47 protein-coding genes are annotated in these 50,203 nt (G+C 43.7%); 27 read left to right on the forward strand and 20 right to left on the reverse strand.

Annotation, left to right across the window (positions count from 1 at the left end; all coding sequences use genetic code 11):
• Window positions 1-164: 164 nt before the first annotated feature.
• Window positions 165-836: a GntR family transcriptional regulator gene (locus RB622_RS26455; RefSeq protein ID WP_308049799.1), complete on the forward strand. Its 672-nt coding sequence runs from the start codon at window positions 165-167 to the stop codon at window positions 834-836.
• 23 nt (window positions 837-859) lie between these two features.
• Window positions 860-2,101, forward strand: a complete 1,242-nt coding sequence (locus RB622_RS26460) for an MFS transporter (protein ID WP_308049800.1) — start codon at window positions 860-862, stop codon at window positions 2,099-2,101.
• A gap of 264 nt (window positions 2,102-2,365) precedes the next feature.
• Here the strand turns inward: RB622_RS26460 and RB622_RS26465 are convergent, their stop codons facing one another.
• The 3 genes from RB622_RS26465 to RB622_RS26475 form a co-directional block, all read right to left on the reverse strand.
• Window positions 2,366-3,037, reverse strand: a complete 672-nt coding sequence (locus RB622_RS26465; protein ID WP_308049802.1) for a peptidoglycan DD-metalloendopeptidase family protein — start codon at window positions 3,035-3,037, stop codon at window positions 2,366-2,368.
• 65 nt (window positions 3,038-3,102) lie between these two features.
• Window positions 3,103-5,676, reverse strand: coding sequence for a zinc-dependent metalloprotease (locus RB622_RS26470; protein ID WP_308049803.1), 2,574 nt, complete (start codon window positions 5,674-5,676; stop codon window positions 3,103-3,105).
• 175 nt (window positions 5,677-5,851) lie between these two features.
• A complete protein-coding gene (locus tag RB622_RS26475; protein ID WP_308049804.1) occupies window positions 5,852-6,787 on the reverse strand; it encodes a phosphatase in 936 nt (311 codons plus the stop codon).
• Window positions 6,788-6,944: 157 nt separating this feature from the next.
• On the opposite strand from RB622_RS26475, the gene rpsU reads away from it, so the two are divergent.
• From rpsU to RB622_RS26530, 11 genes are all read left to right on the forward strand, one after another.
• Window positions 6,945-7,139 (forward strand): 30S ribosomal protein S21, encoded by a 195-nt coding sequence (gene rpsU, locus RB622_RS26480; protein ID WP_090336895.1) that lies wholly within the window; start codon window positions 6,945-6,947, stop codon window positions 7,137-7,139.
• A 114-nt stretch (window positions 7,140-7,253) separates the two neighbouring features.
• The gene (locus RB622_RS26485; RefSeq protein WP_308049805.1) at window positions 7,254-8,126 is read left to right on the forward strand and encodes a tyrosine-type recombinase/integrase; all 873 of its coding nucleotides are present in this window, start codon (window positions 7,254-7,256) and stop codon (window positions 8,124-8,126) included.
• A gap of 66 nt (window positions 8,127-8,192) precedes the next feature.
• A complete protein-coding gene (locus RB622_RS26490) occupies window positions 8,193-10,778 on the forward strand; it encodes a phosphoenolpyruvate carboxylase (protein ID WP_308049806.1) in 2,586 nt (861 codons plus the stop codon).
• Window positions 10,779-10,989: 211 nt separating this feature from the next.
• On the forward strand, window positions 10,990-12,159 hold the full coding sequence (locus RB622_RS26495) for a homogentisate 1,2-dioxygenase (protein ID WP_308049807.1): 1,170 nt from the start codon (window positions 10,990-10,992) through the stop codon (window positions 12,157-12,159).
• Between the two features lie 53 nt (window positions 12,160-12,212).
• Window positions 12,213-13,349 carry a 4-hydroxyphenylpyruvate dioxygenase gene (gene hppD, locus RB622_RS26500; RefSeq protein ID WP_308049808.1) on the forward strand — a complete coding sequence of 379 codons (1,137 nt, stop codon included), beginning with the start codon at window positions 12,213-12,215 and terminating at the stop codon, window positions 13,347-13,349.
• A 37-nt stretch (window positions 13,350-13,386) separates the two neighbouring features.
• Entirely contained in the window at window positions 13,387-14,112 is a 726-nt protein-coding gene (locus tag RB622_RS26505; RefSeq protein WP_308049809.1) for a phenylalanine 4-monooxygenase, read from the forward strand.
• A 109-nt stretch (window positions 14,113-14,221) separates the two neighbouring features.
• On the forward strand, window positions 14,222-14,656 hold the full coding sequence (locus tag RB622_RS26510) for a MarR family transcriptional regulator (RefSeq protein WP_308049810.1): 435 nt from the start codon (window positions 14,222-14,224) through the stop codon (window positions 14,654-14,656).
• A gap of 5 nt (window positions 14,657-14,661) precedes the next feature.
• The gene (gene fahA / locus RB622_RS26515) at window positions 14,662-15,918 is read left to right on the forward strand and encodes a fumarylacetoacetase (RefSeq protein WP_308049811.1); all 1,257 of its coding nucleotides are present in this window, start codon (window positions 14,662-14,664) and stop codon (window positions 15,916-15,918) included.
• Between the two features lie 15 nt (window positions 15,919-15,933).
• A complete protein-coding gene (locus tag RB622_RS26520; protein ID WP_308049812.1) occupies window positions 15,934-16,809 on the forward strand; it encodes a flavin reductase family protein in 876 nt (291 codons plus the stop codon).
• A gap of 116 nt (window positions 16,810-16,925) precedes the next feature.
• Complete coding sequence (locus RB622_RS26525) at window positions 16,926-17,663, forward strand: SIMPL domain-containing protein (protein ID WP_308049813.1); 738 nt, start codon at window positions 16,926-16,928, stop codon at window positions 17,661-17,663.
• A gap of 78 nt (window positions 17,664-17,741) precedes the next feature.
• Window positions 17,742-18,080: a YtxH domain-containing protein gene (locus RB622_RS26530; RefSeq protein ID WP_308049814.1), complete on the forward strand. Its 339-nt coding sequence runs from the start codon at window positions 17,742-17,744 to the stop codon at window positions 18,078-18,080.
• A 46-nt stretch (window positions 18,081-18,126) separates the two neighbouring features.
• Here RB622_RS26530 and nudK read toward each other — a convergent pair whose 3' ends face one another.
• Window positions 18,127-18,708, reverse strand: coding sequence for a GDP-mannose pyrophosphatase NudK (gene nudK, locus RB622_RS26535; RefSeq protein WP_308049815.1), 582 nt, complete (start codon window positions 18,706-18,708; stop codon window positions 18,127-18,129).
• Window positions 18,709-18,765: 57 nt separating this feature from the next.
• On the opposite strand from nudK, the gene RB622_RS26540 reads away from it, so the two are divergent.
• Both RB622_RS26540 and RB622_RS26545 read left to right on the forward strand, forming a co-directional pair.
• A complete protein-coding gene (locus RB622_RS26540; protein ID WP_308049816.1) occupies window positions 18,766-19,515 on the forward strand; it encodes a DeoR/GlpR family DNA-binding transcription regulator in 750 nt (249 codons plus the stop codon).
• A gap of 23 nt (window positions 19,516-19,538) precedes the next feature.
• Window positions 19,539-20,042, forward strand: a complete 504-nt coding sequence (locus RB622_RS26545; protein ID WP_308049817.1) for a cupin domain-containing protein — start codon at window positions 19,539-19,541, stop codon at window positions 20,040-20,042.
• Between the two features lie 3 nt (window positions 20,043-20,045).
• Here the strand turns inward: RB622_RS26545 and ggt are convergent, their stop codons facing one another.
• Window positions 20,046-21,812 (reverse strand): gamma-glutamyltransferase, encoded by a 1,767-nt coding sequence (gene ggt / locus RB622_RS26550; RefSeq protein WP_308049818.1) that lies wholly within the window; start codon window positions 21,810-21,812, stop codon window positions 20,046-20,048.
• Window positions 21,813-22,047: 235 nt separating this feature from the next.
• On the opposite strand from ggt, the gene RB622_RS26555 reads away from it, so the two are divergent.
• Together RB622_RS26555 and RB622_RS26560 are read left to right on the forward strand one after the other, a co-directional pair.
• The gene (locus tag RB622_RS26555) at window positions 22,048-23,289 is read left to right on the forward strand and encodes an ABC transporter permease (protein WP_308049819.1); all 1,242 of its coding nucleotides are present in this window, start codon (window positions 22,048-22,050) and stop codon (window positions 23,287-23,289) included.
• Window positions 23,290-23,361: 72 nt separating this feature from the next.
• The gene (locus RB622_RS26560) at window positions 23,362-23,814 is read left to right on the forward strand and encodes a hypothetical protein (RefSeq protein WP_308049821.1); all 453 of its coding nucleotides are present in this window, start codon (window positions 23,362-23,364) and stop codon (window positions 23,812-23,814) included.
• A gap of 56 nt (window positions 23,815-23,870) precedes the next feature.
• On the opposite strand, the gene RB622_RS26565 is transcribed toward RB622_RS26560, so the two are convergent.
• On the reverse strand, window positions 23,871-24,206 hold the full coding sequence (locus RB622_RS26565) for a translation initiation factor (protein ID WP_308049822.1): 336 nt from the start codon (window positions 24,204-24,206) through the stop codon (window positions 23,871-23,873).
• Between the two features lie 29 nt (window positions 24,207-24,235).
• Entirely contained in the window at window positions 24,236-25,111 is an 876-nt protein-coding gene (locus tag RB622_RS26570) for a diacylglycerol kinase family protein (protein ID WP_308049823.1), read from the reverse strand.
• A gap of 244 nt (window positions 25,112-25,355) precedes the next feature.
• On the opposite strand from RB622_RS26570, the gene RB622_RS26575 reads away from it, so the two are divergent.
• Together RB622_RS26575 and nhaA are read left to right on the forward strand one after the other, a co-directional pair.
• On the forward strand, window positions 25,356-25,787 hold the full coding sequence (locus RB622_RS26575) for a DUF4440 domain-containing protein (protein ID WP_308049824.1): 432 nt from the start codon (window positions 25,356-25,358) through the stop codon (window positions 25,785-25,787).
• Window positions 25,788-25,824: 37 nt separating this feature from the next.
• Entirely contained in the window at window positions 25,825-27,015 is a 1,191-nt protein-coding gene (nhaA, locus tag RB622_RS26580; RefSeq protein ID WP_308049825.1) for a Na+/H+ antiporter NhaA, read from the forward strand.
• An 81-nt stretch (window positions 27,016-27,096) separates the two neighbouring features.
• On the opposite strand, the gene RB622_RS26585 is transcribed toward nhaA, so the two are convergent.
• Complete coding sequence (locus RB622_RS26585) at window positions 27,097-27,576, reverse strand: hypothetical protein (RefSeq protein ID WP_308049827.1); 480 nt, start codon at window positions 27,574-27,576, stop codon at window positions 27,097-27,099.
• A 112-nt stretch (window positions 27,577-27,688) separates the two neighbouring features.
• Window positions 27,689-28,681: a methylmalonyl Co-A mutase-associated GTPase MeaB gene (meaB, locus tag RB622_RS26590; RefSeq protein WP_308049828.1), complete on the reverse strand. Its 993-nt coding sequence runs from the start codon at window positions 28,679-28,681 to the stop codon at window positions 27,689-27,691.
• 136 nt (window positions 28,682-28,817) lie between these two features.
• Between meaB and RB622_RS26595 the strand changes: the two genes are divergently transcribed.
• Window positions 28,818-30,812 carry a M1 family metallopeptidase gene (locus RB622_RS26595; protein WP_308049829.1) on the forward strand — a complete coding sequence of 665 codons (1,995 nt, stop codon included), beginning with the start codon at window positions 28,818-28,820 and terminating at the stop codon, window positions 30,810-30,812.
• 125 nt (window positions 30,813-30,937) lie between these two features.
• Here the strand turns inward: RB622_RS26595 and RB622_RS26600 are convergent, their stop codons facing one another.
• From RB622_RS26600 to yihA, 5 genes are all read right to left on the reverse strand, one after another.
• Window positions 30,938-31,885 (reverse strand): ketoacyl-ACP synthase III, encoded by a 948-nt coding sequence (locus RB622_RS26600; protein ID WP_308049830.1) that lies wholly within the window; start codon window positions 31,883-31,885, stop codon window positions 30,938-30,940.
• A gap of 148 nt (window positions 31,886-32,033) precedes the next feature.
• Entirely contained in the window at window positions 32,034-33,155 is a 1,122-nt protein-coding gene (locus RB622_RS26605; protein ID WP_308049831.1) for a glycosyltransferase, read from the reverse strand.
• A complete protein-coding gene (deoC, locus tag RB622_RS26610) occupies window positions 33,152-33,811 on the reverse strand; it encodes a deoxyribose-phosphate aldolase (RefSeq protein WP_308049832.1) in 660 nt (219 codons plus the stop codon). The genes RB622_RS26605 and deoC overlap by 4 nt, the downstream gene beginning before the upstream one ends.
• A gap of 83 nt (window positions 33,812-33,894) precedes the next feature.
• Window positions 33,895-34,368: a DUF5606 domain-containing protein gene (locus RB622_RS26615; RefSeq protein ID WP_308049833.1), complete on the reverse strand. Its 474-nt coding sequence runs from the start codon at window positions 34,366-34,368 to the stop codon at window positions 33,895-33,897.
• Between the two features lie 181 nt (window positions 34,369-34,549).
• Entirely contained in the window at window positions 34,550-35,164 is a 615-nt protein-coding gene (yihA, locus tag RB622_RS26620) for a ribosome biogenesis GTP-binding protein YihA/YsxC (protein ID WP_308049834.1), read from the reverse strand.
• 507 nt (window positions 35,165-35,671) lie between these two features.
• Between yihA and RB622_RS26625 the strand changes: the two genes are divergently transcribed.
• The 3 genes from RB622_RS26625 (at window position 35,672) to RB622_RS26635 (ending at window position 39,747) form a co-directional block, all read left to right on the forward strand.
• Window positions 35,672-36,973, forward strand: a complete 1,302-nt coding sequence (locus RB622_RS26625) for a proprotein convertase P-domain-containing protein (protein ID WP_308049835.1) — start codon at window positions 35,672-35,674, stop codon at window positions 36,971-36,973.
• Window positions 36,974-37,081: 108 nt separating this feature from the next.
• Complete coding sequence (locus RB622_RS26630) at window positions 37,082-39,070, forward strand: SdrD B-like domain-containing protein (RefSeq protein ID WP_308049836.1); 1,989 nt, start codon at window positions 37,082-37,084, stop codon at window positions 39,068-39,070.
• A 224-nt stretch (window positions 39,071-39,294) separates the two neighbouring features.
• Window positions 39,295-39,747 (forward strand): thioredoxin fold domain-containing protein, encoded by a 453-nt coding sequence (locus tag RB622_RS26635; protein ID WP_308049837.1) that lies wholly within the window; start codon window positions 39,295-39,297, stop codon window positions 39,745-39,747.
• A 74-nt stretch (window positions 39,748-39,821) separates the two neighbouring features.
• Here the strand turns inward: RB622_RS26635 and gmd are convergent, their stop codons facing one another.
• Both gmd and RB622_RS26645 read right to left on the reverse strand, forming a co-directional pair.
• On the reverse strand, window positions 39,822-40,934 hold the full coding sequence (gmd, locus tag RB622_RS26640; RefSeq protein WP_308049838.1) for a GDP-mannose 4,6-dehydratase: 1,113 nt from the start codon (window positions 40,932-40,934) through the stop codon (window positions 39,822-39,824).
• 62 nt (window positions 40,935-40,996) lie between these two features.
• Window positions 40,997-41,563, reverse strand: coding sequence for an SPOR domain-containing protein (locus RB622_RS26645; RefSeq protein ID WP_308049839.1), 567 nt, complete (start codon window positions 41,561-41,563; stop codon window positions 40,997-40,999).
• A 121-nt stretch (window positions 41,564-41,684) separates the two neighbouring features.
• Here RB622_RS26645 and murB point away from each other — a divergent pair, with 121 nt between their 5' ends.
• Window positions 41,685-42,695, forward strand: coding sequence for a UDP-N-acetylmuramate dehydrogenase (murB, locus tag RB622_RS26650; protein WP_308049840.1), 1,011 nt, complete (start codon window positions 41,685-41,687; stop codon window positions 42,693-42,695).
• 11 nt (window positions 42,696-42,706) lie between these two features.
• Window positions 42,707-43,930, forward strand: coding sequence for a hypothetical protein (locus RB622_RS26655; protein ID WP_308049841.1), 1,224 nt, complete (start codon window positions 42,707-42,709; stop codon window positions 43,928-43,930).
• Window positions 43,931-44,302: 372 nt separating this feature from the next.
• Here RB622_RS26655 and RB622_RS26660 read toward each other — a convergent pair whose 3' ends face one another.
• Both RB622_RS26660 and RB622_RS26665 read right to left on the reverse strand, forming a co-directional pair.
• Window positions 44,303-45,211, reverse strand: a complete 909-nt coding sequence (locus RB622_RS26660) for an ROK family protein (protein WP_308049842.1) — start codon at window positions 45,209-45,211, stop codon at window positions 44,303-44,305.
• Window positions 45,212-45,284: 73 nt separating this feature from the next.
• Window positions 45,285-45,995, reverse strand: a complete 711-nt coding sequence (locus RB622_RS26665) for an SDR family oxidoreductase (RefSeq protein WP_308049844.1) — start codon at window positions 45,993-45,995, stop codon at window positions 45,285-45,287.
• A gap of 62 nt (window positions 45,996-46,057) precedes the next feature.
• On the opposite strand from RB622_RS26665, the gene RB622_RS26670 reads away from it, so the two are divergent.
• The gene (locus RB622_RS26670; RefSeq protein WP_308049845.1) at window positions 46,058-46,786 is read left to right on the forward strand and encodes an ABC transporter permease; all 729 of its coding nucleotides are present in this window, start codon (window positions 46,058-46,060) and stop codon (window positions 46,784-46,786) included.
• A 72-nt stretch (window positions 46,787-46,858) separates the two neighbouring features.
• The gene (locus RB622_RS26675) at window positions 46,859-47,620 is read left to right on the forward strand and encodes an ATP-binding cassette domain-containing protein (protein WP_308049846.1); all 762 of its coding nucleotides are present in this window, start codon (window positions 46,859-46,861) and stop codon (window positions 47,618-47,620) included.
• Between the two features lie 2 nt (window positions 47,621-47,622).
• Here RB622_RS26675 and RB622_RS26680 read toward each other — a convergent pair whose 3' ends face one another.
• Both RB622_RS26680 and RB622_RS26685 read right to left on the reverse strand, forming a co-directional pair.
• A complete protein-coding gene (locus RB622_RS26680; RefSeq protein WP_308049847.1) occupies window positions 47,623-49,140 on the reverse strand; it encodes an oligosaccharide flippase family protein in 1,518 nt (505 codons plus the stop codon).
• A gap of 178 nt (window positions 49,141-49,318) precedes the next feature.
• On the reverse strand, window positions 49,319-49,924 hold the full coding sequence (locus RB622_RS26685) for a TetR/AcrR family transcriptional regulator (protein ID WP_308049848.1): 606 nt from the start codon (window positions 49,922-49,924) through the stop codon (window positions 49,319-49,321).
• Between the last annotated feature and the right edge of the window lie 279 nt (window positions 49,925-50,203).

A 50,203-nucleotide genomic window follows, 5' to 3' on the forward strand; every position in this document is an offset into this window, starting at 1 on the left:
ACATAATTCAATCTGATAACGCTCTGAGCTTTTGATAGAAGCATAAAAAAGATAAAACATCACGAAAGCCTATACAAAACAAAGAGGGCGCCTCAATTCGAATTTGAGACGCCCTCTTTTTTTGCAGAATAAAAAATATTTGTACTTTTGAAACATCAGATGATATGATGAATAAAGATACAATTATAAAACGGTTAAGTCTGGCAGATGAAGTTGCCGGCAGATTGCAGGAGAAAATTGCTCTTGGTGAATATGCTATCGGTGAAAAGCTGCCAACGGAACCGGAGTTAATGGCGGTTTTTGGGGTAGGGCGTTCAACGATACGGGAGGCAGTCAGGAACTTGTCCAATGCCGGGCTGGTGCGCGTTCAGCAGGGCTTGGGGACATTTGTAGAGCGGCAACAGGTAACAGCTGAGTCTTTGTCGGAAAGATTTCTGAGGGCCAAAGGATTGGAATTAAATGAGATCCGGCAGCTCTTTGAATTGAAAGTGGCCGAGAAAGCAGCACTTAACAGGACGGAAGCGGATATTATTCAGATGAGAAAACATCTTGAAGAACGTCGTAAAATGGGTTTTGCAAATATCCCGGAAGCTTGTATACAGGCAGATATTAATTTTCACCTCAGTATTGCCACGGCTTCACAAAGTGAAATACTGCTGGATATGTATAAAACGGTAGCACACCATTTAAAGCAATACTTTTTAGAATTATTCATAGATACCGAAAGTTTTATCCAGACGCAGGAGCTGCATGAGTTGTTGCTGCAAAGCATTGTGGATCAGGACTCGCAAAAGGCCTGGGCCTGTGCCGCAAGGATAACCGGCCAGCCTGTTTAATATCCGTTTTAGCATATAAGTTTATGAAAACCATTGAAGAAAATCACGCAGGTTCCTATCAGGCATCTGCGGTCAGTGCCGAAGAGGCTGTGTTCCCCATCTTATTAGCGTTAAGTTTTTCACATCTCCTGAATGATACGCTGCAATCCCTGATTCCGTCGATTTACCCGATGGTTAAGGATTCTTTCCACCTGACTTTTTCACAAATAGGATTAATCACATTTACGTTTCAATTGAGCGCGTCCATTTTTCAGCCGCTCGTAGGGCTTTATGCCGATAAAAAGCCGCAGCCTTATGCGCTTGCGATCGGGATGTGTTTCACCATGCTGGGGCTGATCTCCTTGTCGATGGCGCCGAGTTTTGAGATCATACTGCTTTCGGTGGCTTTAATTGGAATTGGTTCGGCCGTTTTCCATCCGGAAGCTTCACGGATTGCACGCATGGCATCTGGCGGGCGGCATGGGATGGCGCAGTCGCTTTTCCAGGTTGGAGGTAACGCAGGGAGTTCGCTGGGGCCGTTGCTTGCCGCTTTGATTATTTTGCCTTTCGGTCGGTTTCAGATCATCTGGTTCTCACTCGTCGCGTTGCTGGCCATTATCATTCTCTCAAAAGTAGGTGGATGGTACAAAAGAAATATGCATTTGACCCGCAAAAAATCGGGTAATGGTACGACAAATGAGATAGTGCAGCATCTTTCAAAGGGGAAAGTGGCATTTTCAATTGGGGTATTGTTATTGCTGATTTTTTCAAAATACATTTACATGGCAAGCCTGACGAGCTACTATACTTTTTACCTGATTCAAAAATTTGGTATTTCTGTCCAAAGCTCTCAGATCTATTTATTTATATTTTTATTCTCGGTAGCGGCCGGAACATTTGTCGGCGGACCGGTCGGTGACCGGATCGGTCGGAAATATGTTATCTGGATTTCAATTCTTGGCGTTGCTCCATTTGCTTTGTTGTTGCCGTATTGCAATCTTTTTTGGACGGGAGCACTTACGGTTATCATTGGTCTTGTGTTATCATCCGCGTTTTCGGCCATCCTGGTTTATGCACAGGAACTGATTCCTGGTAAAGTGGGCATGGTAGCAGGCTTATTCTTTGGATTTGCTTTCGGAATTGCGGGCATAGGCTCCGCGATTTTAGGGAAACTTGCCGATAGCACAAGCATTGAGTATGTATTCTGGGTTTGTTCGTTCCTGCCTTTAATTGGATTATTAACAGGTTTCTTGCCAAATCTGGAACGGAAAAAATCTAAGGTTTAAACGCAGAGGTAGTTGAGTTTTAAAAAAAGGGAGTTTCGCAGAGAGGTTTTTCATATCTCTGCGAAACTCCCCTTTTCCTTCGTTACCTCTGCGGCTGCTCGTTCTTGCCTTTAATAGGATTATTAACAGGTTTCTTGCCAAATCTGGAACGGAAAAAATCTAAGGTTTAAACGCAGAGGTAGTTGAGTTTAAAAAAAAGGGAGTTTCACAGAGAGGTTTTTCATATCTCTGCGAAACTCCTTTTTTACTCAGCTATCTCTGCGTTTAAATATCAATCCTTAAGATCAGATTTGGGTCTGGGCAGATGGAAAGAAAATAATCTCTGTCGGCGATGCTGCTCACACCCGGGAAATCTCCTTTGGATTTTCCTATATCACTAATAAGCTGGAAATGAAGGTGCGGCGGCCAGTTGCCGTTTTCAGGAGAAGATCCAATTCTAGCAATTTTTTCGCCGGCGGCAAAGGCTTTTTCCACAAATAATCCGTCGAGAGAATCCAGGGAAAGATGGCCGTATAAAGTGTAGAATGTAAAACCTTCCTGTTCGTGTTTTAAAATAATCGTAGGGCCGTAATCCCCGAATTGATTATTAAAGGCGAAACTATGGACTTCACCGGGCAACGGAGCATAAACCGGCTCACCGGCGTCTGTCCATATATCCGTTCCCAGATGAATACTTCTTACATTGTTCTGACTGGTAAAATGTTCGCGTTGCCGGTAAATAATACGGTTTTCATCGTATCCGCCAATCCCGACATATTGATTTTTAGATAACATCGTATCGAAAACATAGGCAGAAAATACATTTGTGTCCGTCAGGTCCTGGCGGAGAAGATCTTCATTGGTTGCCGAAAAATCTAATTTTCTGTAAGGTTTTTGATTTGCAATAACCTGTTCAAAATGAGGACATCCGTGAAGTATTTCTGATAATGTTTTCATGATACAAAAGGTATAAAAAAGGCAGTACCCGATAACGAGGATACTGCCTTTTGCGATTCAGGTTATTATTTTGGATCCAGCGCCAGATTGATTCTTTGCAAAACATCCTTCAAATGATACTTGCTCAGTTTATCCGTTTGCAGGGGTATCGCTTTTTGAATCGAGCCTTTCAAAATTTCCAGGTGACCGAGTGCGATAGAAGGCAAATCGGTTTTTTCCAACTCGACTACACGTGTTGAAAATCCGTAAGTGACGCCGGGCGGAATTGACTGCACATTGGCTTTTCCCGGTTTTAGCAGCCCAATCATCTTTTCAGTGTATACCTTTTGGAGATTTCTTCGGTAAACATCTATCGGCTGCGTAGTTTTGATTTCTGACCATATGCCACTTGCCAAATCCGTGAAAAGATCATCCTGCGTATAATATTTGGCTGAGATTCCGGTTTCCATCAGTCTAACAGCCCTGTCTCCGGCAAACAATGCAGTTAGCGCGTATTCCTGCAAGCTTTTGATTGCTTCAACACCACTTTCAGGCTTGATTTTACTTAATATATTCTGATCCATCAACCAGGTCGGTGTTTTAAACAGCTGGGTATTCAGGAAAGTAACAGCCTCTTTTTGCGTTGCTTTTGGAACCGTTGTAAAACCTTCTTCTTCCATGTCATAGGTCACAGGTGTATCATAAATACCACCCACATTTTTAATTACATGGCCCAAATAGCGACGATATTGCAGGACAACATTGCCGTATAACTCTTCCAGTTCCTTATAGCTTTCGCCATCTTCTTTGCTCCATGTGATTAAATTAGGAACAATTTTTTTCAGATTTCTGATACCGTATTCTGATGCTTTCATTGCGTTATCGCTCAAATCTTCTGTTTGATAACGAGGATCGTAAGGGCTGATTTCTGTACCAAAACGTAACCTTGGGTTTTTATAAGCTTCCTTTGTCCATTTATTCAGCGTGGCTTTTTCTTCTTTCAGGTCTGTATTGGGCAAATAACTATAACCCCATTGAATTGCCCATTTGTCGTAATCTCCAATTTTTGGAAAAAGATTCGTTATCCCATCTTCGGGTTGCGCTACATAATTAAAGCGCGCGTAATCCATAATAGACGATGTGTGACCATTTTGTTCAACCCAGGCTTTGTCGCGCAGTTTTTCAACCGGCGTTGCTGAACTCGCACCCATGTTATGTCTTAAACCCAGCGTGTGGCCAATTTCATGCGAAGAAACAAAACGAACGAGTTGTGACATCAATTCGTCATCAAATGTTTTCTTGCGTGCCGCAGGATCCACGGCGGCCGCCTGTACGAGGTACCAGTTTCTCAACAAACGCATCACATTGTGATACCATCCAATGTGACTTTCAATAATTTCGCCGCTTCGCGGATCGTGTACATTGGGCCCGTAAGCATTCTGGATATCGGCAGCAAAATAGCGGATTACTGAAAAGCGGGCATCTTCCAGACTCATGGTGGTGTCTTTTTCTGGCCAGTATTCGCCACGTATTGCGTTTTTCCAGCCTGCTTTTTCAAAGGCAACCTGCCAGTCATCAACGCCTGCTTTTAAGGCTTTTCTCCATTTTTCAGGCGTGGCCGGGTCGATATAATAAATGATTGGTTTTTTAGGTTCAATCAGCTCACCATTTTTCTGACGCGCTGCATCAGCTGCATTTTTTGGTTCCAGTTTCCAGCGTACGGCAAAAATTTCATTATCCGATTTCTGCGATTCTTCACCAAAAACGGCGTACTGGTTAGCGAAAAACCCAATCCTGTTATCGAAAATCCGCTTTCTCATAGGCGTTTTTGGGAGCAGGATCAAGGAGGTGTTCAGCTCCAAAGTCACCACGCCGGCGTCTGATCCGGCAGGCAGGTATGAGCCAACGGTCGGTGTCGGGGTGAGCGAAATTACCGGTGGAACAACAGCAAATGTCTTGACAGTCCGTATTTCGGTATTGATCGGGTAGGAGCTTATCTTTTCAATAAATGAGGCCTCCTTTTTAAATGCGGCCAGTTTATGGATCTGTTTTACGAAAGGACTCAATGAAAATGTCTGATTATCCGCATTGAAAAAATCAGTTACATCAATGACCGAGGCCTTGTCATTGTCATCTTTTTTAAGTGCCTTAATATCAAAAACACCGATGATCGGATCAGAATTTGAGTTTTTTACAGCCTGGAAAATCGGTTTGGTGCTATCAGGGCTGGCCACAACAATAGTTACTGAACGGAGCAGAATATTGTTGTCGAATCCTTTTTCCCAGCGGATCATTTGTCGTTTTACCTCTTCGCCGCCGAAAATTCCGCCACCTGCAGCAGTTTTTGAGTAGCGTGTTACGGCCATAATGTCTCTGTTCAGCAAGGTGTCAGGAATTTCAAAATACCATTTTTCCGCCATCTTGTGGACAGAAATCATACCTTTCTGACTGACAGTTGTGTTGTCGATGAAGTCTTTGTAAGCCTTGGGTCCTTTCTTTTTTTCGTCTTTCAGTTTGTCCTTTGCGGCGTCTGCAACCGCGTCAACGGCTTTTTCAATTTTTTTTTCGTCTTCTTTTTTGTCTTTTTTCTTTTGTGCCTGAGCAAACGGCAACGTGGTTAAGATTAGACAGAGGGGTAGGAGAAGTTCTTTTATTTTCATGAAAGTTTGAGAAAGTATAATTGATGATTCAACGACAAAAATAGGGATTTGATTGGTATGACAATGACTTATTGATTCCGGCTGGTATTTTTCCGGAATCAGATCAAAAAGAGTTTGTTGCTTGATAGTCGTCCGACGGTAGAAAAAACCGTCGGACGGCATGGCTTGTCGGGAGTTATCCGTTAATCAGTTTTGACAAGACACCTTCTTTCAGCGCGTGGCTTGAAACCTGGATACGGGAAATTTTGTGGTTTTTCAGGACATAATCAACCAGGCAGACTGCTACCACGATCATATCCACGCGAAGTTCGATCATACCGGGAATTGCCATCCGCTCGTCGTGATTGCCCGAAAGAATTAAGGCATAAACACGGTAAAATTCTTCGGGGGATATGGAAAAATCCGTTTGGGTTCTGTTCGGCCAATCGCCTGTACGGTTCTGATAATCAATATCAACCAGTGTGTCAAAGGTCCCCGAAGAGCCAACCAGTTTGGTGGGCGCATATTGATGCACTGCGTTGGCGAGCGCTATTAAATTTTCGTCAAAATAGTTATAAAGGCGTTTTTTGTCGCTGTCAGAAATCGGGTCATTTTTCATGAATTTCTCCATCAGCCGTTGCCCGCCGATCTCGAAGCTCTGTTTCCAGAAGATCTGACTTTCGTTACCGATAATAAATTCAACGCTGCCGCCGCCAATGTCCATGATCAGCGAAGGTTCTTTGCCCAAATTCACACCCGTACGAACACCGTGGTAAATATATTCCGCCTCTTTATTGCCATCAATGACAGTAACCGAGATACCCGTTTCCCGTAAAATGGCTTTACAAAAATCTTCCTGATTGTCAGCATTCCGAATCGCGCTTGTTCCGAAAGCAAAAGTATTTTCCGCGGAAACCTCAAAAATATCCAGTTGTTCACGGAAAATATGAAGCACTTTCAGCGCCCTTTCCGTGGCCTCATCTGTAATGCGTTTTTTGTTGATTCCACCCAATCCAATCTGAGTTGGCAGGCTTTTATGAAAAAGCGTCGTGATTTTTTCACTATTTTTTTCAATAATCAGCAGATGAAATGTATTTGTTCCTAAATCAATAATACCCAATCGGGAGCTCATAAGCGATGGTTAATGGGTTAATCCCTTCATTATAATGGACAAGTTGCAAAAATAACCTAATTTTTAATGACTTATTTCTTGATTTTCTGTTTAATAAGTCTTTTCTTTGCAGTCCAATTTCAGAAAACCAGTTCAAAGAACATTATATCTTATAAGCATGCTTATTATTAACATCAAAGACAACGAATCGATCGATCGCGCATTGAAGCGTTACAAAAAGAAATTTGAGAGAACCGGCACTATGCGTCAGCTTCGCTCTCGTACCGCATTCGAAAAGCCATCTGTAAAGCGTCGTTTCGAAGTTTTGCGTGCGGTATACAAAGAAAAAACGTACGGTCACCTGGAAGACTAGTTCTTTTTGAATTGTTTTTCTGTTGAAAGTAGGATGGGATAATTGTATCCTGACCAACGTCATATAAAAAAGGGTTGTCTTGTATTAGACAGCCCTTTTTTGTACGTTAGGGGCATGATAGAGCCCTTTTTGGAATACCTGGCATTTGAAAAACGATCCAGTGCGCACACGGTAATTTCCTACCGCACTGACCTGGACCAGTTTAGAAAATATTTGCTGTTCCAATATGAACTGGATAAGCCGGAAACGGCGACACCGGTTATGCTTCGCTCCTGGTTGGTCAGTTTGATGGAGGAAAAGTTAAATCCGACTTCGATTAATCGTAAGATGGCTTCCTTGAGATCTTACTATGGGTTTCTCCGCCGAAGAAAATACATCACCAAAGACCCTTCCGCCATATTGTCCTCGATGAAAATGCGGCGCAAACTGCCTGCTTTTGTAGAAGAAAAGGCGATGGAGTCACTTTTTGCTTCGGAAGATTTTACCGATGATTTTGCAGGAGTCCGGGACCGGATCATTATGGAGCTGCTGTATGGCACGGGCATGCGTCTCTCTGAATTAATTGATCTGGAGACAAAAGATCTCGACCTGGAAGCCAGGATTGTCCGGGTGACGGGAAAAAGAGGGAAGGAAAGACTGATCCCCGTTTCAGGTTTACTGGTTCAATTTTTGAAGGAATATCTCGTGCAGCGCGCTCCTGAAGAACCTACCCATGCGCTGATTTTAACGGATTCCGGGAAGGCCGCTTATCCTGTTTTTATCCAGCGTACCGTTAAAAAATATCTTTCGGGTGTCACCACCCTGGCGCAAAAAAGTCCGCACGTTTTACGTCACACCTATGCCACGCATTTGCTAAACCGTGGCGCAGACCTGAATGCCATTAAGGAGTTGCTCGGTCATGCAAATTTGGCAGCTACTCAGATTTATACGCACAACTCTATAGAAAAACTTAAAAAAACACATCAACAGGCCCATCCAAAGGCCTGATCCCGATTTTTTTCAGGTATATTTGTTTCAAATTGCCGGTCTCAAAATAAAATTTTGTCACTCCATATGAATCACAGTTTCCAGGACGCAGTAGTTACGAAGTACAATATTTTTAATAGCCTTTTCCTGAGTTTGCCTTACAGGGGTATTTCTCAGACTGGTTCGTTACTTCCGTTACTTACCCAGCAAAGCGAAGTAGGGTTTCAGGAAGGGAAGTCGCCCAAGCAGATCATCGAACATTTTTTTGAAGAACTACTTGAAACGGCCACCCCTAAGGAACGCACTGATCTTTTGTTTGCCTTTATTCAATATATTGAAAGGCAGGTTGTTTTATTTGATTCCGTTGAAGATGCTGCTTTTGACCAGACGCATGAATTGAACGGGAAAGGATCAATAACTTATCTGACAGACCGTCTGGATAATGAATCTCTTCGAAAAAAACTTTTACATAAACTGGATGATTTCAGTGTCCGGATCGTGTTAACGGCGCATCCGACGCAGTTTTATTCCGGAAAAGTACTGGGCATTATCAATGACCTGGAAGATGCAATCAAGGTGAATGATTTTACCGAAGTTAATCAGTTGCTTCTTCAACTTGGTAAAACAGCATTTATCAACCACGAAAAACCGACTCCTTTTGACGAGGCGGTGAGTTTATGCTGGTTCCTTGAAAATGTATATTACGATGCAATTCCTGCCATTTTGATCAAATTGATCAATGGACTCGGCATGAGCGCGCACGACTGGCCTTATCCGAATGTTTTCCGTCTGGGCTTCTGGCCGGGGGGGGACCGGGATGGTAACCCGTTTGTCAATGCAGATACTACGCTGCAGGTGGCAGATCGTCTGCGTGAGACTTTGCTTCGCGGTTATTACCGTGATATCCGTAACCTGAAACGCAGATTAACGTTCAAGGGCGTTGAAGATGCCATTTCGCTGGCGGAACGCAAAATGAACAGCACCATTTTCGGGCCGACGGAAGAAGGATATGAAAATGCGCAGGAGCTGATCGATGAACTTTTGAAAGCCAGGATTGTACTTGTTGACAAACATCAGGGCCTGTTCGTAGAACTTCTGGATAACTTTATTCTGAAATTAAATCTTTTTGGGTTCTTCTTTGCCAGTCTCGATGTGCGTCAGGACAGCCGTAAACATGGTAAGGCGTGGGAAGATATTCTGAAACGTCTTGAGAAAAAAATCCCGTTGCTGAAATACAGCGATTACCAAAACTGGGAAGAAAGCAAGAAAATTGACCTTTTGCTGTCGCTGAATATTCCTTTGCGTATCGAAGATTATGAAGATTCGCTTACAAAGGATATTCTGGGCTCAATCAATGCGATAAAAACGATTCAGGGGCTTAATGGTGAGCAGGGCGCGCACCGTTATGTGATCAGCAATAACACATCGGCACTGAATGTGATGGAGGTGGTATCGCTGGCAAAAAACCTGATTGCCGACGAAAACGGGCATCTGTCCCTGGATGTGGTGCCGCTGTTTGAAACGGTAGACGATTTGGCCAATGCGCCGGAAATCATGCGGACGCTTTATACCAACGATTATTATCGTGGCCATTTGTCGAGACGTGAAAATCACCAGACGATCATGGTAGGTTTCTCTGACGGTACAAAAGACGGCGGTTATCTGCGTGCAAACTGGTCTATTTATCGTGCCAAAGAAGAGTTGACGAAGGTGTCGCGTGAGTTTGGCATCAAAGTGACCTTCTTCGACGGTCGTGGAGGCCCTCCGGCACGTGGCGGTGGGAATAACCACAACTTCTATTCTTCACTCGGAAAAGATATTGAAGACAAAGAAATACAATTGACTGTACAGGGGCAAACGATCAGCTCCAATTATGGCACCGTGACAACGGCCATGTACAATCTGGAAAGACTTTTCACAGCCGGTCTTGAAAACCATCTTTTCCGTGGAAACAGAAAAGAGGAAGAATTAAGCCCGGAGGATAAGGATTTGCTTGAAGAAATGGCTGCTGCCGCTTACGATTCTTATCTTGACCTGAAAAACCATCCGATGTTTGTAAAATATCTGGATAAGAAAACGCCGCTTCGTTTTTACGGACAAACCAATATCGGAAGTCGTCCGACGAAACGTGGCAACGTGGATGAAGGCTTGAAATTTGAAGATTTACGTGCCATTCCATTCGTGGGTTCATGGGCGCAAATGAAGCAAAATGTTCCGGGTTTTTACGGATTCGGAACAGCGATCCAACAGCTAGCGGAGAAGGGCAAGAAAGAGTCAATAAAAAAACTGTACAAGAAATCACTTTTCTTCCGAACGTTGATCGAAAACTCGATGCAATCGCTGTCGAAAGCATTTTTCCCGGCAACGAAATATCTTCGCGAGGAACCTGAGTATCAGGAATTTTGGGATAAGATGCATGCAGAGTTCAAACTGACGCTGGACTTATTGCTGGAAGTTTCGGAACAAAAGGAATTGCTTGACAGCAATAACGTCACGAAAGTATCCATCAAGATCCGTGAACGTATCGTATTGCCGCTGATCACGATCCAGCAGTATGCGCTGCAAATGCTGGCCGAAGATCCAAAAACATTGCCTGTGGATATAGAAACCTACAACCAGCTGATCATGCGTGCGATGTTTGGTATTATCAACGCGGCGAGAAATTCGGCATAGGTTTATCAGATAAAGCAATACAAAGCCTCTGACATTGATTTGTCAGGGGCTTTTTTTGTGTCTGATAAAAACAAAATAATACAAATAGTTGTTTAAATATTAAATTGTTTATATAATTGTTATCAAAACAACTAAATAAAATTTGTTGACCTTTTTTCCTTGACAGTGTCGTGTAGAGACATAATTTCCGGTATGTAAACTGAAAGAAAAGATGCCGATCTATCATCAACTTGGGAATATTCCGCCGAAACGCCACACCCAATTCCGGAAACCGGAAGCAGAAGGAGCGGGTTTGTATTATGAAGAAGTTTTTGGTACGATTGGCTTTGAAGGGATGTCGTCGCTGCTTTATCATGTCGCTCGGCCAACGCAGGTAAAATCGCTGCTTTCGCCCTATGATGTCACGCCAAAAATTGCGGATGGAAACAGTCTGATGATGCGGAAGCTGATCGGTTTCAACATTTCACCCGAAAGTGATTATCTTGATAGCCGGGTTCCTTTGCTGGTAAACCGGGATGTGACGATAGGACTGGCGGCACCACAGCATTCGCTGACCCGTTACTTTTATAAAAATGCCGATGCCGACGAGCTGCTATTTGTTCATCGGGGGAGTGGCAGGTTGCGTACATTTTTTGGATCCATCCCCTTTCAATATGGTGATTACATGCTTATCCCCCGGGGTGTGATTTATCAGATTGATTTTGATACGGAAGATAACCGTCTTTTTTATCTTGAATCCCATGCGCCGATTTATACACCCAAACGATACCGGAATCATTTTGGTCAGCTGATGGAACAGGCTCCGTTTTGCGAGCGGGATTATATTTTACCGCGGGATCTGGAAACCTATGATGAAAAAGGAGATTTTCTGGTAAAAATAAAAAAACAAAACACGATGCATCCCGTCGTTTATGCGACGCATCCGTTTGATGTCGTGGGTTGGGACGGGTACAACTATCCCTGGGCATTTTCCATCCATAACTTTGAACCGATCACCGGCCGGATTCATCAACCGCCGCCGGTGCATCAGACCTTCCAAACCGATGCATTTGTGGTTTGTTCCTTTTGTCCGAGGATGTATGATTATCATCCGCTGGCTATCCCGGCGCCATACAATCACAGTAATATCGATTCGGACGAGGTGCTGTATTATGTCGACGGAGATTTTATGAGCCGTAATGATATTGCTCAGGGGCATATCACGCTGCATCCGGGCGGGATTCCACACGGGCCGCATCCGGGTGCTTATGAGCGGAGCATCGGCAAAAAGGAAACACAGGAACTGGCCGTTATGGTGGATACTTTCCGGCCATTGATGGTGACGGAAGCTGCGATGGATATCGATGATGGTAAATATTATCAGAGCTGGCTGGAACCCTGACCAATAGCCGGCAGTAAGTGAATGTTCAATTGTGATTATAACGATTCGAAGCAATGGAAATAAAGGAACTGGATCAGAAAGAAGTCGTTCCAGGCGATCAGCCCGATTTTTTACCAATTAACGGAACCGATTATATTGAATTTTATGTAGGCAACGCGCTGCAGTCGGCACACTACTTTCAGACCGCTTTCGGTTTTCAGCCTCTGGCTTATGCAGGACTGGAAACGGGGCTTCATGACCGCGAGTCTTATGTTTTGGTGCAGGACAAAATCCGTATTGTCCTGACGTCCCCGCTTAGAGGAAAAACACCCGTAAGTGCGCATGTCGACCGTCATGGTGATGGGGTGAAAATCATAGCCTTATGGGTTGACGATGCGAAAAAAGCATACGAAGAAACAACACGTCGCGGCGCACTTTCTTATCTGGCCCCTGTTACTGAAAAAGATGCGCAGGGCACGGTGATCCGCTCGGGAATCCATATTTATGGTGAAACGGTGCATGTATTTGTAGAGCGGAAAGCATACAACGGCGTTTTTTTGCCCGGATTTGTGGCCTGGAATCCCGCTTATGTTCCCAAATCGGTGGGGTTACGTTTTGTAGACCATATGGTTGGGAACGTAGGCTGGCATGAGATGGACAGCTGGGTGAATTTCTATGCGGATGTGATGGGTTTTCAACAACTGGTTTCTTTTGATGATAAGGAAATATCCACCGAATATACCGCCCTGATGAGTAAGGTGATGAGTAACGGGAACGGGCGAATCAAGTTTCCGATCAACGAACCGGCAGAGGGTAAAAAGAAATCCCAGGTGGAAGAATATCTGGATTTTTATGGTGGGCCAGGCGTTCAGCATATTGCGGTGGCGACGGATAACATTGTGGAAACCGTTACGGAACTTCGAAGCCGGGGTGTTGAATTTTTGCAAATTCCTCAAACCTATTATTTAAATCTCGCAGAACGGGTAGGTGATATTGATGAAAAAATTGATAAACTCCGTGAGCTTGGCATCCTGATCGACAGGGATGATGAAGGGTATTTGCTTCAGATTTTTACGAAGCCCATCGTGCCCCGTCCGACACTCTTTTTTGAAATTATTCAGCGGAAAGGTGCCAGGTCTTTTGGAAAAGGAAATTTCAAGGCATTGTTTGAGGCCATCGAACGGGAGCAGATGCTTAGAGGAACTTTATGAGCATATGGAAAATAGGGGGCATTAATTTTTGAGAACCATGGACCAGGATTATCAAAAATATTCGGAGGCTGACCACAAGATGTGGAAACAGTTATTTGAGCGGCAAATGAATGTTTTGCCGGCGATAGCGAGCCGGACTTATCTCGAAGGAATTGATAAAGTAGGTTTTGTTGCGGATCATATCCCTGATTTCAAAAAAGAAACCAATCCGCGTTTGCAGCTTTTGACAAACTGGAAAGTGTATGTCGTACCCGGATTGATCCCGCACAAAGAGTTTTATACGCATTTAAGTAACAGGGAGTTTCCGGCATCGACCTGGCTTCGTAAACCCGAACAGCTGGAATATCTGGAAGAACCCGATATGTTTCATGATACCTTCGGACATGTCCCGTTATTGAGCAATCAGCCTTTTTGCGATTTTATTGAACATCTGAGCCATGTCGCCCTCCGCTTTATTGAAAATGAAAATGCACTGGCGCAGATTTCCAGGTTGTATTGGTATACCGTTGAATTTGGTCTGATCCGGGAAAGCGGGGCGTTGAAAATATATGGGGGAGGGATTATTTCTTCGGCGGGGGAAAGCGCCTATTGTTTGCGTGAAAAAGTACCGAAACTGAATTTTGATGCGGCCATTTTATTGGGTACTCCTTACCATATTGATAAGTATCAGGATCATTATTTTGTGATAGACTCCTACGCCCAGCTTTATGAATCTGTTTCTGAAATTGAGAAATTATTAGACGAATTTGTGGAAATGGTTTGATTCGTTAAAAAGTATTCAATAAATGTTCTTTAATTATTAGTAGACGAATAGTTGGGTTGCCTTATATTAGTGTGCTGTATAAACGTATTGGAACTCTTATTGAATTATTATGACCCACCATTCTGACCAACGTGCTTATTTTTTTAAAATAGACACAACGATAAAGAAAATCCGCAATGCATTGCAAAAACAGTTAAACGAGGCCGGCTTTGATTTGACTGTCGATCAATGGGTGCTTATTGACCATATTTTTCGCAAACAAGGCATAAGTCAAAATGAATTGGCTGAGCTTACCTTTAAAGATCCGCCGACTGTCACACGGATTGTCGACTTGCTTGAAAAAAAAGGGCTTGTGGAACGTAATCCGGCGGTAGGGGATCGTCGCAAGTTTAATCTTTTCCTCACTGAAAAAGGAGAAAAGACATATACCGAAGCTTTCCCGATTGTTGCTGAAATTCGTTACAAAGGCTGGGGAGACCTGGATGAGGAAGATTATCAGCATTTTGTACGGATCATGGATTCCATCTATAAAAACTTTACCTGAGTTTTATGCAATTTCATTCTTCCTGGCTGCCGATTCCGGCCCATTCCGATTTTTCGCTTCACAATTTACCATTTGGAATTTTTAGCACGAAGTCGGGGGAGCCACGGGTCGGTGTGGCTATTGGGGAATGGATTATGGATATGACGGCCGCCCATGAATTTGGGTTTTTTAAGACGCTTGAAATTGACGCGGCCGTTTTCAAAAAAGAAACGCTTAACGATCTTATTGCGTTGGGCCGGATGGCTGCCAAAGCTATCCGTTTGACGATCCAGCAGTGGCTTACGGATGAACATTCGCCGTTGAAAGAAGCCGCTTCACGGGTTTTAATCAGGCAGACGGATGCCCGGATGCACATGCCGCTAAGGATTGGTAATTATACCGATTTTTATTCCAGTGAAGAACATGCAATGGCCGTCGGGAAACTTTACAGGCCCGAGAATCCGCTCTTACCCAACTGGAAACATATGCCGATTGCCTACCACGGCCGGGCATCTTCGGTTGTTTTATCAGGCACCGCGATACATAGGCCTTTGGGGCAAACCAAACCGGGCGCATCGGAGTATCCGGTTTTTGGTCCCACAGCTGCACTGGATTTTGAGCTTGAACTTGCTTTTGTCGTCGGGAAAAATTCGGAACTTGGGAAACCGGTATCCATGGCAGCGGCTGAGGATCACCTGTTCGGGGTGGTACTTTTTAATGACTGGTCGGCACGGGATATCCAGCGCTGGGAGTACCAGCCTCTTGGGCCTTTCGCGAGTAAAAACTTCGCTTCTTCTATCGCTCCGTGGGTTATTACGATGGACGCGCTGGAAGCTTTTCGGGTAGAGGGCCCCGTACAAGCACCGGTGCCTATGCCTTATCTGCAAACGACCGGTCCCAAAAACTTTGATATCCATCTCAGTGCAGCCATTCAGCCAAAAGGATTTGAGGAAACGGTTGTTACCGAGACCAACGCGAAATATTTGTACTGGAACATTCATCAACAAACTGCCCACCATACGATAACGGGTTGTAACCTGAATACCGGCGATTTACTGGCAACCGGAACCATCAGCATTCCGGGACCAAAAGGAGCGGGCTGTCTGCTCGAAGCGACAAAGGGAGGTAAGCAGCCGCTTAACTTAACAGGCGGTCTTAACCGAACATTTTTAGAAGATGGTGACGAGGTCATTATTCGGGGATTTGCTGAACGAGATGGTATAAAAGTGGGTTTTGGAGAAGTACGGGGCGAAATTTTACCGTCATTGCCTGATTTTATATAAAACATTTGTCTTGATATGAAAACAATCGATCCGTCGGAAATGGGTTCGCGCGTATTTTATAAGTATATGACGGCATCGGTTGCGCCACGGCCTGTGGCATTTGCCAGTACCATTGATAAGGCCGGGAATGTCAATTTAAGCCCGTTCAGTTTTTTTAATTACATGGGAATTGACCCGCCTATTGTCGCTTTCGCACCCAACCGGCGCGGCCGCGATAACACGCACAAGCATACGGCCTTGAATATTTTTGAAGTACCGGAAGTGGTTATCAACCTGGTAACTTACGATATGGTGCAGCAGATTTCACTGGCCAGTGCAGAGTTTGAACGTGGCATCAATGAATTTGAAAAAGCTGGTTTTACAGCATTGCCTTCTGAACGTGTCAAGCCACCGCGGGTTAAAGAATCTCCGGTACAGCTTGAATGCAAAGTTATTGAGATCAAGGAACACGGATCGATGGTATTGATCCTGGCAGAAGTGATCCTGGCACATTTTTCCGAAGATCTTATGGATGCGAACGGACAAATTGACCAGCGCCGCACCGACTGGATCGCCAGGCTTGGCAATGACTGGTATGCCCGGGCCAATGAAAGTGCTTTGTTTGAAGTAGCGCGCCCGCAGATCGGTATTGGTGTCGATGCGATGCCGGAATGTATCCGAAATTCTAAAATTTTGTCTGGTAACAATTTAGGACAGCTGGGAAGCGTTGTCAGCCTGCCGGATAGGGTCGAGATAAGCGCATTTGCTAAAACAGCGGAAATAGCGAAAATCCTGGAACAGGCAAGATATGGCTGTGAATATCTCCCTGATCTGCTGCATGAACATGCACGGAAACTGTTGATAATCAACAAAGTGAAGGAGGCCTGGTTAACTTTATTGCAGACCGTTTAAACCTTTTGTATCTTTTTTGCGTCTAAACTTTGAGTTTACATTCCTGAAACATTTTTTCGGGATACGGGCTCAGGCAATTTATCAACAACTTTTTTAATTAATTTAATTTTTCAGCCATGAAAAAAGTAATTCTTTTGAGCTCGCTTTTAATGGGAGCTGTTTTATTTCCAACTTTTTCACAAACAGCCACTGTGTCCGTAACGCCTCCAACCAGAAAAATAGAAGTAGCGGGTTTTGCCGAAATGGAAGTTAGTCCCGACGAACTGTATTTTAGTATTTCATTGAGAGAATATTTCAATGACGAGAAAAACCAGAAGGATAAGGTGATCATCACGACTTTGGAGAAACAACTTTTGAAAGCCATCGCCGATGCAGGATTGCCAAAAGAAAGCCTGTCGATCAGTGGGGTAGGCGGTTATCAGAATTACACGGATAAAAAGAAAAAACCGGCTACGTTCCTGGAAAGTAAGCAATACGAACTGAAAGTGGACCGTGCGGACAAACTCGACGGAATCTTGTCAAAAGTGGAGAGCCGCGGTGTGCAGTATGCCAACATTGCACATGTGGACCATTCGAAAAAAGAGGAGTTTAAGAAACAGGTTAAGATCAATGCTTTGAAAGCGGCCAAAGATAAAGCTACCTATTTGCTGGAAGCTGTTGACCAGAAATTAGGACAGGTTTTGGAAATCAGAGAGGTTGAGGACAATATCAATTATCCCCAGCCGATGTTTGCAAAAGCCAATGTGCGTATGTACGCTGCGCCAGAAGCGGCTGATACCGTGCAGGATAGTGATGTGCAATACCAAAAAATAAAGATCAATTACCGGATGCAGGCCGCTTTTGAGATTAAGTAAGCTGGAACGATATTTGAAGATCAATAAATTACTGATTTATTGTATATTCACCTATCAATCAACGAACCACATAGCGAAATGAGCATCAACGCAAAACATCTGGCCACTTTTATTCTTGGCGCAGCCGCCGGAGTAGCAGCCCATAAATATCTTCAGACCGAGGAAGGAGAAAAACTTCTTGAAGATTTGAAAACGAAAGCAAGCGACCTGAAAGCTGAGGCAGAAGGCGCCGTGGATAAAGCACCGGAATATTTTCAGGAGCTAAAAACAAAGGGTTCGGAAGCGTTGAAATCTAATTTCCCGGATGCTGAAAAGTTTCTGAAAGACTTGATCGATAAATTTTCGGGTGGGAGCTCCACGACTGGACCCACCACAGAAGGAGGCGATGTTGCTTCTGTGACGCCCTCAGCGCAATAATAAAGAATAAAAAATCCTGAAGGGAAATATTCTCTTCAGGATTTTTTTATACGACGAGCCCGTGAATCTGCGCGTATTGCAGCAGCATAATGGTTTTTCCGTCTTTGATCTCTCCCGAACCGATCATTTGAATGGCCTGACCAAAGGGAATTTCCATGACCTCAATATTTTCCTGTTCCGTTTCGCAGCCACCGCCGTCACCTACTTTCATATCGGCAGAATATTCAGCGACAAAGAAGTAAAGAATTTCAGTCACAGAGCCTGGCGACATATAGGCTTCGAAAATTTTCTTTACCGATTTAATTTTATAGCCTGTTTCTTCCTCCGTTTCCCTTTTGATGCAATCTTCTGCATTATCTTTATCGAGCAATCCCGCGCAGGCTTCTATCAGCAATCCCGTTGGGTTTCCGTTGGTGTAAGTCGGCAAGCGAAATTGTCTGGTAAGAATAACCGTTTGTTTTTCTTGATTGTATAACAAAATGGTGGCGCCGTTTCCGCGGTCGTAAGCTTCTCTCGACTGCCGTTCCCAGCTTCCGTCAGCGCGTTGATAATCAAAAGTAAATTTTCTCAGCGTGTACCAGTTATCGGAGAGAATTTCTTCAGAGACCAGGTTAATGTTTTTATTCATGGCTAATGATTGTTTTTGATTTAAATTGATTATTTTTGAACAAATGTACGATAACTTATGAATTTTCAAAAAAGAAAAAATATAATCTTAAATATTCTGGATGAGCGAGGCGAGGTGACTGTCAAGGAATTGGCGGATGAGCTGGCGATTTCAGAAATTACTGTTCGGCGGGATTTAACGGTTCTGACAGCTGATGGACTGGTTTACCGTACGCATGGCGGGATCATGAAAGTGGAACTCACGAAAACACCTTTTCATTTTGCCAATAAAGCAGCTATCAATGTCGAAGAAAAGGATAATATCTGCCGGCTGGCCGCAAAGGAAATTCAGGAAGGGGATATCATTTTTATGGATTGCGGCAGTACGGTTTTCCGGTTATGCCAGTTTATACGAAACAAAAAAATTCACGTGATCACCAATTCCCTGCCGGTCGTTTATGAGCTGATGAACTCTTCGGTGAAAATTAATCTGATTGGTGGCGAAATAGATCCGGAAAGACAAGCAGTCCACGGCCGCATTGCTGAAGAGCACATAGGCCGCTACAAAGCAGACCGGGCTTTTATTGGCGTGGACGGGATTTCGGTACAAAACGGGCTGAGTGCTTTCAGTGAGATCGAAGCCGGCATTACGCTGGCGATGTTTGCCAATTCGGCCATTTCGTACTTGCTTTGTGACGCATCCAAAGTGGGGAAGGATAAATATTTTCAGTTCGCACCGTTGAATGCCCTTGATGTGATGATTACCAATAAAAAAACGGATGATACCGTGGAAATTGAAAAAGCGGGTATCCGAGTGATTACTTTTTAGTTTAGCATTGAAATCATAAAAGAATGAAGAAGGCAAGTTATTGGGTTGAGCAATATAATCTTACCGCGCATCCGGAAGGTGGGTTTTATGCGGAAACGTACCGGTCTTTTGAAAATATTCCTCAAAAAGCCTTACCGGAAGGTTTCGGCGGCGACCGGTCTTTTGCTACGGGGATTTATTTTCTGTTGGAAAAGCATCATTTTTCGGCGTTCCATCGGATCAAGTCTGATGAAATGTGGCATTTCTATCAGGGAGAAGCGCTGGAAATATTTGTAATTTATCCTGTTTCCGGAAAACTGGATGTAATCAGACTGGGTGATGATCCTGAAAAAGGGGAGACGTTTCAGGCTGTGGTGCCGGCTAATACCTGGTTTGCATCGCGCCCGGCCTCCGGCAGCAAATATGCCCTGGTAGGCTGTACCGTTGCACCGGGTTTTGACTTTGAAGATTTTGAAATGGCCGACCGAGAAACATTAAGGGCCAGTTTTCCACAGCATGCAAAACTGATAGAAGAACTGACCCGGTAAGTTTTAGTACCCTATGCTGGTATCATCGCCGCGAGGATCCGAACCGCCTTCGAGTGTTCCGTCAGGCAACACCAGGATGCAGTCCATGCGACCGATGGAATTGCGTTGTACTTCAATATTGTAACTTCTGCTTTGCAGTTTTTTGATTGTGTTTTCGGTAAAAGCGCCGTCTTCAAAAACGGTTTTGTCCGGCAGCCATTGATGATGGAATTTGAAAGCATTGACGGCCTGCTGCATGGTCATGCCATGTTCAAGCACATTGAGTATGGTCTGGTAAACGGATGTGATAATTGTTGATCCGCCGGGCGTGCCCACCACCATCAATAGTTTTCCGTCTTTTTCGACGATGCTTGGCGTCATGGAAGAAAGCATTCTTTTGCCGGGCGCGATTGCATTGGCCTTATTGCCGATCAGACCATACATATTGGGTGCGCCAGCCTTTACACTAAAGTCATCCATTTCGTTGTTCATGAAAAAGCCCGCACCTTTAACCACAACGCGGCTGCCATAACCGCCGTTTAAAGTAGTCGTGACCGAAACCGCATTGCCTTCCCTATCAACCACAGAAAAATGGGTGGTTTCGGTACTTTCATAACCCGGAAAAACGCCGCCGCTTATATTTTTACTATCTGTTGCCTTGTCAAAAGAGAAATCTTTCCAGCGTTGTTCAAGGTAGCTCTTGTTTGTCAGTGTTTCCAGCGGAATTTTTACAAAATCCGGATCCCCGAGGAATTTGGCGCGGTCAGCGTAAACCCGTCTTTCTGCTTCGATCATCACCTGTACGGTCGAATCACTGTGCCAGCCCCATTTTTTTAATGGATAAGGTTCCGTAAGCTTCAAAAGCTGAACCAGCGCGATACCACCGCTGGATGGCGGAGCCATTGTGATGATATTATAGTTTTTATAGCTGTCTGTAATCGTTTCACGCCATTTTGCGTGATATTCGGCGAGGTCTTTTTTACTGATAATTCCCTCTTTTTGATACTTCATTTCTTTTGCCAGCAGTTTGGCAACTTTCCCGGAATAAAATCCTTTTCTGCCTTTTTTCTGGATGCGGATCAATACGTCGCCCAAATCATGCTGTATTAGCGTATCACCGGCAGTCCACTCTTTTCCGTCAGCACGTTGAAAATATTTGCTGCCTGGATTCAGTGCGAGCACGTCTTTTTTCACCGCATTCAGCCCACGGGCCTCCCGGTCCGTCTGGACCACACCTTTTTTGGCAAGGTCAATAGCGGGTTGTAAAATATCTTTCCAGGGCATTTTACCATATTTTGCATGTGCCTCGACCATCCCATCTACGGAGCCGGGAACGCCGGACGCAAGCCGGCCCAAAATGCTGAGCTTAGGAATGACATTGCCGTCTTTGTCGAGAAACATATCTCTGTTCCCTTTTATGGGCGCTTTTTCACGGAAATCGATACTAAAACTTTTCCCCGATTTATCTCGGAAAACCAGGAAGCCGCCGCCGCCGATGTTACCCGCGGAAGGGTGCACAACCGCCAACGCAAATTGAACGGCCACCGCAGCATCAATAGCATTGCCACCGGCCTTTAAAATTTCCACGCCAACCCTGGAAGCTTCCGGATGGGCCGAGGCCACAACACCATTTTTTGCAAACACACCCTGACGGTCATTGTAAAAAGGTTTTTGGTTGGGATCATCGGTCAGGAACTGATAGAAGCCTTTTGATTCTTTAACAGGCTGCTGGGCCGCCAGAAGGCCGGACAACAGCGAAAAGGAAAAGATTAAGGTGTAACGTATGTTCATTTTTTAACGGTCAAAGGTTGTAAATGTAATTTAATGAATGTTCATAAGAGGAGTAGCATCAACGAGGATATTTGAAGTTATTTATGAGAATTTTCGCATAACTTACAGGTTATTAAACAGCTCAAACGCTCATTATGCCTTTTATACTAATTTATTTCTGAGCGCGGCACTTTACAGTTAACTTTTCGAATTCAATATTAAGTCCCTGATCAGAAATTTAGGCTAACGCGCTATTATGAAACTTATACGGCAAATATATGAGAGCTTCCGGTTTGCATGGCAGGCATTACGATCCAACATTACCCGAACCACGTTGTCATTACTGGGCGTAACGGTTGGTATTTTTGCGATCGTTGCTGTCTTTACCATTGTCGATTCGCTGGAAAAAAGCATTCGTGACAGTATGAGTGCCATTGGGGAGAAGGTTTTGTATGTGCAAAAATGGCCATGGGGTTTTGGTGGAGAATATCAGTGGTGGAAATATTTTCAATGGCCAAGTCCCTCAAATGCGGAATATAAATATTTATACGATAATCTTGAAAATGCCAGCGCCGTTGCCGTGATGGATTTCAGGGGAAATGTTACCCTAAAAAACGGGTCAAGCAGCATCGATGCCCTGATTCAGGGTGTTTCTTATGAATACAACCAGATTTCTGACGTTCCGCTTGCGACCGGCCGCTATTTCATGCCGCTTGAAACAACCAATGCGCGTAATGTGGCCATCATTGGCGCAGATATTGCCGAGGCACTTTTCCCTGGTCAGATCGCGGAAGGAAAGGTTTTTAAGCTCAATGGAGATAAATTTACCGTCATTGGTGTTCAGGTCAAGAAAGGGGAGAGCCTTGTTGATTTTGGGGGAAATCCTGACACGAAATGTATCATCACTTACGGTGCATTTGCCAAGATGTTCCAATCCGGGCGGCCAGATCCTGATATTGTCGTAAAGGGATTTGAGAACGACGAAGGGATGAAAGAGGTGGAAGCGGAGGTGATCGGGCTGATGCGTACCAAGCGGGGTATTAAACCCAGGGAAGAAAATAATTTCTCGATCAACAGACCGGAAGCCGCAGCGCAGGCTGTGTCCGGGTTATTTGCCGTTTTATCGCTGGCAGGCTGGATTATAGGCAGTTTTTCTATTCTGGTGGGTGGCTTTGGTATTGCCAATATTATGTTTGTTTCGGTAAAAGAACGAACCAATTTAATCGGTATTCAGAAATCACTTGGGGCTAAAAACTATTCAATTCTTTTTCAGTTTCTTTTTGAAGCCATCATGTTAAGTTTGGTCGGTGGATTGGTTGGTATATTTCTTGTGTACTTACTTTCTTTCATGCAGTTGGGGACACTCGTGATTATCCTGACACCCGGAAATATAATGCTTGGCCTTGGGGTTTCCTGCGTTATTGGCATCTTGGCAGGTATCATTCCGGCCATGCTTGCCGCACGTATGGATCCGGTGATCGCGATCCGGGCGAAGTAAAGAATAGGAAAAATCATTCGGTTTTCCGAAGTTGCTTTAAAAATCACACATCTTTTAACTAACAAACTAATCATGCGTAAATGGGGCATTCTCTTTGTACTCCTGGCAATCGTTTTCGGAGTCCTGTATTATTTAACTTTTGGTTATTATAGTGAAGGCAAGCGTGGCGGGTTTATCACACGGCTTAGCAATAAAGGATACGTTTTTAAAACCTATGAAGGGGAGCTGAAAATGGGTGGCCTGTATGAGGGCGATGGTTCTCTGAATGCGTCGGAGTGGACGTTTTCAGTAAGCGGAAAAAATAAAGATGCTATTACGAAACTGGAAGAGGCTATTGCCAGCGGTCACCGTGTTTCATTGACTTACGAAGAAAAATTCTTCACACTTCCGTGGAACGGGGACACCAAGTTTTTTGTGACCAACGTGGAAGTTTTGGCAGGCGGAGCATCGCAGCGAAATCCGGCTAATTTACCCAAAGTACAGCCAGAACAGCCGACTGAGATTGATACGGCTAAAACGCTTTAATTTGAATGAGAATGAGAGAATGTTCACCTGGATACCATTCTCTCATTCAAAATTAATTATCCTCCCGCTTTCTTCGCCCTATAGCCCTTCCCTAAAAGCCAGGTGATTACTTTTTCCCGGTGATCGCCCTGGATCAGGATTTCTTCTTCTTTTACGGAGCCTCCGCTTCCGCATAATACTTTTATTTGTTTGCCAAGTGCTTCCAGGTCTGCGAGGGTGCCGATAAAACCTTTGACAACCGTAATAACTTTTCCACCACCTTTCCTGTCCAGCCACACGCGTAAATCCTGCTGTGCCGGTGCTAATGTTTCTGCTTCATCCTGGCTTGAATCAGAATACTCAAAATCAGGATTGGTAGAATATATGACTCCTGAGCGGTTCTTTTTAGACATAAGGAGATTGAGAATTGATTTTTAATGCGTTAAACGATAACCCTTAAACTTTTCGGTCTGATCTTGATTTCGATGCGGGTTGTGTCGAGCTGCAACGGTTCTCCGTCGTAGTGAACCAAAGGCGGTTTCTCTGCTTCAACAACGGCTTCCTGTGCCATTTGATAGGAGATATAGGCCGACGGTTTCAATTGTTTGGTAAAAAGCCTGTACGTAAGATTGGAGCCATACCAGGTCGGAAACGGTTTAATGGTACAGATGTCCAGTAATCCGTCGAACAAACTGGCTTGTGGAGCCACCCAGGCGTTATTCCCAAACTGCCCCGCGTTTGCAAAGGAAAGCGAGAACACTTCGATTTGTTTTCCGTTTAGTTTGTAGGTCTGTGGTTTATAATTCCAGTATGATTTCAGCGAAACGCTTACATAGGTAGCGAGTCCACGGGAGTTTTGCTGACTGAACAAATAGCCCACATAAGCATCAAAACCCATTCCGGCCGTACAAAAAAATGGAATCCCGTTAAGTTCTGCCGTATCGATGGTATTAACAGACCCTGAAAGAAGTTGTTTCATGCCAGCTTCCAGAGTCAGAGGTAATCCCAAATGACGCGCCAAACCGTTTCCTGATCCCAGCGCGAGTATGCCCAGCGGCGTGGAACGATTTACCAAAGCTTTGGCTACTTCATTCACGGTTCCGTCGCCACCGACAGCCACAACAGCCTTCCAGTTTTCTTTTTCTATATTTTCGTTAACGAGTTCTGTGGCGTGGCCTCTTCCCTCGGTGAAGATGATTTGTGCTAGTCCACCGCTCTTTTTGACAAAGGTTTCAATGGCCTGAGAAATCTTTTCAGGGTGCTGTCCGATGGAAGTGCCTGAACTTGGGTTAATGATAAATAAATAAGAGTCAGCCACGGATTAAGCGAAAAATAAAAAGAGAATGCCTATAAAAATGATTATAAAAAGATAGTACAAGCCATCGATAAAGGGATATTTTTGCCGATCCAGCTTTTTAAATATATCATCAAATTTGCTCATAGAACCCATTGTTTTATCATAAATATTACTTCCGGATATAAATACTGCCAAATACCTTTCAGAAAGAATCTTTGCTGTATCTTTAAACGAAAGAAACATTTTACAAAAATCCGTAAAAAATATGAGAAACTGTCTGTTAACGGTATTTCTATTATCCTTAAGCTATTTATGCGTGGCGCAGTCAAAAGCGGATCGTGATGAAATTTATGCGATCATGAACCGTCAGAACGGCGACTGGAACCGGGGTGATGTTAAATCTTTCATGCATGGCTACTGGGAATCCGACTCGCTGATGTTTGTCGGGAAAACAGGCGTAACGTACGGTTATAACAAAACATATGAGAATTATCTGAAAAGATATCCCGACCGCGCGTCGATGGGAACCCTCAAATTTGAGTTTGTGAATTTGACATTTCCGGCAAAAGATGTAGCATTTTTAGTCGGAAAATGGCATCTTGCCCGCCCTGAAAAAGGGGATATCGGGGGACATTATACCTTACTTTGGAAAAAAATGAAGGGGAAGTGGATCATCGTTTGTGATCATTCCAGCTAATCTTAATGTGATTTATTGAACAATATCTTAATAACCAATGGCAGAACCTAAGAAGAAACCAACCAGGGCAACCAGACAAACAAGCAGGATCAGAAAGGTAATAATCAATCCAATCAAGGATCTGGCCGATACAGGACGGTTATCAGGTATTCTCCTGCTCGTTGCCACGGCAATTTCGCTGATTTGGGCGAACATGGAAACCGGGGATTCTTACATTGCTTTCTGGCATAAAGAATTACATATTGGCCCGCTTGAAAAAAGTATTGAACACTGGGTCAATGACGGGCTTATGGTTGTCTTTTTCTTTTTTGTAGGACTAGAAATCAAGCGTGAAGTTTTGGGTGGGGAACTTGCTTCAGTGCAGAAAGCGCTGTTGCCCACACTGGCTGCGCTGGGTGGTGTGATGGCGCCGGCAATCATCTATTTTTCACTGAACAGAACGGGCGCGCCTTCCCATGGATGGGCTATTCCGACAGCGACGGATATTGCGTTTTCGTTGGGCATTATGTCGCTTCTGGGCGACCGGGTTCCTTTTAGTTTAAAGGTCTTTTTGACGGCACTGGCGGTCATTGACGATTTAATTGCGGTGTTAATTATTGCCATTTTCTACACGTCTAATATTCAGACGGATATGCTTTTGTATGCCGGTGGCGTTTTGGTGGTGCTGTGTTTATTGAATTATTTTAAAGTGGAATCGACCATCTGGTATCTGATACCCGGTGCGATTCTCTGGTATTTCGTTCTGAAATCGGGTATTCATGCAACCATTGCGGGCGTGTTGCTGGCGATTACCATTCCGCTTCATAAAATAGGCAAGTTGGAACACGTACTTCATGAGCCGGTTAACTATTTGATCATGCCGGTTTTTGCATTGGCCAATACTGCCATCATTCTTCCGGGCGATATTTCGGGATTATTGTTATCGAATTTGAGCTTTGGGGTTATTCTTGGCTTGGTAGTAGGGAAGCCGCTGGGCATAGTAGGGATGTCCTGGCTTGCGGTTAAAGTCAAACTTGCGAGTCTGCCAAAGGGTTTGAACTGGAAACACATTACAGGACTCGGCTTTACCGCAGGTATTGGTTTTACCATGTCTATTTTTATAGCCTCACTGTCTTTCAAAGATCTCGATCTTCAAAATAGCGCCAAGATCGCGATTATGGCGGGTACTGCACTGTCAGCAATTATCGGCCTGATTTGGTTAAGCCAGATTGGAAAGAGAACGGCATGAAATTAAATTTGTGCGTGCGATTTAAATGAAAAGACCCGGCTTGAAAAACAAGCCGGGTCTTTTTGTAATCGTCTAAATATCTTACAATTTTTTCAGGGACAAAATGGCATTTACAGCTGCACCACTTCCGGTCGTATTGGTATTAACAGTGATTTTCATGTCGCTCGGATTCTGAACCAGGCCAAAAGTATTGCTGGTAGCCCCGTTTGTGATCGTCAGTTTGCCGGTTTCTACTTTCCATTTCGTATCAGCTTCAATTTTGATAAAACCTGCAATCAGCGTAACTGCGGCGTCGCAGTCAGAAAGTGCTACCTTATTGTCATTGGTAAAGTTAAATTTCAAACTGTAAATACAAGGGGCGATAGTAGGCAATAAAGCGATTTGAGGAAGCGTCCCGGCTGTTTCCGGCGTGATAGCGGTTAATTGCCATTTGCCTACAATTTGGTTGTTATCAACCGGCGTTTTGTTATCGTCGTCGTCATCTTTACAGCCGACAAATACAAATGCCACCAGCAGGAAGGAAAAGAATGCAGTTTTTCTTAAAAGGTCAAAAAATTTCATAGCGAAAGGTAGTTAATGTTTAAGATCTGGTATTGAAACATCAAACTTACGGGAAAAATTGTCCTGATTGATAAATTCATACGTTTTCAAGACCAAAATTGAGTTAAGGGTATTAAATACGGGTCTTGAAGAAACTTTCAAGCAAACGTTCGGCCGCGGCAACAGGGAGTTCCCGCCCTTCGGTTACGGACTTCTCCGTTGTTTTTAACGCTTTTTTCAAAGCGGTATTTTCATAAAATTGCTCTTCGAGTGTCTGACGGATATGATCATGCATCCATTCCAGATTTTGATTCTGGCGGTTTTTGTCAAAATAACCGTTTTGTAAAGTCGCCTCCTGGTATTGCAGAATCAATTCCCAAAGTGCCGATATGCCGTTTCCATCCAAAGCGGAGCAGGCCAATACCTGCGTATCCATTCCGGATTCGGGTTTGGGAAATAAATGAAGGGCATTCCGGTATGCGCCAACGGCTTGTTCGGCAAAGGATTTATTAACGCCGTCTGCCTTATTGATGGCCACGACATCGGCCATTTCCATAATTCCTTTTTTGATACCCTGAAGTTCATCACCGGCTCCTGCCAGCATAAGCAGCAAAAAAAAATCACTCATGCCTCTCACCAGCGTTTCCGACTGTCCCACACCGACGGTTTCAATGATGATGACTTCGTAACCCGCCGCTTCGCAGAGCAAAATTGTTTCGCGCGTATTTTTAGCAACACCGCCCAAAGATAAACCTGCGGCAGACGGACGGATATAGGCAAGCGGATCATGGGCGAGATTCTCCATTCTGGTTTTATCTGCGAGGATGCTGCCGCCCGATTTCTTACTCGAAGGATCAACGGTCAGTACCGCAATCCTCTTTTGGAGACCGGTAATATGTTTTCCAAATGCCTCAATAAAAGTACTTTTTCCAACGCCAGGCACACCGGTGATACCGATTCTTAGTGATTTACCAGTAACGGGAAGAATATTTTTCAGTACTTTTTTGGCCAGAATCCGGTCGTTTTTGAGCCTGCTTTCAATCAGGGTGATTGCGCGGCTGAGAATAATCCGGTCGCCGGAAAGGATACCTGCTGTGTAAGCTTCAACCGTGAGGCGCTGGCGCATGGACTGGATTTTTGTGAAAAAGGAAGTTTGTAAAATTCGCTAATCCATAGCAATAATGAAACTTTTTCAGTTGAAAAAGGCGAAAAGCCGTATATTGCTCGTTTACAAATACATATTTTAATTTTCAACAATAGGAATGAGAATCTTATCTAATCGCTTATGGGTTATGGCCATATGGTGCCTGGGCTCCGTAAGTGTTTTCGCTCAGGAAGCGGACAAACCAAAGTACGATGCACACGTGCTTTTCCACCCCTTGTTTAATTTCCAGCCAGGAAGTGAATACCGTACAGGAAGTGGTGCGCCAGGCCCAAGCTACTGGCAAAATCGCGCTGATTATAAGATTAATGTAGCTTTAAATGAGGCAGAAGGCACGATTAGCGGTGATGTAGAAATTACGTATAAAAATAATAGTCCGGAGGCACTGGAGTTTATCTGGCTTCAATTGGACCAAAACGCTTTCAATACCGAATCCCGTGGTGGCAAAACGACTGCCATAACCGGAGGAAGATTTGGAAATACTGGTTTCAATGGCGGCGATGCGATTAAATCCGTATCGGTACAGCAGGGAAAAGACAAGGCAGTTGATGCTAATTATAGCATCAACGATACGCGCATGCAGATCCGTCTTGCCAATGCGGTAAAATCCAACGGTGATATTATCAAAATTAAAATTGCCTATTCTTTCAAAATTCCCGAATACGGATCGGACCGTATGGGAACGCTTGAAACCAAAAATGGTATTGTTTATGAAATGGCGCAGTGGTATCCGCGTGTAGCTGTTTTTGATGATATAGAAGGCTGGAACGTGTTGCCATATCTTGGCGCGGGAGAGTTTTATCTGGAATATGGTGACTTCGAATATGCAGTAACGGTGCCCTGGGACCACATTGTTGTAGGTTCGGGTGAGCTGCTTAACCCTGCGGAAGTGCTTACAGCGGAACAAAGAAAACGTTTGGCGGACGCTGCAAAAAGTGATCAGACGGTGATGATCCGTACGGCTGAGGAGGTTACCAATCCATCTTCACGTCCGAAACAATCGGGAACGTTAACATGGAAATTCCGTTGCGTGCAGGCGCGTGATATCGCATGGGCAAGTTCCAAAGCGTTTGTCTGGGATGCTGCGCGCATGAATTTACCGAATGGAAAAACAGCATTGGCCCAGTCGGCGTATCCTGCCGAAGATGGCGGAAAGGATGGTTGGGGCCGTTCGACCGAATATGTAAAGGGCTGTATTGAGTTTTACTCCAACTACATTCATGAATATACCTATCCGGTTGCTACCAATGTTGCCGGAATTGTAGGCGGGATGGAATATCCGGGAATCGTTTTTTGCAGCAGTAAAAGCCGCAAGGATGATCTTTGGGGTGTTACGGATCACGAATTTGGTCATAACTGGTTCCCGATGATTGTAGGAAGCAATGAGCGGAAATATGCCTGGATGGATGAAGGGTTTAATACTTTTATCAATTTCCTTTCAGGAGATAATTTTAACAATGGCGAATTTAAAGATGGCCAGATGAATGACCTGCACCGTTTGGCGCCGATCATTTTCCGTGATAATGCCGATCCGGTGATGACAATTCCTGACGTGGTTCAGGCGTCGAATCTGGGTTGGGAAGCTTATTACAAACCTGCTTTGGGACTAAAAATGCTGCGTGAGCAGGTACTTGGAAAAGACCGTTTTGACTATGCTTTCCACCTGTATGTAAAACGTTGGGCTTTCAAACACCCGACACCTTACGATTTCTTCCGTACGATGGAAGATGCCGCGGGTGAAGACCTGGGCTGGTTCTGGAAAGGATGGTTCTTTGAAAATTACAAGCTGGACCAAAGTGTAAAAGATGTTGCTTACATTGAGCAAAATCCTCAGAAGGGCTCGATCATCACCATCGAAAATCTTGATCAGTGGGCAATGCCTGCGAAAGTAGATGTGGAAGAAATAAATGGCAAAAAGACTCGTGTAGAATTGCCTGTTGAGATCTGGCAGCGTGGCGGTAAATGGACTTTCCGTGTGGAAACACAGCAGCCGCTGAAATCGGTGACGATCGATCCTGACCGTCAGCTTCCGGATATCAATCCGCAAAATAATAGCTGGAAACCTGCAAAATATTCGGTTTCGGAAACGAACTAACAGTAGCTCAAGACTATCACAACATAAAAAGCCTTGCAAATTTGTCATTGAGTCAAATTTGCAAGGCTTTTTGTTTAACCGCTGTTAACCGAAAGCCGATTGCCGACCGCCGATTGCAATTTTTATCAGATGGTAATCAGCATGGCACCGTACGAATAACCGCCACCAAAAACTGTTAACACGATATTTTCTCCCTTTTTGAACTTCGGTCTGTTCTCGGAAAGAGCGATGGCACAGCCGGCACATCCTGTATTTCCCAGATACTGAATATTCGAGATTAGCTTTTCAGCCGGAATCCCCAAAGTGTTGATCACGTTTAAGCTGATGCGGTGATTGGCCTGATGCGGGATCAGGTAATCAAGATCTTCGATCGTTAATCCACAAGCCTGTAAAACCTGCTGACTTACCTTTGGCATGTAAATACAGGCATTTTGAAACACGTCGCGGCCGAATGGCATAACCACACCGCGCTCGTTTGGACGAAGCACCACAGCCTCCACAGCTTTTCCGCTTGTTGCAGCACCGCCGGTGATCAGTTTTTTGATCTCCATATCGGACTCCGACTGCCTTTCTTTTGTAATGAGCATAGCCGAAGCACCATCACCCCACAAGTGGCCAGAAACCGTGTCGCTTTCGTTGTAATAAGCTGTGTTGTGATCAGAAACGATAACCAGTGCTTTGGAAGCTTTTCCCATGGCAAAGTAACCTTCGACAATCTCAATCGCATTCAACAAAGAAGAACATGCCGAAGAAATGGAAACAACCGGAATATCGGGCAACGCCAAATGATGCTGGACCGCATGTGCAACCGTTACGATCGTATCGTAAGGCGTATAAGTCCCGCCAACGATCAGATCAATTTCATTTTTACTGAAAGGGATGTTATCCGCTAATAATAATTTTACGGCTTCAATAGCCATGGTTGAAGTATTTTCTCCTTCTGCAGCTTTGCGGCGTTCGTAAATTCCCGTGCGCTCAACAATCCATTCGCTGGACAGGTTATTGAGATTTGTAAAATATTCATTACCAATTACTTCACTTGGTAGATAATGACTGAGTGTATTAATATACATGGTTGAGAAGTTGACTTCGCAATCTACAATTCTGTTTAATTCCGAAAGTTAAATATTTCGTAGAAAGCATAGTACTTAATATTTGAACAATTCAATAATAAGTTTATAAAATTATACAAATATTTTAAGTTGTTAAAATTCCTGTTTTTTAGATTTCCATTAAATTTTTATAAAAGCGCAACAAAATCCGTTCTTCGTTTGCCCAGTTATACCTGCTTTCTGCTGCTTTTCTCCCCTGTTGTCCCATTCGTCTGCCACCTTCAGGATTTTCTATTAACCACTGAAAGGTATTGGACAGTTCCTGCGGATCGTAAGGAGAAATACAAAACCCGCAGCCTGTTTTTTCTACCACCTCTCTGTAAAGAGGGAAATCGGATGTGATTACGGGCAATGATAATGCCATGTATTCAAACAATTTGGTCGTATATGAATCCGAATAATCTGCAACCGGCTTCAACAAAGCAATTCCTGCGACGGCGCCTGGTGCGTAGGGCAGGGCTTTACGAAGATCCGTATACCCATGAAAAGTAAGATTTTGCCGAATTTTTTCATAATGCGGCAACTTTTTTACCTCCTTCCAGTCAAACTGAATCCTGCCAAACAGATGCAAATGAAACTCAGGGTATTTTACTTTTAAAATGGCTAATGCCTCGATGATGGTATCAAAAGACCGTTCCAGGGAAATTACGCCGGAATAAAAAAATACCGGTGGTTCTGTTAGCTCCTGTTTTGTTTTCCCATAAGCATCAATAAACGGTAATGAAACATAGTTATGGACAACCGCATGCGGAAGGGCCAGATTTGAATATTCATTCAGATAAGCATCTTCTGTAAAGAGGCAGTGGAATTTTTTTCGGGCAATCCGATCGAAAAAATTAAAAAACTGCCGGTATATTACTGCGTTGTTGTAACGTTTGATCGCAAATTTTTTATAAAGATTTTCCTGTACTTCATAAATCACTTTTGCACCCAGCCATTGCAACAAAAAGGCCATAGGAATCAGTTCCGGTACAAAGATATGAACAATTGCGGGACGAAAACGCAGGCATCTCCAAAGTAAAACCGGATGACAGAGTAAAATTCTCAGTAACAAACCCCTGAAATAAGGCAGATTTATGAATTGAATAGCTGTATTTGTCTTTCGGTTCTCAGCGTTGGGCAATGCACAAATTACTTCATAAAACGGTGACAGGGACGGAGCGATCTTGTAAACGATTCTGGGATCGGTCGGTGGATGTACCGTACTGAGAAGCAAAACCCTTGGTTTCATTTTTCAGAGACGATCAGCACGCCCGATGATGTTCCTATTCTGTCGGCCCCGGCTTCGATAAAAGCCATGGCCTGTTCATATGTTTTGATGCCGGCGGATGCTTTGATCTTTATTTCCGCTGGCAAAATCGACCGCATTTTTTTTACCGTATCGATATCGGCGCCGTTGGGGGCAAATCCGGTTGATGTTTTTACAAAATCGACTTTGGCTTCTGCACATATTTCACAGGCGGTGTAAAGCTCAAAAGAATCCAGATAAGCGGTTTCGATAATCACTTTAAGTATGGCGTCGTGTGCATGGGCGATTGCTGTCAGTTGCCTGAGTTCTTCGCGGATGCTGAGATATGCCATGGATTTGAACTGGGCGATATTAATCACCGCGTCCAGCTCGGTTGCCCCATCGCGCATGGCATTTTTCGCCTCGGATACTTTTGTTTCCGTAGTTGAATAACCAAGCGGAAACCCGATAACCGTCGCAATTTCAATTTTTACCGGGCAAAACTCAAACATTTCCTTGGTGTACGAAACATAGGTAGGAGCGACGCAAACCGCTTTAAACTGATGAATCCACGCTTCCTCACACAACTTACGGATGTTGGTTTCACTGGCAACCGGTGAAAGGAGTGTATGGTCGATGTATCGCGAAAGGTTCGTCATTATAGTGCGCAGTCGGGAAAAGATAATGCAAAAACCCCGTCGTTCAGGCGGGGCTTTGCGTTATCACGTATACATTTTCAGTTTTAAGCTTCGTTTTTCTCAGCTTCCACTGGTGTTTCTTCCGTAGCGGCTACAAAAAGCTCAGGTACGTGTTTAGACAACAGGTTATACCAGGTGATCACTTTTTTGATATCCGATACGTAAACTCTTGAACGGTCGAAATCAGGAAGGATTTCGTTCAAAAACTCAATAAGGTCCTTATCCGATGCGCTCTTGATCTGAACGGCAATTTGTTCGCCGTGCACTTCTCTGATTTTAAGAAATACGTCAGCCAAAGGAGCAGATTCCTCTTCGCCATCTGTAAAAATAGAAACGTCTTTCAAAACAGAAACACGGGCAGTAGGCCCGATCAGTGATTTTTCATGTTTTTCATCCAGGCTTTCTACAATGACACCTGCGCGGCTTGGTTTCAGAATACGGAACAATCCGCCTTTCCCTGACACGTTTGCTATCTCCTTCAACAATTCCATTCCTGTTGATTCTACTTTCTCGCTCATCCTTTTTGTTTGTGCTATTAGTGGTCTCTTTATTTAATGTCTTTTCGGTGTCATGACAGTGATCAAAGCATTTATATTCCAGTGAAATAAAAAATACCGGAGCGGAAAAAACACCTGATAACGATTGATGACAAAATTAAAATTTCCGCAAAATAACGGAAAGATTGGTCGGTAAGCAACCTTATTCGACGCTCGTTTTCTCAAACGTTTGATTATAAGATTCTATTGTCTCAAGAATTGCATCTCTTCCTTCATTTTTTTCGGCAGAGGTAACAAACATCGGAGGAATTTCTTCCCAGATTTCCCCAAGTTTTTCTTTGTATTTTTTTACTTGTTCCTCTTGCTGGTATACTTTAAGCTTATCGGCTTTGGTAAAAATGATGTGAAAAGGAATGCCAGCCTGGCCTAATTGTTCCATGAATTCCAGATCAACTGCCAACGCCTCATGACGTATGTCAATTAAAACAAAGGTACAAACCAGATTAGAACGGTTATGCAGATAATCGCCGATCATTTTCTCCCACTTCTCACGCTCGGTTTTGCTCACTTTGGCATATCCATAGCCCGGTAAATCGACAAGATACCATTGTTCGTTGATGAAATAATGGTTGATAAGCTGCGTTTTTCCCGGTTGTTGTGAGGTCTTGGCAAGCGACTTTTTGGAAGTCAGCATGTTAATCAGGGAGGATTTTCCCACGTTAGAGCGTCCAATGAATGCGTATTCCGGCAAATCAGGTTGAGGGCATTTCTCATAATCAGAATTGCTCATCACATATCTGGCATCTTGAATTTTCATGACGGTAGGTTATTTTTTTCCGGGCAAAGGTACGGGTTTTCTTTTTATCAGGGAATTATACGGCACATGAGGCCGAAATTTCATTTGCTACTACAAGGCAGCGCAGGAAAGCTGGAATTTTAAAGGACTAATAAGTGACGTATAGCTACATTAGTTTTACAGCAAGGAAAAAGTATATGTCGTATTGATATAAAATTAATTCGAGATCAATTCATAAGTAATACGTTATAATTTCCAATTCATTCTTAAAGTATTGATAATAAATGGTTTTAGATTTGCAACAGGATATTCAGGAGTAGAAATTGTTCTATTTTTGATGTGAATATCAGTTTGCCGCGTAAACCCCGGGGCTTGTAGAAGAAATGAGACTTTTGTTGATTTTATCATGCTCATGTTAACTGCCGGCCCAACTATCAGAATTAAATGTCAATGAATGCGTGTATCAGGCGGGGAATGTCCCGTTTTGCCTTAGTAAAGTTTTACTTAATGGTCATACTTTTTCTAAGTATGACTGTTTTTGCTTCCGGTCAGAGTTTCTATGGAACGGGTGGTGTTATACATGATTTTAAAGGCGGATTTAAGATAGATTCATTTCCAATAGAAGTAAGTGGGCTGCATTCGAAAATTGATAAGAATTTCGGGATTGCCAAAATTTGTTTTACAATTCTTCATCCCAAGGTTTCTGATCTTAAAATTGAGCTCATAAGCCCGGATGGAACCAGTATCTGGCTTACAAACCGCAATGGAAAGGATAGAGGTCGGCATTACACAAACACCTGTTTCCGGTCAAATGGCTTTTCAGGCTATGTGCATCAGGCGGGCGCACCTTTTACGGGCGAGTATATTCCTGATGGCAGGATGACGTTTCTGAACAACGGACAAGATCCAAACGGGACCTGGTATCTGATGGTTCAGGACCTGAGAACAGGTGAAAAAGGTGCTTTGAATTTTGTAACGCTGGAATTTAGCGAAAATCCAACACCCAATACCGATGTTAGTCCCTGTTCGATGGAAGACGGAACTGCCTGTAAATGTGCTGATGGCGGTGAGGGTTGTGAATTGCTTCCGGATCTGATTATTCTGCCGAGGCTTACGCTGGATCAGGTAAAAGAATATCCCTGGAACGATCCCTATTATCCGGGACAATTGCGGCTGGCTGCTTCTATTGCCAATATTGGAGAGGGGCCGATGGAAACCTTTGGTAATAACAAGTGGTATTGCGGCAGTGAGGAAGTTAAGGATTCAATGGTGATTTGTAACGATGAAACACATCCCCGTCAGCAGATTAACCAGAGGATTTATAAGAAAAACGGTAATAAAATTGAATGGCAGGACCGGATCGCCGGTACTAATTATTTTGACGATAAACCGGGTCATAACCATTATCACGTGGATGACTGGGTTGAGTTCCGGGTTGTGAAGGAAATCAAGGATAAGAAAGGAAATGTCCTGAAAAGAGAGCTGGTTTCAAAGGGCAGTAAAGTGAGTTATTGTCTGTTTGACTCCGGAATTTGTAATAATAGCGACAGTATTTGTGTCCTGAACGGCAAGACCTACGGAGACAAAAATCTCGTGAATTATGGTCTGGGCAATTACATGGACTGTAAATCCCTGAAACAGGGCATCAGTGTGGGAGGCTATGATACCTACGGAATGATGTATGAGGGGCAATATGTTTCGTTGCCAAAAGGTTTGAAATCAGGCGATTATATACTTGAAGTCGAGGTGGACCCGACCGGAATTTATAAGGAAAAAGACAAGTCGAACAATACGTTCAAAATGCCGATCCATATTTCACAACAGGAATAAAGATTTTAATATAAACCATCGTAACGGGCCGGACGCTCTGAATCCGGCCATTTTCAATAAACTGTTGCAAAACAGATTGAAAACTTTTATTACCCAACTCTAGTACTCATGAAAGCAATAATTTACCAATGGCTTCTGATTGGCCTGTGTGTGGTTTTGGCTGATAACCTGCATGCGCAATGCCCGGCAGGGAATTTTACAGCGGTTACCGGCGGACAATACACCCTTGATGGAAATAAAACGCTGCTCATTTCTTCGAATGTGGGCAACATTACATTAAATATCAGCAATACGGGTAACGTCATTTGTCTTGCGCCAGGCGTTACGTGGACACAGACAAACCAGACCAATTTCAACGGTTCCGTTAATATCAATGTCTACGGAACTTTCAATTATAACAGCAACGATAACTTTAATTCCAGTGTTGCGTCCTACATCAATGTCCAGACGGGTGGTGTGCTGGCCACAAATACAAATGGAATTGGCGGTAAGTTGCTCATCAATAATCAGGGCACGACGACTTTCACCAATACCGGCAACGTCCAGTTTCGGGATTCATTTGCGTTTTACAATTTCGGACCGGACTCAAAGCTGATCGCAACGGCGCCTTCCATGGTGGTTTTTGGCAGTAATACGGTGATCTGCAACTGGGGAACGATGGAATTCGGCAGCCTGGAAAATGCGGATGCCAAACGTTTTAAAAATGAAACATCGGGCGTTATTAATATCAGCCGCTATTTTTACAACCACGGCTCTATCCTGAACGACGGGGAGATCAATACCCTCTGCGGAAAATTCGGCTCATCGGCTTGTGAATTTATTATCGGGGATAAGGGAGCGGGCAAAGAGTTTGAGAATAACGGCTGTATGTCGATTAAAGGAAATGTGAACATTCGCGGTGCAGCTTTCAATAACGGAACCATTATAATCACGGACGGGGATTTAACGATCGATAAGAAAATCTCCGGTTATGGGGGAGCCATTGTGGTAGCCAATGGCAAAAGTGTTATTAACAGTGATGGCGGTTACAACGGGACCGATATGTTTTTCTGGGATGAAAATACGACCGGACATGATTTCGATGAAAAGAGAAACAATAACCCGCAAATCACCACGGTTTATAAAGTTGTTAAAAGAACCTGTGTAAAGGAAGAGGCCTTTGGATCGATTGGAGATTATGTTTGGTATGATACCGACCGTGATGGAAAACAAGGAAAGACAGAGCTTCCGGTATCCGGGCTAAAAGTTCAGCTGTATAAGTATGTGTCGGATAACGGCACCTTGACCGCACAAACGGGCGCTGTAACCGACCAGTACGGAAAATATCTTTTTGACGATTTATCAACAGGGAAATACAAGGTTCAGTTTATCTTGCCGGCATTGGGAAAGGCCTTCTTTACCTATTTCAAAAAGTCGGGCGTTGGCGCGGATGAAGACAGTGACTCGAATCCGGATAACGGCAATTTCAGCGATGAGATTACCATTGATACCTCCTTTCCTTCCGGCGATGTTAAGCGAGATAACATGACGATCGACGCAGGGATTTATGAAGGTTCTACGCCATTGCCTGTTACGCTGGTCAGTTTCACGACGACAAAGGAGAATGAAACAGTGCTTTTGAACTGGGCTACTACACAGGAAACCAACAGTGAAAGTTTTGATATTGAACACAGTCTTAATGGAAAAGGCTGGTCCAATATCGGGAATGTGAAAGCGAGGGGCGAGAGCATTTTAAAGGAAAACTATACGTTTACGGACTCAAATCCGGTCGACGGGCAAAATTTATACCGTTTGAAAATGAATGATTCAGATGGTACATTTGCATACAGCACGATCCGCAGTGTGACAATCGAAGTTTCGGACATTACCGCGGTTTATCCGAATCCGGTAGCAGACCGCCTTTATTTCAAAGTAAAAGACTGGAGTAAAATCGGCCGGATTACTCTTTCGGACCTGAACGGCAAAACCCTGTTCCAATCGTCAAAAGAACCGGTTGACGGGGTTGATGTTAAAAATTTACCAGCGGGGTTGTATGCCGTAAATGTTACCGGCTTAACTGGTGCAACCAGTAGCTATAAAGTGGTCATCAGTAAATAGTAATAAGAAAAAACTTCTCTTGCCATTAGAAGTTGTACAAGCCCAATGAACCGGCACCCTTGCAATTATTCTGCGAGGGTGCTTTTTTACAGGAAAAATAGTTATGTTCGTCCTCCATTTTAAATGATGAGCCGTTGAACCTATTGGTTAAGAATTGGTTTAATGAAATAAATCAGGTGGGTGATTTCGTTAAGTATTTATTCAAACTATAATATAAGCAGGTAATGAAAGGTTTTCAAAAAATGATTTCGCTGCTGTTCGTGGTGGCTCTGGCTTTTTCCACAGCTTATGCGAACGATGGCGACAAAAAAGATTCAAACAAAGATGTTGGTATCAAGTTTACGGAAGGGTCGTGGGCGGCAATATTGAAAAAGGCAAAAGCAGAAAAGAAAATTGTTTTTCTTGATGCCTATACAACCTGGTGCGGACCGTGTAAATTGTTGCAGAAAAATGTTTTTACCAAACCTGAAGTTGGGGCATTATTCAATCAGAAATTTATCAATGTAAAAGTGGATATGGAAAGCGGCGAAGGTCCAAAACTGGCAAAAAAATACCCATTGGAAGGTTATCCGACTTTATTTTTCATCAATCCTGATGGACAGATTGTGAAACAGGTGATCGGATATCAGGATCCGAAGACATTGCTTAACATCGGTAAAGCGATCCCGTCGATATAATTAATCAAAACATGATATAAGAGAAAAGCCTCAGGATGATTCCTGAGGCTTTTCTCTTATATCAACCGGATATTCTATTCGTAATAGTTCATCACACGGTGACCGCTGTTTTCAAGGATCTGATCTTTTTTGAACAAGGTCAAATCGGCAGAAACCATGTCATTTACCAGCGCTTTCAAATCATATTTAGGTTTCCAGCCCAGCTTGGTCATTGATTTGGTAGGATCACCAATCAACAATTCAACTTCTGTCGGGCGGAAATATTTAGGGTCGATCGCAACAACTTCCTGACCGATTTTGATCTGGTAATTCGGATCGTTGCATTTAACAACTTTCGCGATTTCGTTCACACCTTCGCCAATGAATTCCAGTTCTACGCCTACTTCGGCAAAAGCCATACGTACAAACTCACGGATACGGGTTGTAACGCCGGTAGCAATTACAAAATCTTCCGCTACTTCCTGTTGAAGAATAAGCCACATCGCTTCCACGAAGTCTTTCGCATGTCCCCAGTCGCGTTGCGCGTCAAGGTTTCCAAGGAAAACTTTTTCCTGCAAGCCCAGTGCAATTCTTGCAACGGCCCTTGTGATTTTACGGGTTACAAAAGTTTCGCCGCGTAAAGGAGATTCGTGGTTGAAAAGAATACCATTTACGGCATACATACCATAAGCTTCACGGTAATTGACCGTAATCCAGTATCCGTATAACTTCGCTACTGCATAAGGTGAACGAGGATAAAACGGCGTACGCTCAGACTGAGGAACTTCCTGAACCAAACCATATAACTCAGAAGTCGAGGCCTGGTAAATACGCGTTTTCTTGGTTAAACCCAATAAACGAACCGCTTCAAGAATACGAAGTGTACCAATTCCGTCCACATTGGCGGTATACTCAGGTTCTTCAAAACTAACCTGAACGTGCGACATCGCACCAAGGTTGTAAATCTCGTCTGGCTGGACTTCCTGGATAATCCGGATGATGTTCGTAGAATCACTCAGATCACCGTAGTGTAAGTGAAAACGCACATTTTTTTCATGCGGATCTTCATAAATGTGATCAATTCTTTGGGTATTGAAAAGGGAGCTGCGGCGTTTGATACCGTGCACTTCATACCCTTTACTTAATAGCAATTCAGCCAAATATGCCCCGTCCTGTCCTGTAATACCTGTAATTAATGCCTTCTTCATCGTCAATTAGTATGTATATAAAATACAAAGATAAAATTATTAGCCTATTTCTGAATTCTAATCTATTCAGCGGGCACGCGTATGAGCAGGCTCCGTTTTATTTCCACGCGGTCAGCCAGAATAACGGCTGAGGAATATTGCGCCCTGATTTGTTCCAGATATTGTTCCGCATCGCTTCGGTACATAAAATCACCGGCTTTAACCCGGTAAGTAGGCTGCGAATAGGAGACATAAGGATTCAAATCGGGGAAAGACTGGTAAATGTATGCCTTTGCATTGTCCGCTTCCTGACGAACGTTGCCAACATAAAGTTGTATCCTGTATCCGCTTATGTATTTAATGGCCTTATTTTGCTGGGCCATGGTGTCCAGAACGGTTTCCAGTCTTTTATTAACATATAGAGGTTTGTCGCTAGACCCTTTGGGTGAAGTTTCAGTTACACCTGGTTTTGACTCCGCCTTTTTTATGATGCTGGGTTCAACATATTCAAAACGTGGCCTTACCGACGAGAGGTCTTCCCGATATTCTGTTGTCGTCGTGCCGCCCGGCGTAGTCTTTTTGCTGCATCCTGACAGGGCCAGAAAACTTAGTGGAATCACCAGCAAAAATATTTTCCTTTTGAGCGACATGGATAAAACAATTCGTAATGAACTTACAAACTTAACCAAAATTGGAGAGATAAACCACGTCGGCGTGCTATTTTGAATCTAATACCTAACTTTGCTTACTTATTGAATACAATCCGGACAAATGCAACATAACGTTTCCCTGCGTAATCTGAATACTTTCGGGCTGGAATCCCGGGCGCAGTCTTTTGAAGAAGTAAAGTCGGTGGAGTCATTAACAGCGATTATTAAGAATCCTGAACTGCGTGCGGTGCCAAAATTTATTCTGGGCGGAGGAAGTAACATCTTGCTTACACAGGATATTGATGCACTGGTGATCAAAATTTCCATAAAAGGCATCGAAAAAGTAAAGGAAGACAATGACCATATATGGCTGCATGTCGGTGCGGGAGAAATGTGGCATGACTTCGTGATGTATTGTGTGGATAACGGATATGCCGGTGTGGAAAACCTGTCGCTGATTCCGGGAACGGTTGGCGCTGCGCCAATGCAAAATATCGGAGCCTATGGTGTAGAAATAAAAGCGGTAGTGGAAACGGTGGAAACAATTTCATTCGAAGACGCAACGTCAAAAGTGTTTTCGAATGACGCATGTTTGTTCGGTTATCGTGAAAGTATCTTCAAACATGAATTAAAAGGCCAGTATATTATTACCGGTGTGTTGTTCCGTCTGAATAAAAAGCCGGCTTATCAGGTTACCTACGGTGATATTCAAAAAACGCTGGAAGAAATGGGTGTGCAGACACTTTCCATCAAAGCGGTAAGCGAAGCCGTGATCCGTATCCGCAGAAGTAAATTGCCCGATCCGGCAGAAATCGGGAATGCGGGAAGTTTTTTCAAAAACCCCGAAATACCTGAAGAGCAATTTAACCGCTTAAAAAATGATTTTCCGGCATTGCCAGGTTATCCGGCAGGTGAGGGATTTGTCAAAGTTCCGGCAGGCTGGCTTATCGAACAAGCGGGTTGGAAGGGATATCGTGATGGCGCGATAGGCGTGCACGCACGGCAGGCGCTTGTACTGGTTAACTACGGCGGTGGAAGCGGGGGAGAAATTAAATTATTGTCACAAAAAATTCAGCAGTCCATCGAAGAGAAGTTCGGTATCCGTTTAAATGCCGAGGTTAATTTTATATAAAAGATATACTTATGCGTTCTCAAAAACTGTACACATCATTTGGTATTTTAATTATTTTCATTGCCATTTTTTTTCTGAAACAGAATTTTCTCGGAGAGAAGTATCAGGACGAACATCACTACCTGCCTACGGCTGTTTTCTTTAGCAAAGAGCCAATCCCGTCTCTGGATTTATTGAAAAGTTATGGAGAACTCAATACGCCGGTGCCTTTTATTCTGGGGGGATGGGTAGTAAGTGTTTTTGGAGAAAATATCCAGTGCCTGCGTTTGCTGACATTTGCCGTGAGTTTTGCACTGCTGATGATTTTTGTCTGGGGAAGCCCCGATCATTCAAAACGGTTTTTTCTATGTCTGGCGGGGTTAATGATTTTTCCGAACTACTATTTGTGCAGTGTTTATTACTATACGGATATTTTTGCGATGATTGGCGTACTGGCCGGTGTAGTGGCCTATATCCGGAAAGCGCACGGGTGGGGGATGCTGTTTTTCATTGGCGCCGTTGCGAGCAGACAATATATGCTGGCATTCCCGGCTGCGATCGTGGCCTATGAATGCCTGGAACTCCTGAAAAAGGGTTTCAGTGTGAAGCAGTTTTTTACCGGTTTATTAACGGATAAAACATGGTTGCCGTACGCCCTGGCAGTGTTAAGTATTGTTCCCTGGGTTTTATTATGGAAAGGTCCGGCACCTGCGGCTGTGATGACCATGCAGTATTACGATTCGGACAAACTTATTCAGTACAATTTCGGATACGTGATTTATTCCTCGGCCTGCCTGGCGGTTTATTACATCATCCCGGAAGTTTTAATCACCCGTAACCTCCGGTATTTCATTGATTTTCCGAAAAATCATCCGCGTTTGTTTATCGGATATATAATCCTGATCGGGGCATTGATCACGCTTTTCCCTGCAAAACAAGCCTACAATCCCTATTTTACCTGGCCGTACCTGGGTTATGTGGATCAGCTTTTTATGACAATTGGCATCACTGGGTTTTTCAAGCAGATCGTTTTCGGACTTTTAATGCTGATTACCATGATGCGGTTTTTCTCGCCCTATTTCAACCTCACAAGCTGTGTGGTGCTGATCAACATCTTGTTATTGGGGAAAGCACAGCTGTCGTGGGATAAATATTCTCTGCCCATGATCATGGTTTTGTGGTTTCTTGCCATGTTTGACAATCACTGGCTTTTTACGGCCAGCAATAGGAAACAAGACAAATTATTTTACCACTAAAACCTTATGTGCGCTGGTTTTTTCGGCTGTGTGAACTTTCAGAATATATTGTCCGCCATCTAAACTGTATCGTGTTCAACATTTTCACCTTCAGGTAGGTAATACGCTGATTCCGATTTATTGGTATAACCGCTGATCGTTCAGGTATCAAAAACAATCGTCAAACAATGACCCGGATATCCCGGATTTTGTCTGACGATTGCCTTTATATATATCAGACCAGTTTCCTGATCCATTCATTATGACGTTAGGTATTTTGAAAACGGTAAAATAGGAAACCTTTCCAGGTCTTTTCTTCATCAGACCCGGGTTTGAGGAACTTCATCGATAAATTTTTACTATGCCCTGGCAGAATAACAGATAGAAAGATCCTTATTCAAAACACAGTGATGCTGCACCCAGCAATCCGGCGTCATTTGCCAGCGTTGCTCTTTTGATGCTGATAGTCTTCATGTAATATGGAGTGAGCCAGTATTCAAATCTTTCGTTGATCGCTGGTAAAATATATTCAAAGGAAGCAGAAATACCTCCGCCAATCAGGATTGTCGTAATGTCGAGAATTCTTACCATGGAAACCAAGCCTTCAGCTAAAAGATAACCCATTTCATGGAAGATCTGCTTAGCCAGTTCGTCACCAGCCCCCGCTGCCGCTACCAATCCCGTTGTAGAAATTGTACCGTTGTCTGGCAATTGTGTTTTTCCGGTGAAATTTTCTCTCATGGCATGTGCCATATCCAGAAGCTCTTTCTTTCCGATATTACGTTCCAGTACTTTTCCTCCTTTTGAAGGTACGTGTCCTGGTTCCATTGCGTTTCCGCCTCCGCCTTTGAAAACTTTTTTATCAATAATGGCAGCGCCACCGATACCCGTTCCAAGGGTTACAAAAATATAGTCTTCAGGAAGTTTGTCTTCGCCAAAATAATATTCCCCCAATGCTGCTGCATTGGCATCATTTTCAAGAAAAAAATCATGTTGAGGAAAACGAGCCTTTAGATCCGGAACAATTGTGATACCGTCAATTTCTGGAATCGCAGTGATTTCCAACAATGTGGTACGGTCACGCGAGATCAGGCCGGGAACGCCTATTCCTACTCTTTTAACTTCCGTATGTTCAACCAGCTGCAAAGCGATGGCGTCACCGAGTCGTTCTATAAAGTGTCCTGAACTGCGCCAGCTAGCGGTATCGTGGCTATAAAAATTAGAAATTCTCCCATTTGTAGCGTCAACGATCCCCATTTTTACGTTAGTACCGCCCACGTCTATACCAAGGTATTGTTCCATGAAATGAAATAAGGGTTTTATAAATAATTTTAAAAATGCGGCAATTTAACAAAAATGCTGCATTCTTCACTAATCAATCGAGATCTCCCAGCTGTGGTCTTATTAAAATTTCTTCCAGCACTGCTCTGGAAGAGAGCGAATAGGCCGACCAGATCGCTTCGGCGACATCTTTCGGATCGATAAATCTTTCCGTGGGCAGCTCCGTCCCTTTCCAGCTGTCGGTGAGTGTTGCGCCCGGAAGAACGGACGTTACTTTTATACCATGCGGCTTCATTTCTTCACGCAAAACTTTTGTCATTCCGTACAGCGCAAATTTTGAAATGCAATAGGAGCCCCCGTTTGGATAAGCCGTAATGCTGGCCGTCGAACAAATGGTGAAAATATGACCCTTTTTTACCCGGATCATCTCGTCGATCACGCCGCGGGTGAGGTGATAAGCACTGTATAAATTGGTTTCTATTGTTTTTTCCAGCGTACCTTCGGTTTCGTTATGCACCTGGCCGGGAATGAAAACGCCGGTGTTATGGATCAGCACATCCACCGGCCGTTTCCGGGATTTTATAAAATCGATAAATCCGTTCAGTTCATTTCTTAAGGAAAGATCAGCTTTTTGGAAAAAAACCGAAGATCCCGGGAACTGCTCCTTCATTTCATTTTGTAATGTAGACAGATCGTTTTCGTTTCTTGCGCAGGTGATAATGTCAAACCCCCCGGCCAGAAATGCTTCAATCAATGCCTTTCCAATACCTTTTGTACCACCTGTTATCACTACTAATGGATTCATTTTTCTGTTTAGCTCTTTTTTTGTCTAATTTTCCCGAAAATATTGAATACAATTAAGATACTATGTCTGTAATCGGAAAATACTTTATTTTTTTAGGGTCCCTCTTTGGAAAAGGTGAAAAATTGTCGGTCTATTGGCGACGGTTCATGGAAGAAAGTGTAGGAATAGGGGTCAGCTCCATCTTTATTGTTGCGATTGTTTCCACTTTTATCGGCGCGGTGTCGTGTATACAAACGGCTTATAACCTTGTAAGCCCTATTATTCCGGTGTCCACAGTCGCGCTGATTGTGCGCGATATGCAAATTCTGGAACTTGCGCCCACGATCACCTGCATTGTTTTGGCGGGAAAAGTGGGGTCGAATATTGCCAGTGAACTGGGTACGATGCGTATTACCGAGCAAATTGACGCGCTGGAAGTGATGGGAATTAATTCTTCGTCTTATCTGGTGCTTCCGAAGGTACTGGCTGCAATGTTCACTTTCCCTATGCTGGTTATTCTGGCCGCTTTTCTCGGGATTTTTGGCGGGTATCTGGCCGGGACACTTACCGGTGTGATCACTGAAAGAGATTATTTATATGGAATCCGGGACTCATTTGTGCCGTATAACCTCTTTTTCATGTGTGTTAAACCCTTTGTATTCGGATTTTTAATTGCCACCATATCATCTTTCCAGGGGTTTTTTACGCAGGGAGGTGCGCTTGAAGTGGGGAGGTCCAGTACGCAGGCTGTAACCAACAGCTGTATTTCTATTTTGATAGCAGATTATTTATTAGCGCAGCTTTTATTATAATGGATTTCAATGGCCGGCGTCTTTAAATCGATAACAGCGTATGGCTATTTTTGATCTTTAATAACCAGGAAAATGATTGAAATAAAAGATATAGCGAAAGCATTCAACGGCAAGGAAGTACTAAAAGGGATAACAAGCACATTCCGGGAAGGCGAAACAAACCTGATCATTGGCGGAAGCGGTACCGGGAAAAGTGTTTTGCTGAAAACGATGATCGGGCTGATCAAGCCGGATCGGGGGAGTGTTTTTTACAGCGGCCGTGATTTTTATAATTCAGACAAAGATACACGCCAGGCGATTCGTCGTGAAATGGGCGTTTTATTTCAGGGTGGCGCGCTTTTTGACTCACAGACCGTAGAGGAAAATGTACGTTTTCCCCTGGATATGTTAACGGATATTTCGGCCAGTGAGAAAAAGGAGCGGGTTGAATTTTGTCTTCAGCGGGTAGGGCTGGAAGGAACAGGAAAAAGAATGCCTTCTGAAATAAGCGGGGGGATGAAAAAACGGGTGGGTATCGCGCGGGCGATCGTAATGAATCCAAGGTATTTATTTTGTGATGAACCCAACTCGGGCCTGGATCCGCTTACCTCCGTCAAGATCGATGAGCTGATTAAGGAAATCACCGAAGAATACAAAATTACAACCGTCATCATCACCCACGACATGAACTCCGTTATGGAGATCGGACAGAATATTATTTTTCTTTACCAGGGCGATAAGCTTTGGGAAGGGCTTAATGCTGATATTACCAATACCGGGGTACCGGAAATGAACGAATTTATTTTTGCCAACAAACTGTTAAGGGACGCGGCAAAAGAAAATGCGAATAAATAAGTTTATTTGGCGCCTAAAAAACGCTGGTAGCGTTGCGGTAATGCTTTCCTTTCTGCCAAAACGACGAGGATGCAGAACAGCACGAAGAAAAGCATGTGGTAGGCGAAGCCCGCGAGGGAGTCTGATGGAATTAAAAAAGCATCCAGCAGAATAAATACGCCGCCGCCGAAAATATACCCCAAAGCAGAATTGAGGTGGTAAGGTATCGGATAATATTTTTGTCCGTAATAATAACAAAGTATCATCATGACCAGGCCGGATGATGCGAATGCGATACCGCAGCCCAGGTAGCCGATTTGTGGCACGAGAAGCAGGTTCAGAGCAATGGTAATGCTTGCGCCCGTCAGGGTTATGTAGGTGCCGTACTGCGTTTTATTCGAGAGCTTGAACCAGGTAGCCAGGTTGTAGTATATCCCCAGAAATAAAAACCCTAGCAGGAGCCATGGCACTACGGCTAATCCTTCGTGAAATATTTTGTTCCTTAGAAATATTTCGGCCAGTAAATGCAGGTTAAGGCAAATGCCTACCCACATCGTCGCGCAGATCACGATAAACCACTTCATCACATCGGCAAATACGGACGGTGCATTTTTATCTTCGGCCTTCGAATAGAAAAACGGCTCCGCTGCATACTTAAACGCCTGAATGGCCAGATTCATAAAGATGGATAGTTTGAAACACTGTCCATAGATGCCAATGGCCTGTTTTGTTGTGCGACCCGGATAAAAGTCTGCTGGTAGTAAATATTGCAGAAATGACCTATCGAAAAGAGAGTTGGTTACACCTGCCAGACCCATGATAAACAACGGGAAAGCATAAACCCACACAGGTTTAAACAGCGACAGGTTAAAAGTGAATTTGAAATCAGCAAACTCCCTGTACAGGAACGGGAAAAACAGGAAGTTAGCAATCAAATTGGCCAGAACGATATAACCTGCGCCGACAGCCGGATTGTAAAACAGGTCTATTACGGGTTTGAAAATTGTTAAATACTTATCCGCATGTATATCACGGCAAATAATCAGGAAAAAGAAATTGAGCCCGATGTTCATCAGTATATTGATAATTTTGGCCGCAACAAACTTCTTGGCTTTCTTTTCAAATCTTAGTCTGGCGAAAGGAATGGCAACAATGCCATCAATAGCCATGACGATGGACATCCAGCGCACCAGTGTAACTTCTTCGGGGTAATGAATTAAGTTGGCCACGTCCTCAGCAAACAGAAAAATGCCGCTTGAAAAGAAAAGACTGACCAGGATAACCGCACTTAAAACGAGATTATAATATTTTTGACGGTCACCTTCCTTTCTCGAGAAATAAAAATAAGCACTTTCCATGCCGAAAGTATAGACAATCATCAAAAGCCCGGCATAGGTGTATAGTTGTACTTGTGAGGCGAGTTGTTCAGGTAAAAATAGCTGTGTATGCAGTGGAACAAGAAGATAATTGAGCATTCTTCCCAATATAGTACTCACGCCATACATGACGGTATCTCCGGCAAGTTTTTTAAGAACACTCATAATTTTTGACTCGTCAACGAAGATTGTTTTTTTTTAAAATGGTTGAACCTGAATTTTCAGGGGATCTCCGTGCTGCAAATATACGGGAAGGGTTTCCGTTTTATTGGTATGAGCCACAAAAAAGAGTCCTTCAGAATTTTACATTTCTGAAGGACCCCGATATTAGCGGATTTACGTTTTAAGCAATGGTGGCGATAATTCTTTCAATCACATTTTCAATTCTTTTCCAGCCCTCGTCTGTGTGCAGGTCTACATCAATCATTTTTTCGCGGTAATCTGTTGCGATCGTCATGTAGTAGATTCCTGCCGTTAAAAAGGCCATCAGAGCGCTTGTGTCTTTAAAGTCGGGCAATTCACCCACTTTGTCGACAATCCTTGCAGCAATCTGATTCCTTGCATCTGAAAGCATCGATTTGCCGGTGCCGATTTCCCATCTTAACAAATCACGGGTCGCCTTGCGCTCCCTTAAATCTGTCAGGAAAGTCTGCATCAGGCCTGTCAATGCTTTTCTGCGTTCGTCGGGAGGGACGATGGGCATGTTTTCAATGTAATCATCACCCATGGTCGAAGTGTATTCTCCTGATTTTACATACTGTTCCATCAGGCCGTCCACACTTTCAAAGTATCTGTAAATCAGAACTTTGTTGACGCCGGCTGTGCGTGCAATCAAATTGACGCCGACTTTTTCGGTACCATGTTGTTCAATTACTTCTCCGACGGCCTTGAGGATTTTTCCCTTGGTCCGTTCCCGGTCTCTTTTCTTAATTTTTACGTCGATTTTCATTTACGGGGGCATTTAGGTTATATAGAGTAAATGTAACATTTCGTCCGAAAATAATTATCATTTTTCGAGAAGATATGTAACCTTTTTTCTGTTTTTGTTTCCTAATATTTATTGACCGGAAAAAATGGATCAAGAATTGAATTTTAACGACTCAGACTTAAGGGAACAAGCCAAATTCTTGGGGGGAATTGAATCGGGACTTCATGCGTAGAGTTTGGATAGTCTGAAAAGGAAGAATGAAATATCCCTGACACCCCGTGAGGTGGAACGGAACGCTTT

The organism is Dyadobacter sp. LHD-138, assembly GCF_030929615.1.
Classification (GTDB): Bacteria; Bacteroidota; Bacteroidia; order Cytophagales; family Spirosomataceae; genus Dyadobacter.

Coding starts and splice junctions, on each gene's coding strand:
- RB622_RS26635 (WP_308049837.1), top strand. CDS start 39,295: ATGAAAGGTTTTCAAAAAATGATTTCGCTGCTGTTCGTGGTGGCTCTG.
- RB622_RS26625 (WP_308049835.1), top strand. CDS start 35,672: ATGACTGTTTTTGCTTCCGGTCAGAGTTTCTATGGAACGGGTGGTGTT.
- RB622_RS26455 (WP_308049799.1), top strand. CDS start 165: ATGATGAATAAAGATACAATTATAAAACGGTTAAGTCTGGCAGATGAA.
- RB622_RS26605 (WP_308049831.1), bottom strand. CDS start 33,155: ATGAAACCAAGGGTTTTGCTTCTCAGTACGGTACATCCACCGACCGAT.
- rpsU (WP_090336895.1), top strand. CDS start 6,945: ATGCTTATTATTAACATCAAAGACAACGAATCGATCGATCGCGCATTG.
- RB622_RS26665 (WP_308049844.1), bottom strand. CDS start 45,995: ATGAATCCATTAGTAGTGATAACAGGTGGTACAAAAGGTATTGGAAAG.
- RB622_RS26460 (WP_308049800.1), top strand. CDS start 860: ATGAAAACCATTGAAGAAAATCACGCAGGTTCCTATCAGGCATCTGCG.
- RB622_RS26680 (WP_308049847.1), bottom strand. CDS start 49,140: ATGAGTGTTCTTAAAAAACTTGCCGGAGATACCGTCATGTATGGCGTG.
- RB622_RS26475 (WP_308049804.1), bottom strand. CDS start 6,787: ATGAGCTCCCGATTGGGTATTATTGATTTAGGAACAAATACATTTCAT.
- RB622_RS26545 (WP_308049817.1), top strand. CDS start 19,539: ATGAAGAAGGCAAGTTATTGGGTTGAGCAATATAATCTTACCGCGCAT.
- RB622_RS26565 (WP_308049822.1), bottom strand. CDS start 24,206: ATGTCTAAAAAGAACCGCTCAGGAGTCATATATTCTACCAATCCTGAT.
- murB (WP_308049840.1), top strand. CDS start 41,685: ATGCAACATAACGTTTCCCTGCGTAATCTGAATACTTTCGGGCTGGAA.
- nudK (WP_308049815.1), bottom strand. CDS start 18,708: ATGAATAAAAACATTAACCTGGTCTCTGAAGAAATTCTCTCCGATAAC.
- RB622_RS26615 (WP_308049833.1), bottom strand. CDS start 34,368: ATGAGCGAGAAAGTAGAATCAACAGGAATGGAATTGTTGAAGGAGATA.
- RB622_RS26685 (WP_308049848.1), bottom strand. CDS start 49,924: ATGAAAATCGACGTAAAAATTAAGAAAAGAGACCGGGAACGGACCAAG.
- RB622_RS26600 (WP_308049830.1), bottom strand. CDS start 31,885: ATGTATATTAATACACTCAGTCATTATCTACCAAGTGAAGTAATTGGT.
- RB622_RS26555 (WP_308049819.1), top strand. CDS start 22,048: ATGAAACTTATACGGCAAATATATGAGAGCTTCCGGTTTGCATGGCAG.
- RB622_RS26510 (WP_308049810.1), top strand. CDS start 14,222: ATGACCCACCATTCTGACCAACGTGCTTATTTTTTTAAAATAGACACA.
- RB622_RS26595 (WP_308049829.1), top strand. CDS start 28,818: ATGAGAATCTTATCTAATCGCTTATGGGTTATGGCCATATGGTGCCTG.
- RB622_RS26470 (WP_308049803.1), bottom strand. CDS start 5,676: ATGAAAATAAAAGAACTTCTCCTACCCCTCTGTCTAATCTTAACCACG.
- RB622_RS26495 (WP_308049807.1), top strand. CDS start 10,990: ATGCCGATCTATCATCAACTTGGGAATATTCCGCCGAAACGCCACACC.
- hppD (WP_308049808.1), top strand. CDS start 12,213: ATGGAAATAAAGGAACTGGATCAGAAAGAAGTCGTTCCAGGCGATCAG.
- meaB (WP_308049828.1), bottom strand. CDS start 28,681: ATGCGCCAGCGCCTCACGGTTGAAGCTTACACAGCAGGTATCCTTTCC.
- RB622_RS26675 (WP_308049846.1), top strand. CDS start 46,859: ATGATTGAAATAAAAGATATAGCGAAAGCATTCAACGGCAAGGAAGTA.
- RB622_RS26465 (WP_308049802.1), bottom strand. CDS start 3,037: ATGAAAACATTATCAGAAATACTTCACGGATGTCCTCATTTTGAACAG.
- RB622_RS26520 (WP_308049812.1), top strand. CDS start 15,934: ATGAAAACAATCGATCCGTCGGAAATGGGTTCGCGCGTATTTTATAAG.
- RB622_RS26575 (WP_308049824.1), top strand. CDS start 25,356: ATGAGAAACTGTCTGTTAACGGTATTTCTATTATCCTTAAGCTATTTA.
- RB622_RS26505 (WP_308049809.1), top strand. CDS start 13,387: ATGGACCAGGATTATCAAAAATATTCGGAGGCTGACCACAAGATGTGG.
- RB622_RS26530 (WP_308049814.1), top strand. CDS start 17,742: ATGAGCATCAACGCAAAACATCTGGCCACTTTTATTCTTGGCGCAGCC.
- RB622_RS26585 (WP_308049827.1), bottom strand. CDS start 27,576: ATGAAATTTTTTGACCTTTTAAGAAAAACTGCATTCTTTTCCTTCCTG.
- gmd (WP_308049838.1), bottom strand. CDS start 40,934: ATGAAGAAGGCATTAATTACAGGTATTACAGGACAGGACGGGGCATAT.
- RB622_RS26645 (WP_308049839.1), bottom strand. CDS start 41,563: ATGTCGCTCAAAAGGAAAATATTTTTGCTGGTGATTCCACTAAGTTTT.
- RB622_RS26540 (WP_308049816.1), top strand. CDS start 18,766: ATGAATTTTCAAAAAAGAAAAAATATAATCTTAAATATTCTGGATGAG.
- RB622_RS26630 (WP_308049836.1), top strand. CDS start 37,082: ATGAAAGCAATAATTTACCAATGGCTTCTGATTGGCCTGTGTGTGGTT.
- RB622_RS26660 (WP_308049842.1), bottom strand. CDS start 45,211: ATGGAACAATACCTTGGTATAGACGTGGGCGGTACTAACGTAAAAATG.
- yihA (WP_308049834.1), bottom strand. CDS start 35,164: ATGAAAATTCAAGATGCCAGATATGTGATGAGCAATTCTGATTATGAG.
- RB622_RS26560 (WP_308049821.1), top strand. CDS start 23,362: ATGCGTAAATGGGGCATTCTCTTTGTACTCCTGGCAATCGTTTTCGGA.
- ggt (WP_308049818.1), bottom strand. CDS start 21,812: ATGAACATACGTTACACCTTAATCTTTTCCTTTTCGCTGTTGTCCGGC.
- RB622_RS26670 (WP_308049845.1), top strand. CDS start 46,058: ATGTCTGTAATCGGAAAATACTTTATTTTTTTAGGGTCCCTCTTTGGA.
- RB622_RS26490 (WP_308049806.1), top strand. CDS start 8,193: ATGAATCACAGTTTCCAGGACGCAGTAGTTACGAAGTACAATATTTTT.
- RB622_RS26655 (WP_308049841.1), top strand. CDS start 42,707: ATGCGTTCTCAAAAACTGTACACATCATTTGGTATTTTAATTATTTTC.
- deoC (WP_308049832.1), bottom strand. CDS start 33,811: ATGACGAACCTTTCGCGATACATCGACCATACACTCCTTTCACCGGTT.
- RB622_RS26525 (WP_308049813.1), top strand. CDS start 16,926: ATGAAAAAAGTAATTCTTTTGAGCTCGCTTTTAATGGGAGCTGTTTTA.
- nhaA (WP_308049825.1), top strand. CDS start 25,825: ATGGCAGAACCTAAGAAGAAACCAACCAGGGCAACCAGACAAACAAGC.
- fahA (WP_308049811.1), top strand. CDS start 14,662: ATGCAATTTCATTCTTCCTGGCTGCCGATTCCGGCCCATTCCGATTTT.
- RB622_RS26485 (WP_308049805.1), top strand. CDS start 7,254: ATGATAGAGCCCTTTTTGGAATACCTGGCATTTGAAAAACGATCCAGT.